At 61.3% G+C, this 57671-nt stretch carries 47 protein-coding genes, 1 tRNA gene and 3 pseudogenes (1 of these 51 only partly in view); 18 read left to right on the top strand and 33 right to left on the bottom strand.

All coding sequences use genetic code 11. From position 1 onward, the window contains the following. Positions 1–138: 138 nt before the first annotated feature. A pseudogene (locus RFM68_RS15450) lies at positions 139–517 on the top strand (IS110 family transposase); the annotation flags it as partial. A gap of 27 nt (positions 518–544) precedes the next feature. On the opposite strand, the pseudogene RFM68_RS33615 reads toward RFM68_RS15450, so the two are convergent. The 3 genes and pseudogenes from RFM68_RS33615 to tnpA (RFM68_RS15435) form a co-directional block, all read right to left on the bottom strand. Beyond that, positions 545–610, bottom strand: a pseudogene (locus tag RFM68_RS33615) (IS66 family insertion sequence element accessory protein TnpB); the annotation flags it as partial. Between the two features lie 50 nt (positions 611–660). Then, positions 661–1215, bottom strand: a complete 555-nt coding sequence (gene tnpA / locus RFM68_RS15440) for an IS66-like element accessory protein TnpA (protein ID WP_320233839.1) — start codon at positions 1213–1215, stop codon at positions 661–663. Continuing rightward, positions 1202–1564 (bottom strand): IS66 family insertion sequence element accessory protein TnpA, encoded by a 363-nt coding sequence (tnpA, locus tag RFM68_RS15435; RefSeq protein ID WP_320233838.1) that lies wholly within the window; start codon positions 1562–1564, stop codon positions 1202–1204. The genes tnpA (RFM68_RS15440) and tnpA (RFM68_RS15435) overlap by 14 nt, the downstream gene beginning before the upstream one ends. Before the next feature lie 377 nt (positions 1565–1941). On the opposite strand from tnpA (RFM68_RS15435), the gene RFM68_RS15430 reads away from it, so the two are divergent. From RFM68_RS15430 to gspG, 6 genes are all read left to right on the top strand, one after another. Then, positions 1942–4056, top strand: a complete 2115-nt coding sequence (locus RFM68_RS15430) for a DUF3363 domain-containing protein (protein ID WP_320233837.1) — start codon at positions 1942–1944, stop codon at positions 4054–4056. 974 nt (positions 4057–5030) lie between these two features. Beyond that, a complete protein-coding gene (locus RFM68_RS15425) occupies positions 5031–9446 on the top strand; it encodes an RHS repeat-associated core domain-containing protein (RefSeq protein ID WP_320233836.1) in 4416 nt (1471 codons plus the stop codon). A 535-nt stretch (positions 9447–9981) separates the two neighbouring features. Further along, positions 9982–10887 carry a hypothetical protein gene (locus RFM68_RS15420; RefSeq protein WP_320233835.1) on the top strand — a complete coding sequence of 302 codons (906 nt, stop codon included), beginning with the start codon at positions 9982–9984 and terminating at the stop codon, positions 10885–10887. A gap of 253 nt (positions 10888–11140) precedes the next feature. Further along, positions 11141–13267 carry a type II secretion system secretin GspD gene (gene gspD / locus RFM68_RS15415; RefSeq protein WP_320233834.1) on the top strand — a complete coding sequence of 709 codons (2127 nt, stop codon included), beginning with the start codon at positions 11141–11143 and terminating at the stop codon, positions 13265–13267. A 2-nt stretch (positions 13268–13269) separates the two neighbouring features. Then, positions 13270–13764 (top strand): prepilin peptidase, encoded by a 495-nt coding sequence (locus RFM68_RS15410; protein ID WP_320233833.1) that lies wholly within the window; start codon positions 13270–13272, stop codon positions 13762–13764. Then, a complete protein-coding gene (gspG, locus tag RFM68_RS15405) occupies positions 13764–14237 on the top strand; it encodes a type II secretion system major pseudopilin GspG (protein ID WP_320233832.1) in 474 nt (157 codons plus the stop codon). The genes RFM68_RS15410 and gspG overlap by 1 nt, the downstream gene beginning before the upstream one ends. A gap of 61 nt (positions 14238–14298) precedes the next feature. Here gspG and RFM68_RS15400 read toward each other — a convergent pair whose 3' ends face one another. The 16 genes from RFM68_RS15400 to RFM68_RS15325 all read right to left on the bottom strand — a co-directional run bounded on the left by RFM68_RS15400 (position 14299) and on the right by RFM68_RS15325 (position 37314). After that, complete coding sequence (locus tag RFM68_RS15400) at positions 14299–14880, bottom strand: hypothetical protein (protein ID WP_320233944.1); 582 nt, start codon at positions 14878–14880, stop codon at positions 14299–14301. 140 nt (positions 14881–15020) lie between these two features. Continuing rightward, on the bottom strand, positions 15021–15392 hold the full coding sequence (locus RFM68_RS15395; RefSeq protein WP_320233831.1) for a PulJ/GspJ family protein: 372 nt from the start codon (positions 15390–15392) through the stop codon (positions 15021–15023). Continuing rightward, positions 15389–15859, bottom strand: coding sequence for a GspH/FimT family pseudopilin (locus tag RFM68_RS15390; protein ID WP_320233830.1), 471 nt, complete (start codon positions 15857–15859; stop codon positions 15389–15391). The genes RFM68_RS15395 and RFM68_RS15390 overlap by 4 nt, the downstream gene beginning before the upstream one ends. Further along, positions 15856–17073 carry a type II secretion system F family protein gene (locus RFM68_RS15385; protein ID WP_320233829.1) on the bottom strand — a complete coding sequence of 406 codons (1218 nt, stop codon included), beginning with the start codon at positions 17071–17073 and terminating at the stop codon, positions 15856–15858. The genes RFM68_RS15390 and RFM68_RS15385 overlap by 4 nt, the downstream gene beginning before the upstream one ends. After that, positions 17073–18728 (bottom strand): GspE/PulE family protein, encoded by a 1656-nt coding sequence (locus tag RFM68_RS15380; RefSeq protein ID WP_320233828.1) that lies wholly within the window; start codon positions 18726–18728, stop codon positions 17073–17075. The genes RFM68_RS15385 and RFM68_RS15380 overlap by 1 nt, the downstream gene beginning before the upstream one ends. 3 nt (positions 18729–18731) lie before the next feature. Next, positions 18732–19634, bottom strand: coding sequence for a hypothetical protein (locus tag RFM68_RS15375; RefSeq protein ID WP_320233827.1), 903 nt, complete (start codon positions 19632–19634; stop codon positions 18732–18734). Continuing rightward, positions 19624–20178, bottom strand: a complete 555-nt coding sequence (locus tag RFM68_RS15370) for a hypothetical protein (protein WP_320233826.1) — start codon at positions 20176–20178, stop codon at positions 19624–19626. Before RFM68_RS15370 ends, RFM68_RS15375 begins: the two co-directional genes overlap by 11 nt. Then, positions 20175–20777 (bottom strand): type II secretion system protein GspM, encoded by a 603-nt coding sequence (gene gspM / locus RFM68_RS15365; RefSeq protein ID WP_320233825.1) that lies wholly within the window; start codon positions 20775–20777, stop codon positions 20175–20177. Before gspM ends, RFM68_RS15370 begins: the two co-directional genes overlap by 4 nt. A 4-nt stretch (positions 20778–20781) precedes the next feature. Further along, on the bottom strand, positions 20782–21825 hold the full coding sequence (locus RFM68_RS15360; protein ID WP_320233824.1) for a PilN domain-containing protein: 1044 nt from the start codon (positions 21823–21825) through the stop codon (positions 20782–20784). Positions 21826–22319: 494 nt separating this feature from the next. After that, positions 22320–22982 carry a hypothetical protein gene (locus tag RFM68_RS15355; protein ID WP_320233823.1) on the bottom strand — a complete coding sequence of 221 codons (663 nt, stop codon included), beginning with the start codon at positions 22980–22982 and terminating at the stop codon, positions 22320–22322. 21 nt (positions 22983–23003) lie between these two features. Next, complete coding sequence (locus tag RFM68_RS15350; protein ID WP_320233821.1) at positions 23004–27095, bottom strand: RHS repeat domain-containing protein; 4092 nt, start codon at positions 27093–27095, stop codon at positions 23004–23006. Between the two features lie 323 nt (positions 27096–27418). After that, positions 27419–29179: a SpvB/TcaC N-terminal domain-containing protein gene (locus tag RFM68_RS15345; protein ID WP_320233820.1), complete on the bottom strand. Its 1761-nt coding sequence runs from the start codon at positions 29177–29179 to the stop codon at positions 27419–27421. Positions 29180–29631: 452 nt separating this feature from the next. Continuing rightward, positions 29632–29898, bottom strand: a complete 267-nt coding sequence (locus tag RFM68_RS15340) for a transposase (RefSeq protein ID WP_320233819.1) — start codon at positions 29896–29898, stop codon at positions 29632–29634. Between the two features lie 183 nt (positions 29899–30081). Then, positions 30082–30567, bottom strand: a complete 486-nt coding sequence (locus tag RFM68_RS15335; RefSeq protein WP_320233818.1) for a hypothetical protein — start codon at positions 30565–30567, stop codon at positions 30082–30084. After that, positions 30564–36362, bottom strand: a complete 5799-nt coding sequence (locus tag RFM68_RS15330; protein ID WP_320233817.1) for an RHS repeat-associated core domain-containing protein — start codon at positions 36360–36362, stop codon at positions 30564–30566. Before RFM68_RS15330 ends, RFM68_RS15335 begins: the two co-directional genes overlap by 4 nt. A 700-nt stretch (positions 36363–37062) precedes the next feature. After that, on the bottom strand, positions 37063–37314 hold the full coding sequence (locus RFM68_RS15325; RefSeq protein ID WP_320233816.1) for a helix-turn-helix transcriptional regulator: 252 nt from the start codon (positions 37312–37314) through the stop codon (positions 37063–37065). A gap of 121 nt (positions 37315–37435) precedes the next feature. Here RFM68_RS15325 and RFM68_RS15320 point away from each other — a divergent pair, with 121 nt between their 5' ends. The 3 genes and pseudogenes from RFM68_RS15320 to RFM68_RS15310 form a co-directional block, all read left to right on the top strand. Further along, positions 37436–38191 carry a hypothetical protein gene (locus tag RFM68_RS15320; RefSeq protein WP_320233815.1) on the top strand — a complete coding sequence of 252 codons (756 nt, stop codon included), beginning with the start codon at positions 37436–37438 and terminating at the stop codon, positions 38189–38191. Between the two features lie 120 nt (positions 38192–38311). Then, on the top strand, positions 38312–38554 hold the full coding sequence (locus RFM68_RS15315; RefSeq protein ID WP_320233814.1) for a hypothetical protein: 243 nt from the start codon (positions 38312–38314) through the stop codon (positions 38552–38554). Beyond that, positions 38551–39606 (top strand): annotated as a pseudogene (locus tag RFM68_RS15310) (recombinase family protein); the annotation flags it as partial. The gene RFM68_RS15315 and the pseudogene RFM68_RS15310, both read left to right, overlap by 4 nt. Positions 39607–39717: 111 nt before the next feature. On the opposite strand, the gene RFM68_RS15305 reads toward RFM68_RS15310, so the two are convergent. Together RFM68_RS15305 and RFM68_RS15300 are read right to left on the bottom strand one after the other, a co-directional pair. After that, positions 39718–39855 (bottom strand): hypothetical protein, encoded by a 138-nt coding sequence (locus RFM68_RS15305; protein ID WP_320233813.1) that lies wholly within the window; start codon positions 39853–39855, stop codon positions 39718–39720. Positions 39856–40189: 334 nt separating this feature from the next. Further along, positions 40190–40266, bottom strand: a tRNA-Met gene (locus RFM68_RS15300). Between the two features lie 254 nt (positions 40267–40520). On the opposite strand from RFM68_RS15300, the gene RFM68_RS15295 reads away from it, so the two are divergent. Beyond that, positions 40521–41486 (top strand): Gfo/Idh/MocA family protein, encoded by a 966-nt coding sequence (locus tag RFM68_RS15295; protein ID WP_320233812.1) that lies wholly within the window; start codon positions 40521–40523, stop codon positions 41484–41486. Between the two features lie 240 nt (positions 41487–41726). On the opposite strand, the gene mnmA is transcribed toward RFM68_RS15295, so the two are convergent. Next, positions 41727–42917, bottom strand: coding sequence for a tRNA 2-thiouridine(34) synthase MnmA (gene mnmA / locus RFM68_RS15290; RefSeq protein WP_320233811.1), 1191 nt, complete (start codon positions 42915–42917; stop codon positions 41727–41729). A 268-nt stretch (positions 42918–43185) separates the two neighbouring features. Here mnmA and sciP point away from each other — a divergent pair, with 268 nt between their 5' ends. Further along, on the top strand, positions 43186–43461 hold the full coding sequence (sciP, locus tag RFM68_RS15285) for a CtrA inhibitor SciP (RefSeq protein WP_006203587.1): 276 nt from the start codon (positions 43186–43188) through the stop codon (positions 43459–43461). A gap of 169 nt (positions 43462–43630) precedes the next feature. Here the strand turns inward: sciP and RFM68_RS15280 are convergent, their stop codons facing one another. Then, positions 43631–44557, bottom strand: coding sequence for an NADP-dependent oxidoreductase (locus RFM68_RS15280; RefSeq protein WP_320233810.1), 927 nt, complete (start codon positions 44555–44557; stop codon positions 43631–43633). A 90-nt stretch (positions 44558–44647) separates the two neighbouring features. On the opposite strand from RFM68_RS15280, the gene RFM68_RS15275 reads away from it, so the two are divergent. Further along, positions 44648–45049 carry a winged helix-turn-helix transcriptional regulator gene (locus RFM68_RS15275; protein ID WP_320233809.1) on the top strand — a complete coding sequence of 134 codons (402 nt, stop codon included), beginning with the start codon at positions 44648–44650 and terminating at the stop codon, positions 45047–45049. 78 nt (positions 45050–45127) lie between these two features. Here RFM68_RS15275 and RFM68_RS15270 read toward each other — a convergent pair whose 3' ends face one another. Continuing rightward, on the bottom strand, positions 45128–45505 hold the full coding sequence (locus RFM68_RS15270) for a flagellar export protein FliJ (RefSeq protein WP_027165054.1): 378 nt from the start codon (positions 45503–45505) through the stop codon (positions 45128–45130). Between the two features lie 448 nt (positions 45506–45953). Here RFM68_RS15270 and ctrA point away from each other — a divergent pair, with 448 nt between their 5' ends. Beyond that, positions 45954–46649, top strand: a complete 696-nt coding sequence (ctrA, locus tag RFM68_RS15265) for a response regulator transcription factor CtrA (RefSeq protein ID WP_006203583.1) — start codon at positions 45954–45956, stop codon at positions 46647–46649. A gap of 172 nt (positions 46650–46821) precedes the next feature. Here ctrA and RFM68_RS15260 read toward each other — a convergent pair whose 3' ends face one another. Then, positions 46822–47190, bottom strand: a complete 369-nt coding sequence (locus RFM68_RS15260; protein WP_320233808.1) for a response regulator — start codon at positions 47188–47190, stop codon at positions 46822–46824. A 227-nt stretch (positions 47191–47417) separates the two neighbouring features. Beyond that, positions 47418–48047 carry a histidine phosphotransferase ChpT gene (gene chpT / locus RFM68_RS15255; protein WP_042640350.1) on the bottom strand — a complete coding sequence of 210 codons (630 nt, stop codon included), beginning with the start codon at positions 48045–48047 and terminating at the stop codon, positions 47418–47420. A gap of 384 nt (positions 48048–48431) precedes the next feature. On the opposite strand from chpT, the gene RFM68_RS15250 reads away from it, so the two are divergent. Continuing rightward, positions 48432–48968 carry a DUF1134 domain-containing protein gene (locus RFM68_RS15250; RefSeq protein WP_226892233.1) on the top strand — a complete coding sequence of 179 codons (537 nt, stop codon included), beginning with the start codon at positions 48432–48434 and terminating at the stop codon, positions 48966–48968. Between the two features lie 132 nt (positions 48969–49100). Continuing rightward, entirely contained in the window at positions 49101–50243 is a 1143-nt protein-coding gene (locus RFM68_RS15245) for a coiled-coil domain-containing protein (protein ID WP_320233807.1), read from the top strand. 129 nt (positions 50244–50372) lie between these two features. On the opposite strand, the gene RFM68_RS15240 is transcribed toward RFM68_RS15245, so the two are convergent. The 6 genes from RFM68_RS15240 to RFM68_RS15215 form a co-directional block, all read right to left on the bottom strand. Continuing rightward, positions 50373–51179, bottom strand: a complete 807-nt coding sequence (locus RFM68_RS15240) for a TrmH family RNA methyltransferase (RefSeq protein WP_320233806.1) — start codon at positions 51177–51179, stop codon at positions 50373–50375. 165 nt (positions 51180–51344) lie between these two features. Continuing rightward, positions 51345–51683, bottom strand: coding sequence for an ArsR/SmtB family transcription factor (locus RFM68_RS15235; RefSeq protein ID WP_027165048.1), 339 nt, complete (start codon positions 51681–51683; stop codon positions 51345–51347). Positions 51684–51841: 158 nt separating this feature from the next. After that, positions 51842–52612, bottom strand: a complete 771-nt coding sequence (locus RFM68_RS15230; protein WP_320233805.1) for a HugZ family pyridoxamine 5'-phosphate oxidase — start codon at positions 52610–52612, stop codon at positions 51842–51844. A gap of 36 nt (positions 52613–52648) precedes the next feature. After that, on the bottom strand, positions 52649–53827 hold the full coding sequence (locus RFM68_RS15225) for a CaiB/BaiF CoA transferase family protein (protein ID WP_320233804.1): 1179 nt from the start codon (positions 53825–53827) through the stop codon (positions 52649–52651). A gap of 5 nt (positions 53828–53832) precedes the next feature. Then, positions 53833–54594: a 3-hydroxyacyl-CoA dehydrogenase gene (locus RFM68_RS15220; protein WP_320233803.1), complete on the bottom strand. Its 762-nt coding sequence runs from the start codon at positions 54592–54594 to the stop codon at positions 53833–53835. A 27-nt stretch (positions 54595–54621) separates the two neighbouring features. Next, positions 54622–55227, bottom strand: coding sequence for a GNAT family N-acetyltransferase (locus RFM68_RS15215; RefSeq protein ID WP_320233802.1), 606 nt, complete (start codon positions 55225–55227; stop codon positions 54622–54624). Positions 55228–55520: 293 nt separating this feature from the next. Between RFM68_RS15215 and RFM68_RS15210 the strand changes: the two genes are divergently transcribed. Then, positions 55521–56507: a glutathione S-transferase family protein gene (locus tag RFM68_RS15210; protein ID WP_320233801.1), complete on the top strand. Its 987-nt coding sequence runs from the start codon at positions 55521–55523 to the stop codon at positions 56505–56507. Here the strand turns inward: RFM68_RS15210 and RFM68_RS15205 are convergent, their stop codons facing one another. After that, complete coding sequence (locus RFM68_RS15205) at positions 56508–57011, bottom strand: NUDIX domain-containing protein (RefSeq protein ID WP_320233800.1); 504 nt, start codon at positions 57009–57011, stop codon at positions 56508–56510. 68 nt (positions 57012–57079) lie between these two features. On the opposite strand from RFM68_RS15205, the gene RFM68_RS15200 reads away from it, so the two are divergent. Beyond that, positions 57080–57671 carry the 5' portion of a metallophosphoesterase family protein gene (locus RFM68_RS15200; RefSeq protein ID WP_320233799.1) on the top strand. 356 nt of this gene lie beyond the right edge of the window, so only the first 592 of its 948 coding nucleotides appear in the window; its start codon is at positions 57080–57082; its stop codon lies off the right edge, out of view.

The following is a 57671-nucleotide window of genomic DNA, read 5'->3' as shown; positions in this document are numbered from 1 at the left end:
CAAGCTTATGGAGGCGTATTAAGAGCTATGCGAGCGCAGTTCAAATACACGCCGCCGCACGCTGACGGACGCTATGCGAGACAGGAAGACCTACTCCGGTGGATAAGGACGGTTGGAGACCAGTGCGACGGAAGGTACGTTACTCAGCCTCCAGCCGTGCCGATCGCGAGGCGGCCGAACCGCGCTCGGTTGAATGTGGCCGGGCCTCGCATCGGCCGCGAGGCGGGATCGGTGTCACCCTGGCGGGCACCCGGCGCTCAAGAAACTCGGCTTTCCAGCGATCTGCGTGGAGACGGCGGACGTGCGCGCCGCGATGTCAGCGCGGCGCAACAACACGGACAAAGGCGATGCGCTCGGCATCGCCCATATCATGCGCACCGGCTGGTTCCGCCAGGCTCACATCAAGTCGGAAAGCTGCTACCGAACGAAGCTTCTGCTGACGCACTGGCGCAATCTGAAGGCCAAGTTCCTCGACCTGGAGAACGTCCCAAAAAAGGATTTTCAAAAGCGAGGCGTTCTTGCCGCGGAAGACAAACAGATGACCCGAGAAGGGATCCTTCTTCAGATGCTCCTGGATCAGCGTGGCGAGTCCATCGAGCCCCTTGCGCATGTCGGTGTGACCCAACGCCAGATGCACTTTTACGCCCGCCGGAACGACGATCACGATGCCTTCTCCTTGCCGGCCAGATGCCGCTTGACCGCAGCCGCGGACGCGCCCGCCGGTGCGAACACGCGCCGCCCATCATCCACTTCGATCGCCACCATGCCGTCGGGCGGCCGCACGAGATTGCGCAAGGCGGCGAGCGCCGGCGGCTCGCTTTCTGCTCCATCGGCGATCTCGACCAGCGCCAGTTCCGGCGCTTTGCGCGCGGTCAGGCCGAACTCCTGCCGCCAGCGGAAGGCCATGCTGGTGGCAATGCCATGGCGGCGACAGACCTGCGCCACGACGACGCCGGGCCTCTCGGTCTCCGCAACGATCGCCCGCTTCTGCTCTTCGGTGAAGCTGCGCCGGTGCGATCGACCGTCCACCGCGTCGGGGGTCAAGCGGTATTGGCGCCGTGCGCAATTAGCAGCGCTGCTTAATTGGGCCCGGGCACTCGGATGAAGCAGCGATCGCCAGTCCATTTCGTCGCCGGATTCTTCCAGGCGATCGCGCCAGATCCGCAAAGCATGTCGCGAAAGACCGAGCGCCGCGGCATACTCAGCGTGGCCCATGCCGCTCCAGTTCAGCGCCTCGACATGGGCATGCTCCAGAACGCCCGCAGAGCAATCGGGCCGCTGTCCGTGCGCTTGCCGTAACGATAGCGCGGGCGCTTTTGGGATGCTTCGGCTGCGTCTTGCGCTGACGCCCGGTCTTCTTACGGCGCAGATTCTGCAGCTTTTCCGCGCGTTTGCGCAGGTCGCCGCTGCTCACCAGATGGTGCATCCACAGCTCGAATGTGGTGATCGAAAGATCGCGCTGCCGGCAGAATTCCTGCGCACTGAGATTGCTGCTGAGCCAGCACGCGACTTGCGACGACCAGTAAGGGCTGTTGGCCTTGGCCCACGAGCGGCGAAGCGGCATCCAGATATCCTCCACAAGACGAAGGAACCCGAGATGACGCGAGATTGCACTACTTCAAATATGTGCAGAGACCGGGCGGTTACGCACAACCGATTAAGATGGCAAGATAAAGCAAGCTTGCGCTTGCGCTTCGCTTTGCTCTGTAAGCTGTTGTCTGCACATTGTTTTCGCCTGCGGAAACGAAGTTCTTTCAGGACTTTGAGATGTGTGAGCGACGGCGGAATTTCTGGTAAGGCGCTGGCGACGCCCACAGAACCGTAAGGCCGGCGCAATGTGCGATCCGCCCTTTCCGCGCCACAACCTGTCTTTGCACGCTGGAGCGCGATGAGCGTTTGAAGCGCCTTGCGGAGCCTCAATCCGCAACCGATCCTGCCGCCATGGTGGATCGCAACGACAGAGATTTCCGCGTCAGGCCTGGGCGCGTCCGAAGCGATGGCACTCGCATCAATCCGCACTCGCTGCCGTTCGCGACGCAGGTGAAGATCGCTGTGCGCAAGGCCGGCGGTAACCCGGGCAAGATCGGTGGTTCGACAGGGAGCAAGGGCAGCGCCCGATTCAACACCAGGGGCCGTGGCGCTGGCATCGCCGCTGGTCTGCTCAGGGAGGGTGGTGGCCTAGGCCGGGAAGGGGGTGGCAGCCGCTTCCGGGCTCGGCGGGTGATGGTCAAGGCTCGCGTGGTCAAGTTCGTGTCGCAACGTGGAGCCCGCGGCCCGAAGCTGCGTGCCGTCTCAACCCGGGCGGTCGATGCGCATCTGCGCTATCTCGAGCGCGACGGGGTGGCGCGCGACGGCGAGAAGGGCCGCGTCTATTCTGCGCCCGAGGACGGTCGCGACGGTGACGAGGGTAGGGCATTCGTCGAGCGCTGCCGTGGCGACCGGCATCAGTTCCGCTTCATCGTCGCGCCAGAGGATGCCGTCGAGATGGAGGACCTGCGATCCTTCACTCGCGACCTCATGCGCCAGATCGAAAGCGATCTTGGAACCCGGCTCGACTGGATCGCCGTCGACCACCACAACACAGGCCATCCCCATACCCATGTCCTGGTGCGCGGTGTCACCGATCAGGGCAAAGTGCTCAACATTGCCGGCGACTATATCGCCAACGGTATCCGCCATCGCGCCGGCGAGCTGGTGACGCTGGAGCTCGGTCCGCAGACCGAGATCGACATTGCGCAAAAGCTCAGAGCCGAGGTGGAAGCAGAACGGCTGACCCGCCTCGACCGGATGCTGCTGGCCGAGCAGGAGGAGCGCGGCATCGTCGACCTGCGTCCCGGTGTGAGCGAGAGCTACACGCTGCGGGCCAATCGCCATTTGCTGATCGACCGGGCCAGGCGCCTTGAACAGTACGGCCTCGCGTCAGAAACCGAGCTCGGACGCTGGATGATTGCCGATGATGCCGAGCACGTCCTGCGCGATCTCGGCACGCGCAACGACATCATCAAGACCATGCATCAGGCACTCGCCGACCATGGCATCGCAGACGAGCGTGGTCCCACCCAGTATGTCACTCATGGCAGGGAGATCACCGAGCCGGTGATAGGACGAGTGCTGGCCAAGGGGCTCGCCGCGGACGAGCTGGATGGAGGGCTCTATATCGTCATCGATGGCGTCGACGGTCGCACCCATCATGTCGAGACCGGCGACGACACAAAGCTCGATGAGGTCAGGCGCGGCCACATCGTCGCCCTCGTGCCTGTTTCGACAAAGGCTGAACCGCGCGCTGCCGATCTCAACATCCGCAACCTGGCAGCCGCGCACGACGGGGTCTACCGACCGAGCGAGCACCTCAAGGCAGCCCGATCGCGGATCGAGCGGATCAACGGTGATCCCGATGCTTTCATCCGCTCCCATGTGCGCCGGCTCGAAGCGCTGCGACGGGCCGGCATTGTCGAGCGGATCGATGCCGACCGCTGGAAGATACCTAGGGATATCGCCGAACAAGGTGCCGCCTATGACGCCCGCAACCGGGGCAGGGATTTCACTGTCCGCACGCTTTCCTTCCTCGACCTCGCTAACCAGGTGACGAGCGATGGCGCGACCTGGCTCGACCGGGAACTGGCCTCGGCAAACCGCACACCGCTGGCACAAATCGGGTTTGGTCGGGACGTCAGTGACGCTGTGGACCGGCGCCGGCAGAGTCTCGTCGACATGGGCCAAGCCACGCGCCTCGACGACGGACGCATCCGGGCGCCGAAGGATTTGCTGCAGCGACTCGAGCAGGCCGAAGTCGCCCGCGTCGGCCGTATGATGGCGGCCGAGCGCGGGCTGAGCTTCGTGAAGGCTCAGACTGGAGAGCATATCAGCGGCCGGCTGGTCGGAGCGGCTAATCTCGCCTCCGGTCGTTTTGCCATGATTGACGACGGTGTCGGCTTCCAACTCGTGCCTTGGCAACCAGCGCTCGACAAACGCATCGGCCAGCACATCGGCGGCATCGCCCGTGACGGCGGCGGTGTCGAGTGGAGCTTCGGCCGGAAGCGCGGGATGGGACTTTAGTGTGGCGAGCTGCCGGGCGAGTACCGTCGGAAGGGGTCGTTAGCACCTAGGCGAGTGCCGTTCACTGATCCCAGGCGAGGTGTGTCTTTCACAGCGCGACCGGCAGCTTTGCGTCTAAACCCAGCCGTTGAGGTCAGCGTTGCAGCTTCCTGAAATCCTGAAAGCAGAAATCGCCCGCGCACGCGACCCCAATCTTGCTTCTGAGACACAGCGGACGTTACCGACGATTAGGTTGATTCTCCCGAGTCGGCCTTATCGTAATTGATCAGCGCTTCAAAAAATTCCTCTCGATCCGGTGGAAGATCGTTACGGCTTTGAAGTAGCAGCGTTGAACAAACTCTATGCTCGTGACCCCGCAGTCAAACTCCGACACCTTCACCGCCCAATTTGGTCTGAAGCGACGTCTGGTGCTCGGCCGCCAAGCGTCGCATTGCCCGCCGCAGCTTCGGCTGCAGCTGCCATGCGTGCCTATCGGTCACGCGCAGGCCGAGATGGCAGTCCCACGCGCAGAGCCGACTAACGGATAGATTCGATTCAAGCAAAAACAGTGCAACAATTCTCTCTAAATAGCCACACGTATATTTTTAAGATATAGCAGTTCGATACTCAGCTCTCCTCTTGACTCACATATGTTGTTTCCGCTGTATTCGCAAAAGCGGCGTCAAAGGGGGAGCGTGATGTCTTGTTGGCGATCACTGTGGAATGTACTTTCGAAATCAATTATATTCGTACTGACTAAAACAGTATTGTTTCATATTTTTGCCGCTTGGAGAGTCCCCGCCCTAATTTTGAGGAAGGCAGTGGCCGCCCGCTTTGTGCGCCTTTGCATCGCGTCGTTTCTGGTCGCTGGAATAAGTCTGACCACCGCACCACCGGCGCGCGCCGCGGGGGATGGCTTTGGGGGCTGGGGGGCGTTGGGTCAGAGTTATCCGTCAGCCGAGGACGCTTGCCATGCCTTGTGGGTATGGGCAGGCATGAACAATGGCTGGAGCCGGTTCATCGGCGCTTTTCCCGATGTCGGCTCGGGTCCAGGCACAAAGGCGTGTTCGTGGACCAGCTTCCAATATCTGTGCACGCAGGAAACCGGACACTACACGCTTTCGTGCGGTACATCCCTCCCTGGTCTCGTCTTCTTCGGCTGTAACAGCGGCTATGATCAAACGCCGGATGGCCGCTGCATCCTGAACAATCCTCCACAACGGCCACGGTGTGAGACGGTCGGCAACCCGATCGACGTCAGTTCCGGCGCGAAGCTGCTTTCCGCCACGGATTTCGCCACTGCGGACGGGCGCTTTCGTATCGGGCGCAACTACAACAGCTTCCAGGGTGGCCGAACGTTCAGCCAGCGCAGCCTGCCCCTGGGATCGGCGGTCGGCTGGCAGTTCAATTTCGAGATGGAGCTGCAGCTCGGCAGTTTCTCCGGGTCGCCGTCATCGCCGACCGGCAACGTCACGCTGATCACGCCGGATGGATCCGGCTATGACTTCGTCCTGCAGGCGAACGGATCCTGGGAGCCGCGCGCTGCGTCCGGCGCGGTCAGCAGGAACTATCGGCTGGAATTCGTCGGATCACTGCCGGGCAATCTCGGCACCATCAAGAATACGTCGTCGCAATGGCGTGTCATCGGGCCGGATGACCGCACCTGGACGCTGCAGACGTTCTCGGATGTGAACGCCAGCCCCGCCTCGTATCGCGCTGGCAGACCCACCAGCATCCAGGATCGCGACGGCTATTCGCAAGCCTTCAGCTATGCGACGGATGGATCGCTTTCGTCCATTACCGATGCATTCGGTCGCGCCGCGACATTCGCCTGGTCCAATTTCTATATCTCGACCTTGCCGAACATCGCCGGATCCCTGCCATTCCCTGAGGCGGTTAGAGAGATTACTTTTCCGGACGGAACCAAGGCCGCCTACACTTACGATCCGCCGGCGAGCCTTTCGGTGCCGTCCACCAGCCGCATCCAGCGTCTCGTCAAGGTGGAATGGAAGGATGTTTCCGGCACGGTGGTGGATTCGTCCTCCTATCACTATGAAGACACCAATTTTACGACCTTTCTGACCGGCATCACCGATCATCGCGGCATACGGACCGCGACCTATACCTATGACAGTGGCGGCCACGCCGTTTCGACCGAGGGCGCGAACGGCGCCAACAAGTTCACCGTCGTCTATGGAACATCCGGCTCGCAGTTCACCCGCAGCGTCACCAACGTGCTCGGTCGAACCGACGTTTACAAGTACGACAAGGTCGGCGGCAGCAGTTGGGATATCCGCTTTGCTGGCGTCGACGGCCAGGCCACCACCAACTGTCCCGCTTCGGCGAACGCGGTCACCTATGACGGCAACGGCTACGTGGCCTCGCGCACCGACGAGGAAGGCCGGGTCACCGCCTATGTCAACGACAGCCGCGGCCGCCCGACACAGATCACCGAGGCCTACGGCCTGCCGGCAGCCCGCCAGACCACGATCACATGGCATCCGACATTCAACGCCCCGCAGCAGGTCATCAAGCCGGGCCTCACGGTCGACTACACCTACAACACGGCCGGCCAGTTGACCGGGCTCACACAGACCGACACCACCTCGCAGACCGTTCCCTATTCGACCAATGGGCAGACCCGCAGCTGGGCCTACACCTACACGACGTCGGGCCTGGTATCGTCGGTCGACGGGCCGTTGGCTGGAACGGGCGACACGGTCTCCTACACCTATGATTCGTCGGGCTATCTCGCCACCATCACCGATGAAGCCGGCAATGTGACGACGGTCAACACCGTCGACGGTCGCGGCCAGCCGACACGGACTACCGATTCCAATGGGCTGGTCACCGACATCGCGTATGACGCACGTGGCCGTCTTCTCACCACCACCGCCGATCCGACTGACGCCGCCGCTCTCACCTCGGTTACCTACGATGCGGCCGGCAATGCCACGAAGATCACCCAGCCCGATGGGTCCTACCTCACCTTCGCCTATGACAACAGCAACCGCGTCACGCTTATCACGAACACCAACGGTGACACGGCCGCCTACACCTACGATGCGATGGGCAATGTGCTGACCCAGCAACTGTCGAACAGCTATCCGGAGCTGTTCTTCAGCTGGCAGAGGACCTTCGACGAGCTCGGCCGCGCCATCACGCTGACGGGCGCAGGCCCGGCAAGCTGGGCCTATGGCTACGACAAGGTCGGCAATCTCAAGACCGTCACCGATCCCAACGCCAATACCATGACCAACAGTTGGGACGCCCTGGACCGTCTGCTGTCCTTCACCGACGAGCGATCGGACGCGACGTCGTGGACCTACGGCGCGACAGAACAGCCGCTCACGGCCAAGGATCCGCGTAACGTCACTACCGGCTATGTGCGCAATGGCTGGGGTGAGACGATCCAGGAGGCGAGCCCCGATATCGGCAGCTCGGTCTATCTGCGCGACCAGAACGGCCGCATCACCAAAAAGACCGACGCGCGCGGCGTCGTCGCGAACTACACCTATGACAATGCCGGACGCATCGCCACGGTCGCTTATCCCGCCGAGCCGACCTCCAACGTCACCTATGCCTACGATTCGGTTGCCGGCGGCAATTTCGGCAAGGGCCGGTTGACCGGCGTCACCGATGCCGCCGGCACGGTGGCCTATGCCTACGACATTCTTGGCCGCGTCACGAGCGAGACCCGTGTCATCGACGGCCAGACCTATGTCGTCGGCTACGAACGCGACGCCGCTGGCAACGTCGTTGCGATGACCTATCCGTCGGGACGTCGCGTCACCTTCGACCGCGACGCGGACGGCAAGATCAACGTCGTCAAGCAGACGCCGTTGGGTGGCGCCCCGGCCTATCTCACCTTCTATGTCGGACGTACGCCCTTCGGACCGCGCCTTGGCATCACCTATGCCAACGACACCCGCGAAGCGCGCCGTTACGACCAGGACGGGCGCCTCACCAATCTCGAGCTGCTGATCGATTCCACCACCGTCAACATCATCGACTGGAACTACCACTACGACGACAAGCGCAACCTGACCGCGATCAACGACTTTCAGAACGCGGCCAACAATGAAACTTATACCTATACGGCGAGCGGTTTCCTGGCGTCGGCGACGGGCTCGTGGGGAGCGCTCACCTACCAGACCGATGGTGTCGGCAACATCACGCAACGCACGGTGACCGTTGGCGGCGTCACCTCCGTCGACACCTACAGCCTGCAGGCGGATTCCAACCGGCTGACCGGCATCGTCACCGGTGTCACGCCGAGCCGGAGCTTCCAGTCCGATTTTGCCGGCAACACCACGCAGGATGTCACGGTTTCGCCGGCGCTGACCAAGGACTACATCTGGAACAATGCCGGGCAACTCAAGGAGGCCAAGGTCGGCGGTGTCTCGAAAGGCACCTATGTCTACGACTATCTCAGCCGTCTGGTGTCGCGGACATTGCCGGCTTTCTCGACCATCCACACGGTGCACGACCTCGACGGCAACGTGATTGCCGAATACAGCTCGACCGGGACGCTGCTGCGCGAATATGTCTGGCTGGAGGAGCGGCCGCTGGCGGTGATCGACAGCACCGTCTCGCCGGCCGCCACCTATTGGGTGCAGACCGACCAGCTGGAACGACCTGTGATGATGACCGACATCAATTCGGCCATCGTCTGGCAAGCCAGTTACCTGCCCTATGGCGAGGTGCGCACCATCACCGGCAGCGCGACACTCGACCAGCGCTTCCCCGGCCAGTGGTTCCAGATGGAGACGGGGCTTTCCTACAACTGGCATCGGCACTATGATCCGTCGCTAGGCCGCTACTTACAGCCTGATCCGCTCGGTATGCCTGATGGGCCGTCAAGGTGGGCTTATGTCTCGAATTCACCGTTGATGGGGGTGGATCCCAGCGGACAATATGAGGAAGACGAACCCTGGAAGCTTGCGAAACCGCCTGGTGATTTCGGCGGGGGCGGCGGCTATTACGGGGGTTGGTGGGCTAATGGCCCCAATGGTCCTGGTCTGGGCCGCATTCTTCTCGGGCTTATGGGTTTTGGTCTTGATGACCCCCAACCGGATCCTGCTCCCCTTCCCCAACCACCCCGGCCTGCACCGGCTCCTCTACCTGGTCCGCAATACTGCACGCCAGACATGCCACCGGTTTACGACCCTCCCTCGGCACCGCGTGGATACTGCAGTTGCAACTGTAGAGTAACTGCTGGAAGAGACGAACCGAATGCAGGTGAGGCCAGATATGCGAAAATGACCTTACCTGATAACCCAGGTTGTCGGGCCACTGCCATTGAAGCATGTAGGGTGGCGAAGAAACGCCTTGGTGGAAAAAGTTTCCATCACCAGGAACCTATATGTAGATACGAGAAGGGAAAGCCTTTTGCACCGTATAGAGGGTAAATATGACGAGATATATCGGTAGTTATGTCAGATTACTTAAGTTATCTGACGAGAGTTATGGTGAGCCTACTAAGAGCTTGAGGAAAACAGCGGTTGGCAGAATCTGTCGAATCGCTGAGCCTTATGAAGGTACGTCAGAGAATGGCCTGACAATCAGATCGGGGGATTATTTGGTAGATTACGCCGCTATAAGTAGAGATGGCGTTTCCTATGTTAGATTCTACGTAAATACAGATGATATTGAAAACGTCGAAGCTACTGAGGAGATGATTATATTGTATAGTGCTGACCTATGGCAACTTATTCGACCATTCGGGCAAGATCAAGACACTGAGACTTTTGCCAAATTGGTTAAAGCTTTTGGCTTGATAGGAGATTAAATTTATTCCGACTCTGCTCGGAGATTTGTTTAATTTGAACACAACCTTCTGAGCATGAGATGAATAGACGCCAGTTTAAGGAAGAACGAGAGGTTCTCGAAGTCTTAACAATTACAATTCCGGTGACAGTGCACTTTTATGTTTGAGTATGGATTATGCGCAAAGCAAAGCCTCATGATCTATCGACCTTTTGCGAGCCGCAATCGTCCGGCTTCGCGCTCGTCGCCGTCCTCGTCTTCCTCCTCATCGTCTCCGCCATCACCTCCACCTTCGCCCTGGCCGCCTGGACTAGCCGCACGGTCGCGGCAAACGAACTGCAGGTCCAAAGGCTCAGCCTGCTGGCCCAAGGCCTCACCAATGTCCTTGCCGTCCGCCTCTTGGATGAAGGTGCCGACACCAAACTGCCTTTGAATTTCCAGCCCATTGCCTGCACGTCCAATAATCTGGCGATCGTGACACGGCTGCAGGGTCATGCCGGGTTGATCGACCTCAACGCCGCCGACCACAATCTGCTGACGCTGGGCTTTGCCTCGCTAGGGCTTGATGCCGAAGCATCCAGAGACCTGTCGATCGCGGTCGAATATTTCCGCAGCGGGGCCAGCATCTTCGCCGCCGCAGCCAAGGCCAAGGTCGAAATTGCCGGCGGCTATAAATTCGCCCAGTTCGAATCGGTGGCCGAGCTGCAGGATTTCGCGCCGTTGCGCATGGTCCCGCTGGCGAACCTCTACCGGACATTCACCGTCAATTCGCGCAGCGGCGCCTTCGTCCCCACCGAAGCGCCGGCGGCATTGGCTGGAGTGGTTCGAGGCAAGGTGCCGGACAGGGCTACGCGGGGTGCGCCGGAACCGGCCTTCACCATTCAGGTCGCGGTCCGCCGGCGCGGCTCGCCGATCGTCGGCTCCGCCGGCTATATTTTCGAAGGCCGTTCGGACGGAAGCTTGCATCGGGCCGCCGCCTATCCGCCGTTCAGTCCCGACGAGCAGGCGTTTGCAGGCGCGACGTCATCCTGCGATCCGGTCTTCGGTCCGCAGGTCACGCGGATGTTCAGTGCATTGCGTTGAGGCATTGTGATGCCATTTGGACTCCCGTCGCCTTAAAGCGCGATGCGCTGAAACGGATTCAGGCGACGCGTTTTAAGTCTTTGTTCTGATGCATGTCGTTGTCCCAGAACCGCTGCGCACTTCTGGGCGACAAGCCCTAGGCCGGCTTTCTACTTCCCGCTACCAACCCTGTGGATAGACTCCCAACATCCCCATCAATCCCCCCACCCACTCGCAAGAAGCCCTAAAGTAAAATTCCAGGGGGATCGGGTGGATGCGAGTCAGGCCAGTCAGTTGCGTCGTATTGTGCATGCTGCTGGCGATCGGCGGCTGCCAGTCGCCGTCGGGCAAGGACTTCTTTACCGAGACCGTCGAGAGCCTGCATGCCAAGAACTCGCCCTTGCGGTCCGGCTATGCCGGCCCCCAGCAGGTGACGTCGGCGTCGGACCGGGCGCAGCGCTTCAATGGCGCGCAGTATCAGGGGTCGGGCGACTTCGTCGGCTCCTCGGCGCCTGTCGCCCAGGTGACGGGCGACGGCAGCGGGCAATATGAGCTCAACCTTGTGAACGCGCCGGTGGCGCAGGCCGCCAAGGCGGTGCTCGGCGACGCTTTGCAGGTCAACTATGTCGTCGATCCGCGCGTGCAGGGCACGGTGACATTGCAGACGTCGAAACCGGTTTCCAAGGAGGCGCTGTCGGATATCCTGGAATCGGCCTTGGCCGTGAACGGCGCCGGCATCGTCAAGCGCGCGGGCACCTACCAGATCGTGCCGCTGTCGGAGACATTGTCGAGCACGCCGGCGGTCAGTGTGCCGTCCGTCTCGCCGTCGGGTCCCGGCGTGAAAGTCCAGGTCATCCAGTTGCAATTCATCGCCGCCGATGAGATGAAGACCATCCTCGAGCCGATCACCCGGCAGGGCTCGGTGCTGCGGGTCGATTCGACGCGCAACCTCATCACCGTCGCCGGCAACAACACCGATCTGGCGGCGATCCGCGAGGCGGTCTCGGTGTTCGACGTCGACTGGATGCGCGGCATGTCGGTGGCGCTGCATCCGCTCAAGGCCTCGAAGCCCGATGCCGTGGCGAGCGAGCTCGATTCCATCTTCGGCACCAAGGATGGTCCCGGCGCCAAGGTTATCAAGTTCATTCCGAACGATCGTTTGAACTCGGTGCTGGTGATCACGTCGCGCCCCGCCTATCTCGCGCGGGCAGCGACCTGGATCGGCAAGCTGGACAGGCTGGCGGAGACTAACGAGCAGCAGCTTTTCGTCTATCAGATCCAGAACCGGCCGGCCAAGGAACTGGCGGCCGTCTTGAGTTCGGTTCTCGGCACTCCGGTCAAGACGGAAGGCGGCTCGGCCGGCTCGAATGTCTCGCCCGACATGACGCCGATCGCCATGCAGTCGGACGGCGTCACGCCGGCGCCGCTGACCGGGCCGTCGCCTTCGCAGCCTCAGCAGGACAATGAGGCGCCCGCCCATGCCACGGTGGTCGCCGATGTCGAGAACAATGCGCTGCTGATCCAGACCACCGCGCGCGACTATGAGCGCATCCAGCAGATACTGACCAAGGTGGATGTGCTGCCGACGCAAGTCATGCTGGAAGCCGTGATCGCCGAAGTTACGCTCAACGACGACCTGAAATACGGCCTGCGCTGGTTCTTCGAAAATGGCGGCACCAAGGTCTCGGTGACCGACCTGGCCAAGGCAGCCGCGGCGGCCACGCTGCCGGGCTTCAACTGGAGCTACGCGACCGACAATATCCAGGTGACGCTGAACGCGCTTTCCAAGATCACCGACGTCAACGTCATCTCGGCGCCGACCATCATGGCTCTGAACAACCAGAAGGCGATATTGCAGGTTGGCGACCAGGTGCCGATCCTGACCCAGCAGTCGCAGGACACCGGGACCGGCACCGCGCCAATCATCAACTCGGTGCAGATGAAGGACACCGGCGTGATCCTGACGGTGACGCCGCGCATCAACAACGCCGGCAGGGTGATGCTCGACATCCAGCAGGAAGTCAGCAACGTGACGACGACAACGAGTTCCGATATCGACTCGCCGACCATCCAGCAGCGCAAGATCCAGACGCGTGTGCTGGTCAATGATGGCGAGAGCCTGGCGCTGGGCGGCCTCATCCAGCAGAACAACAGTGTCGACCGCTCTCAGGTGCCGATCCTTGGCGACATCCCGATTCTCGGCAACGCCTTCAAGCAAAAAGACGACACCATCAAGCGGACCGAATTGATCATCTTCATCCGGCCGCATGTCGTGCGCGATATCAATGAGGCCCGCGAGGTGACGGAAGAGTTCCGCGGCAAGATCAGCCTGCAGACGCCGATCCAGCAGCGGCGCGGCGGCACCAAACTGCAACAGGATGTGAAGAGACTGGCCTACTGACCATGCAAGCGGATGTCGCGACCCTGATCGTTGCCGGCCTGGCCCTGGCGGCCATTCTCGTCGCCATTGCCGTCGTCGACTTCAGGCGGCTGGTCATTCCCGACCTGCTCAATGTGGCTTTGGCCACCGGCGGGTTTGGCTTTCAGTTGATTGTCCAGCGCGACAATGCAGCGCTGCAGGTGCTCATCGCCGCATCGACGCTGGCGGTTTTCTGGGCGCTGCGGCGCGGCCATTTCCTGCTCACAGGCAGGATCGGCCTCGGCCTTGGCGACGTGAAGATGCTGGGTGCGGCGGCGCTATGGATCAACCCGCTGCTGTTGCCGGTGCTGCTGTTCATCGCCAGTGCCGCCGCTCTCCTGTTCATCGGCGGGCAGGTCGTTGCCGCAGGCCCTGCGGCTGCGCGGTCGCGCGTGCCGTTCGGACCATTCATCGCGCTCGGACTGGGCTGCAGCTGGGCGCTCGAACAGTTTGTCGGACTAAATTTGGGGATTTTGTGATGCACATTTTCCGTCATGGCGGCTTGACCAAAAGCAAGTGGCACTGGGCCGAAAACAAGCGAGACAAAGAAGGCGAGGCCGGATTCACCCTGGTCGAGCTTCTGGTCGTGCTGGCCATCATAGCGCTGATCGCCACGCTGGTCGCGCCGCAGGTGCTGCGCTATCTGGGCTCCGCCCGCACCAGCGCCGCCAAGGCGCAGATCAAGAATATCGAGAGCGCGCTGGAACTCTACTATGTCGACAACGCCAAATATCCGTCGAACGATGAAGGGCTCAAGGCACTGGTGACGGCGCCGCCCGGGGACACACACTGGAACGGTCCATACCTCAAGACGACGAGCGGTCTCAGCGACCCTTGGGGCAAGCCCTATGTCTACGAACTGAAGGCCGATGCCGGCGGCATCGTGATCCGCACTCTTGGCCGCGACGGCAAGCCCGACGGGACTGGCGAGGACCAGGACATCACCAATTGATGTGAGCTCTCCAGCCCGGAGCCGGGCAGAGAAGCCGGGTCCGTCAGGGGCGGCGACCGCGTCAGTTATCCCGCTCTCCCTGCAGGCTTGCCAGGCTCAGCCGGGCAAAACCGTCGGACGCATAGGTCGCGCCGTCCCTGGCCACGGATATCCTGAAGCGGATGGCGGTCGGCAGCCGCCGGTTGAACTTCCAGTCGGCCGACCACGATCCCTTCGAACCATCGAGATATTCGAACCGCAGACCGGTCACGCCAGTGATCAGCGGCACTGTCGGGTTCCCTGTCATATCATCGGCGCCAGCGGCGCCGCCCCGGCGCGGTATCTGAATGATGGTCAGGCTGTTGTTGCCCACGGGCTGGACGGCGATTTGCCTGAGCGCGGACGAGCCGAAACCGATGGCCATGATGCCGTTGAATTGCAGCCGGTCGGGTCCGCCGCTGAAATAGATGACATCGTCGGGTGTCGACTGCGTCAAAGGCAGGGCCTCGGCATTGCCGAGCGCGGTTTCGAGAAACCGCGTCGCCGCATCGACTTCCATCTGCATCTGGGTGGCATTCTGGATGCGCATCATCGTTCGCGCCTGCCCCAGAAAGACGACCATCAAGGCCGAGACCACGCCTACGAGGGCAAGCCCCACCAGCACATCGATCAAGGCGAAGCCCTCGATCGGTGACCGCAGCGGAACCGGGCGTGATCCGGCGCTGGGCGCTCTCGTTCCGCGGCGCCAATCCCACCAAGGGAAGGAGACTGGACAGAGCGCGTCCGCGCGAGGAAAAAGACCGCTCATTGCGCGTTCTGCCGCCTGGCAGGCGTGAAGGTGAGAAACGACGCGTCTCCAGCAGCGCTGCCGCTGTTTTCGATGACGATGGCGTTGAGTTTTACCTTCCCGGCGCCCATCGGCTGGACCTTGACCGTCCAGCCGGACTGGGCAACGGCATCGAGCCCGGCCGTTCCTCCGCTTTCGCCATCGGCGTCATATTGCGCCATGATCGAGCGGACCTTGCGCGCCGCCTCAACCTGCTCCCGCGCCTTCACGATGCTGCGGCCCGCGAGCACGATCGTCTGGCTGGCGATGCCGAGGACCAGCGCCAGAATGGTCATGGCGACGATCATTTCGAGGATCGAGAAGCCGTCCTCGCTGTCCGCGGGCGTCATGGCTTCATCTTCCGGCTGGCAAGCCCGGTCAGCCAGTTCACCTCGATATGCGCCGCCTGACCAGCGCGTTGCAGGTCGACTTCCACGCCTGACGAGCTGCCGTCAGGAAGAAATGTCAGAGCCGCCTGGCGGCCATCCGCGACCGTCTCGCGGCCAGTGGTCACCGTCATCCTCACGTCCGTGGGCAAATCGAGGATAGGCCGGTCGCCGAAACGGATAGTGCGGGCGCCGAGATCGATGACGATCTGCTGCGGCCTCGCCGTGGCGATCGCGACCGTGCGCGACATACGAATTCGGGCAACGATCTCGCTCGACAGGCTTTCCAGGCTCTGCGACCGGTATCGCTGGACGATGCCGGGCGCCGCTATTGCCGCAACGACCGCGATGATGGCCAGCACCACGAGCATCTCGATCAAGGTGAAGCCGGCGTCATCCTCGCGTTGCGCCACGGCGGCAGACATCTTCATTGCAGCGCCAGATCGTTGATGCTGAGGATCGTCGTCATCACCGAGACGACCAGGCTGCCGACCAGAAAGCCGAGCGAAATCGTCATCGCCGGCGTCAAAAGCTTCAGCACGGTGTCGATGCGCCGGGTCAGCGCGGATTGCAGCATCTTGCCCGCGCGGTCGAGCACGACAGGAAGCGCGTTGGCGTCGTCGCCAAGCGAAATCAGCGACAAAGTGGCATTGTCGAACAGGCCGGCATTGGCGGCGGCGCCGTGAAGCCGCGCGCCGTTTGCCACTTCTTCCTCGATGGCGGCAAAACTCGCTTTCAACGACGCTTGCTGAGAAACATTGGTTGCCAGCCGAAGCGCCTCGCTCATCGTGACACCATTGCCAAGCAGCAGGGACAGGGTTTCGAGATAGCGGGCAAGCACCGCATTGATAACCAGCGGGCCGATCATCGGCGTTCTCAGAAGCCAGCGCGAGAAGACGCTTCCTGCGGCGGGGGATCTGGACACGACGAGATAGCCAAGCAGCGCCAGCAAGGCCGCCAGCGGGAAAACGAAAGGATAGTCGTTGAAGACGCTGCCGAGGGCCGACAGCATCCGCATCGTGAAAGGTTTGCGGGCGGAAGAACCCTCAAAAATCGGCTCCAGCGCGGGCACCAGGACCGTCGCCAATATGACCATCGCCCCGCACATCACCAGAAGCAGGAATGCCGGATAGGTCAGGGCTTCGATGATCGAGGCACGGCGTTTTGCCCGGGCCTCGAACGCATCGGCCAGACGCTGGCAGATATAGGCCATCTTGCCGCTGCGTTCGCCGCTGGCAAGCAAGGCGGCGACGTCGGGGGTGATACCGGGCAGAGTGAGGAAGGCGTCGGCGATCGAGCGCCCGCCGGTGGTAAGGTCGAGCACCGTCTGCAGCTGCTGGCGCCTGGCAGCATTGCCTTCGCCGGAAATGACCGCGTTCAAGGCGCGGTCGATGGTGAAGCCGGCATTGAGCAGCACGGAAAGCTCGGCAAAAAGCCGGCTCATGTCGACGCGCCGCGTCAGCGTAAAACTGGCTTTGCCCGGCAGCCTGATCCGCGCCTTCTCCTCGCTTGCGGGCACCAGATGGTAGGAGCGGCGACCTTGCTGGGCCAGCTTGCGGGCGGCATCCTGCTTGGTCGGCGCCTCGACGACGCCGTTTTCCCTAGCCCCGTCGGCGAGATAGGCGCGATAGGCGAATGCCGGCATCAGCCGCCTCCATCGAAATCGATGACGCGCCGCACTTCTTCGAGTGTCGTGACCTGGCGCTGCGCCAGGGCGGCGGCATGCGCGGCCATCGGCGTGAGATCGGCTTCCGCCGCCGCCTTGGCGATATCGAGCTCGCTGGCGCCTTCGTCGATGAGCGCCGCAATGCGCGTCGACACCTGCAGCATCTCGTAGGTCACCGTACGCCCGCTATAGCCCGAGCCGTTGCAGCTTTTGCAGGAAGCAACGTGGTCGGCGCCGTGGCAGGCCGAACAGACACGCCGCAGCAGGCGCTGCGCGATGACGCCGCGGATCGTCGCGCCGAGCAGATAGCCGTCGACACCCATGTCGCGCAGGCGCGTCAGCGCGCCGGCCGCGCTGTTGGTGTGCAACGTCGAAAACACCAGATGGCCGGTCAGCGCCGCCTGGATGGCGATCTGCGCCGTCTCGCGGTCGCGGATCTCGCCGAGCAGGATGATGTCGGGATCCTGGCGCAGGATCGAGCGCAGCGCGGTGGCGAAATCGAGATCGATCGCCGGATTGACCTGCAACTGCGTTATGCCGGCCATTCTGTATTCCACCGGATCCTCGACGGTGAACACCTTGACGTCCGGCCGCGAGCGCTCGGCCAGGATCGAATAGAGCGTCGTCGTCTTGCCGCTGCCGGTCGGGCCGGTGACCAGCACGATGCCGTTGGCGGCCTGCGACATCTGCCTGATCTTGGCTTGCGCGGCTTCGTCGAAGCCGAGCTTCTCAAGGCGCAGTTCCACCCCGGCGCGGTCGAGGATACGAAGCACGATGGCCTCGCCATGGATCGACGGGATGACCGAAACGCGTAGATCGACGTCGCGCCCCCGCACGGCAATGCGCATGCGGCCGTCCTGCGGCAGCCGCCTTTCGGCGATGTTGAGCCGCGACAGGATCTTGATGCGCGTCGAAACGCCCGACAGCATCGCCGACGGCGCGGTGTCGACGACGGAGAGCATGCCGTCATTGCGGAAGCGGATGCGCACATGATCCTCGAGCGGCTCGATATGGATGTCGGTTGCCTTGGCATCGACCGCGCGGTGGATGGTGTCGGCGACGAACCGCACGATCGGCGCCTCGCGGGCGAAATCCTTCAGGCGCTCGATATCGTCCGAGCCGAAATCCGCTGGGCCCGCGCTGCCGGCTTCGAGCGATACCGCTTCCGCCGCCGAACGCTCCAGCCGGTCGATGCATTCGCCGATCATGCGTCGCGGCAAGACGCGCAGCGACGGCGTCCTTTCCCAATGAAAGGCCAAAGCATCGATGGTCGCCAACGAAAAAGGATCCGCCACCGCGACGACCAACTGGCGGTCGTCCATCTCCAGCGGCAGCACGGCGTTTTCCTTGAGATAGCTGAGCGGCACGCCGGCAAGCATCTGCGGGCTCAACTGTTGCGGCGCCTCGGCGAGCACCGGCACGTCGAGGAACCGGCACAGGCTGTTGGCCAGGTCCTGCTCGCCGATCAGGCCGAGTTCGGTCATCACGGTATCGAACGGATGCCCCGATGTCCTGGCCGCGCCCATGGCGCGCTGCGCGCTGTGAGCGGTCAGGACCTTCTCGCTCTCCAGAAAGGCGAGGAAGGCTTCGATGCGGGAGGCCTGGTTGCGGGAGGCTTGGAGCGCGGCGTTCATGGTCTAGCTCCAACGAGCCAATATCTGCGCCACGGCCGTGCCGAAAAGTCCATTGCAGCTGATGGTCGGCATCGTCGCAGCGGGGCCGCCGATATCAGCGGCGGGCATACGCGAGATCCGGATGAAGTCGGCGGTGGCCAGCACCGATTTCTCCACCACGAACCCGGCCTGGCCGGCGATGCCCGAGCCGTCGCGCCTGGCGGTGACTTCGACCGTATAGAGGCTACCGCCGTTCTTGTCCGGCTCGTTCGGCTGCTCATCCTGCGATGCTGTGTTGACGAAATTGCGCAGCTTTCTCGGCGCCTTGGCGACGACGATCGAGCCTTGCTTGAGATCGACGGTGAAGACATCATAGAGATCGCGCAACGGGATCGAGGCGAGCGCGGAAAACTCCTGCAGTTCCGACACCGATTCGAAAGCCGCGAACTTGTTTTGCGGCGGACCGAGTGGGGAGCGCGGCTGCGTGCCGGCGGCAAAGGCGTTGGGCGGATTTCTGAACGCGACGATGGCGTTGGCGATCTGGCCGGCCGTTTGCGGATCGAAGCCGAACGAGGCAAGGCCTTGCGCCAGCAACTGGTCGTTCGCGGCGTTGAGATCGATCAGGCCGCGGTGATCCTGGACGCGCAGGTCGAAGCTGAAATGCCCGGAATGGCAGAGCGCCGGCTCGGCATTTTGCGGCAGCCTGGCTGTCGCGGCGCCCTCGAACAGTTCGCCGGCCACGACATTGACCAGGCCATCGGCGACCATCGAGAGCCGCTGGTGCTCGCTCTCATTGCTGGCGATCATGAGCCGGCTCCGTGCAGTCAGCGCGAAGGGAACGACGATCGCCGAAACGATCAGCATGAAGACGAGCACGGCGACCAGCGCGAAGCCCGCATTGTTGTCGGCGGAGCGATCAAAGACCATCGCCGCCTCCGGCAGGAGTTGCGGGTGGCGCCGGCGGATAGAGCAGGATGCGGGCCGCCTTGCCGTCTCGTTGCAGGGTTGCCGCATCCTTGTCGACGGCCGAAACCGTCCAGCCGTCGACGGTTTCGCCGCTGCCATACCAATTGGCCTGCTCCGTGCCCGCGGCCTTGAGCAGCACTCGTGCGCCGGCGCCATTGATGCTGATGCCGAGCAGCGCCGGTGCGGGGGCAGGCGGCGCGCTCGCCACCGGCTGTGCCGGGGGGATGGGATCCGACGCCACTTGGGCCTGAGGCGCCCCTTCGGCGACGGGGATGAATTTGCGCCGCGTCGGCGTGAACAACGGACGCGCGAACGTCTCGGCAAAGCCGGTGCTGTCGGCCGCGGCCGGCAGACCCGTGGTGCCGGCCTGCAATTCGCGCATGTTGCGCTGCGCGGAAGGCGCTGTCGGCGAGATGTCGACCGGTGTTTCGTAGAGCGCGACATTGGTCAGCGCGAGCGCGCCCGCGGCAACACCAAGACCGAGCGCTGCAACGAGCCGGATCATGGCGCCGCCCCTGCCGTGGCTACGGCCATGCCTGGCGGCAGCGCGCCATAGAACAGCACCTCGGCAAAAATCTCAGGCTCGACATTGGGCGCTTCGGAAGGCACGACGTTGGTCACCCTCAAGGTGGCTTCGCGGACGAACAGCACCGGCAGCGTCGTTTCGAGGCTGAGCATGAAGCCATGCACGCCTTCCAGCGTTCCCGAGACGTTGGCGCGCAGGCCGAGATAGGCGACGCCATCCTCGTTGAGCGCGGGCGCGTTGCCGGCCGACAGAACCACCACCTTGTTCGCGGCGGCGATCGCATTCAGCCTTGTCTGCAGCCCGCCGCGAATGACCGCCTCGCTTTCGCCGGACAGGAACTCGCCATTGCTGGTGGCGGCAGCCGGCGGGGCCGAGGCTTCCATGGTTTTGGCCAGCGCCACGACGGCCTCGATCTGGCCCAGCGTTTCGCGCTTCTGGTCGATGTCGGCGCTGGCGGACGCGACGCTGCCCAGCGCAGCAAAAAGCAGCCAGCCGGCCGCCAGCGCACACACGGCGGCGATCGCCAGGGCCAGGGAGCGGCGGACCAGCAGCCGGCTGTTGAGGATCGCCGTCAGCATTGGCTCAGCGTTCCTCTACCTTGGCCGTGATGGTGAAGCGCTCGCCGGTCTGCCCGGGAACCCTGGTGACCGGCGAGGAGAATTCGGGCGCGGAAAACAGCGGCGAGGCGTCGATGGGCTGGATCAGGTCGGCGGCGGACGTGGCAAAGCCGGTGATCGTCAATTGGTCTCCCCTGGATGACAGATCGCTTACCCAGGCGCTGTCGGGCAAGAGCCGCGTCAACTCCGCCAGGATGCGCACCACCGAAACGGCGTTCTTCTTCTCGGTGCGCAGCTTTTCGGTCTGCTCGAGCTCGGCCTGGCGCTTCTGCAGTGAGGCCCGCGCCTTCCTGGCCTCGACCTGCGCGGTGGCGATCTCATCGTCGAGCACGCCGCCGGCCTGCCAGCTGCGCCATTGCGCATGGCCATAGGTGGCGGCAAGGCCAAGAAGGACAATTGCGAAGGCAGCGACCCAGGCGCGCCGCGCAAAGCGGTCCCGCGTCCGGGCGGGCCAGATCGCCGCCAGGCTGAGCGGGTCCGGCCGAAGGGTCTGCCCGGCATCGGCGATGATCAGCGAAGCGAGATTGCCGCCGACCGCCCGGATCGCATCAAGCGCCGCCGCCAGGGCTTTCTTCTTGACGACAAGGTAGAAGGAGCCGTCACCGGCCCCGTCGGTAAAGACGATATGGACCTGCGAAGGGTCGATTGGCGTCGAGGCCATCAGGTCGAGCTCGGCCATGTCTCGGGCCTGCCGCACCGGCAGCCGCCGCCCGCCGAGCTGCCGCTTCAGAATCAGAGCGCTGTCGATCCGGATCGCGACGGAGGGATGCCTGCGGCCGGCGCGTAGGAGTGTCGCGATCTCGTCCAAGGTGGCATCGAGCGGCAGCGGCGGCGATTGGAATTCCGGTCCGCCGACCGCATGCGCGCGGATGCCGTCATCGGCGAGGGTGATGGTGCTATCGGAAGGCTTTGGTTGTCTGGCGTTGGGGGCAAAGCTCGACCAGACGGCGCGAAGTTCATCGCACCACCAGTCGAAGCCATCCAGGACCCGTGCCTTATACGTCGCCATGACGCCCCACCCCGCACCCACGGCTGATTCTTGGGCCAAGTGTGCGTTTCGGACTTTATATCGGGTGTTGGAAGCGCGTGTGAAACAAGATGGGGTGGGTGGGATTAGTCACAGATTTTGTGGCGCGCCTAAAATTGCTGGGCCTATGTCCACAAGCGCAATCGCCTAGCGACGCCTAGCAGCCCGCTGCAAATGTCTGGCCCGCCGCGCGTGCATAGTGCCAGTATGGATACGATGAGCCCCGGCGAGTAAAGCGCAGCTGGGTAGCTTAAAGTGCACTGTCACCGCAATTCGTGAAAAACACTTTGGCCCGCTCATTGCCAACGTTGCGTGACGTGGTGCGGCAGACCGGGAACGACGCTGCGGGCAAGGCCAGCCATATGCTCAATCCCGGGGCGACGGGGCTTCGATCGCGACTATGATGGATAATTAGTGCACTGGCACCGTAATTCGGAGATGTTGACAATTGTCAAATATCGCAATCCTCACACATCTCAATGTTGCGATTTAGATTTCTTCCACGCCGCGTATCTTTCGTCTCTACCCTCTTCAAAAAGGATGGTGTCGATAATAAAGCTATCTTCTTCACATAATTCCTTTCTAAATTGAGCGATTTTTTCCCCTGCACGGAGTCGCGCGACAATTCTCAGGCCCCGATTTGCGCGATCCGCACTTGCATCGGTCCAAAATTTGTTGCTGAGCGGATTAGGGAACCTGGGCTCCACCCTGCCAGCGCCCGACTTAACCACCAATGTGAAGTCCTCAAAGTTATCTACAGAGGTGCTCACCGCCCACTTAATGGCTGTTACTCTTACATAGAGATCTAGATCCTGAAAGCATTTAGCTAGCGCATTGGCAATCGACGAATCATAAAACCTAGAGGTGATCATGTATGCTACGAAAGCGCGCCGGCAAGCGGCCATTGGGTCGCTTGCCAATTGCGTCACTGCGTCCGTCAAATCTTCAACCGCCACCCCTAATTCGCCCAGGTAATACGCTCCTCGAAGGCGTTTGGGGGTGCTTTCGGATTTGAGGAGTCTTATCAACGTACTTAGCTCAATCCCCCTTCTCCACTTTTGCAAGAGAAGGCCTTTTTCATGCAGGGATTTTTCCTGTGAAATTTCGTCAGCTCCTACCTTGTCGCTTTTTTTGTTCATAGGTTCTTCGATTGCCGGCAGCTACTGGTCAATCTTCCCTGCGTGATCTCCGACGCCGCCCTTATTACCATTGTCGGTGCCGGTTTGCGCGTCTGCTCCTTCTCCTGAATCGTCGGTTCCGTGACGGCTATTATGTCCATAATTATGTTCTTTCATATCTCGGCGCCGTTCCCTCTCAGGTTCCAGAACATGATCGATCCAAGTTTGCTCTTTGTCTATTCGCCTCTCATGATCTGCAACGACCACCGGATCTTGATCGCCGAACATGTTTTCCTCCGCTCGCTGCTCGATGCTGCCGTTTACTCTATCAATTGTCTTATCCAGCTGCTCGTCCGTTACATCGATAGGAACATGGTTTATGAAGTCCTCGTCCTTTAATTTCTTTCCGTCGTATTCCTCTCCAAGGTATCCGATATCATATTGATCAGGCCTGCGGCTTTCAACGACAGCGGGAGCGTTCGATGGTAGCGGCGCGGTCAGCATGTTCAAAAACGCTCCGAGACCTTGAGCTCGAGCATTTGGTGTTTTTGTCAGCATCTGCCCGAAACTTCTGACAGATTTTTCCAAAGATGCTTTGCAATCCCCGCAGTCTTGAAAGGCTTTATTTAGCATTACCCCGCCAGCTATGGTCGAATCGTCTGGGCCAGGTATTACAAACTGATGCCCATTCGGATCGCTCTTATTGACGGGATCGTTGAGGGCATACGCATACCGATTGGTACCAACGCCCGCCTTGGTCGGATCCCAGTCATCGGGCGAGATGAACCTTCCGATCACCGGATCCATGTACCTGGCATTGAGATAGAGCAGCCCGGTCTCGGGATCGAAGCGCTCGCCGATATAGCTCTTCTGCGTCTGGAAGCCAGAGTTGAGGCGTTCGCCATAGGTGGCGTAGTTGGTGGCTTCAGTGATGGCGCCTGAGGCGTCGGTGACCATGCGCACCGAGGCGAGGTGATCGCGGTGCAGGAAGTATTTTGCTCCCCCGACCACTTTGATATCGGGATGCGGATAGCGGGTGTAGATCTCCGCGCCCGGCGTTGCCGGATCAATCTCGATGGAAGCGTTGGGGTAGAGCGTGGTGGCGAAGGTTGAAGCCTTTTTTACCCGCGCGCCGTCAGGACCATAGGTGAGGTTGACGGTGTTGGAGGCAAGCGTGACAGTCTTCAGCCGATTGGCCTCGTCCCAGGTCAGCGTGCGGCTGCCGTCCGAGGTCAGATTGCCGTTGGCGTCATAGGCTAGTGTCTTGGCGCCGACGGAAGTCGGCGCATGCGGCCTTGGCGCGCTCGCCGCTGGATATGTGTAGGTGCCGGCAACACGGCTGCGCGAGACCATGTTGTCGTTGGCGGCATAGACAAAGGTTTCGTCGAGCGTGTTGTCGCCGAGATTGTCGGACGAGGTCAGCCGGTCGGCATTGTCGTAGCCATAGGTCCAGCTGTCGGAAGCCGTCAGCCCCGTCGTGCCGGTGATGCGGCCAACGTTGTCACGCGCATACTGATCGTCGAGCAGGACGGTTGCGCCCCTCGAGGTGGTGACCCGCGTCACCCAGCGGCGGGTGGGCGAGTAGGTGAAGGCGGTCTTCACGCCATTGGCGTAGTTGATCTCCCTTGTCTGCCCATCGGCCTCGTAGAGCGTCGCGGTGATGAAGCCAGAGGCCGAGGCAAGCTTGTTGCCGGCGGTGTATTGCAGCGGTGCGGCTGCCGTGCCGAAGTCGAGCTGCACCGGCAGGTATTGCGTCGCGATCGGCTGTCCTGAGGTATCGCGGGTGGTGATGGTGGTGTGGGTCAGCGTGCCGACGGTGGCGTCCTGGCGCGCCACCTTGCCGAAGCCGTCATATTTGTAGCTCTGCGTGGCCGCTGGATTGGCCGAGGTGGTGAGCTGGCCGATGTTGTAGGAGCCGGCTGCCGCCTGATCGTAGGTGTTCTGGGTCAGCGTGACGGCGCTGCCGCCGGACGCCGTTGCCGTCTTCAGCGTCAGCCGGTCCATCTGGTCGTAGCTGAGCGCTGTCACCGTGCCCCTGGCATCGGTCTGGCTGACCAGCCGATTGGCGGCATCATAGACATAGGACCAGGTGCCGAGATCGGGATCCGTCGCCGACAGCCGGTTGCCTTGCATGTCGTATGCGTAAGACCAGTTCGAGCCGCCGGGATCGGTCACCCCGGTCAGCCGGCCAAGCGCGTCATAGCTGCGAGCCTCACCGAGATTGAGACCGCCATTGTCCCGAACGATGCCGGCGATATCGCCATGCGTCGTCCAGGCCGTGCGGGTCTGATGGCCAAGCTCGTCGGTCATCGTCGTGCCGTTGAGCCGCGGGTTGACGAGGTCGACCGTGGCCAAATTGTACACATAGCTGCGCTGGCTCGTATCCGGATTGACAGTCAGCACCAGCCGGTCGGCCCAGTCATAGCTGTTGGTGGTCCACTGCGCGGTATCGCCGACAAAGCGCGGGAAAGCGGTGCGCAAAACATTGGAGCGCAAATCATAATCGGTGTCGGCAATGCGCCTGGCGCCGGCCGCCGTGTCGCCGGGCGTCTCGACCCGATAGACCCGGCCAAGCCCGTCATAATAGGACCGGGTGAAATCCTCGCCGGCACCATTGGGCAGCGGCGTGTATTTGACCAGCGCCTGGGTTGCCGGATTGCCTTCGTTCTCGAAGCGCGTCTTGGCATAGGCGCCAGTGACGCTCTGCGACACCTGATAAGGCCGGCAGAATGCATCGTAGACAAACGTCTTCACCAGGCCGTTGAGATCGGTCTTGGTCGCCGGCAGGCCGCAGACCGCATTGAAGGTCGCGGTCGACACGAAGCGGATGTCGGCGCTCTGGCCGCCGGTGGCAAAATAGCGCGGCGCCCGCTCCGTCACCGGATAAAGGTGATAGGTCGCGTCAAAATCCCACTCGGTTCTGTGGCCGAGGCTGTTCGCGGCCGAGATCCTGTTGCCGAAGCTGTCATAGGCAAAATACTGGTAACTCGCTTTCGCCGGGGTCGAGTAATAGTCGCTGTAGGATCGCACCTGGGTCAGGTTGCCCTTGACTGGCGGCGCTGCGTCGGCTTGGCCATCGTAGCTGCTTTCAATCACGCTGATCCATGGGAAAGAGCCATCGAAGCCGGCCGCCATAGCGACCGAGCGCGGCAGCGAGACGATATAGGCCGAGGTGTTCGGCGCGAACCATCGGGCCGTACGGACCTCGTCGCCGCTGATATCGGTGCGGCCGTAGTCATCCTGGGTGGTGATATTATTGTAGGCATCGAAATAGCGCACGACCCTGAGCGTGCGCGACACATTCTCGATCAGAGTCGTATCGGTCGCCGTGTTCTGCACCGTGTAAGGCTTGCTTGCCGTGTTGACGGCATAGGTCTCGGCGACTTGTTTGTGCACGACACCCGCGCCATCCTTCCACACCGTCAGCGACGGCAGGCCGTAGCTGGCAAGATCCTGGCGATAGGTGGTCGCCACCGTCGAGGGCGCCGTCTCGCCATTGGCCAGCGGCCTGGTCTCGACGATCGAAGAGAAGCCCAAAAACTTGCGCGCCGCCGGATCGTATTTGCCCCCGGCATACTTATAGGTGCTCACCGCCGTCTGGCCGCGCCCGTCGCTCACCGACAGTTTTGTGACCGCATGCACGACCTGCGGCAGATAATCGTTCGTCCAGGTCGAGGACGGCGAATACTCGACCGCGACCGTGCCGCCGAGCTCGGTGACGATCTGCTTCACCAGGTTCGGATTGCCCGTGCCCGCGTTCGAGATGAACATGTGGCTGTAATCGGTGAAATCCGGCAGACCGTCGCCGTTGAAATCGCCGACAACGGTTCCGGCCGTTATGGATGAAGGCAGTGTGAACTGCACCGGCGTCATCGCCGTTGACGAAGGGCGCAGCGAGAATACCTTTACTGGGCCGGTTCGAGGTTGCCCCGGTATAATCGTTCCACCGATGGTGATGACGGAGGCCTTGCCACTGTTGTCGAAGTCGCGGACGACCGCCGAGGTGCCAGCCATCGGAGAAACCGTGTAGCTCTTGAAACCAGACCCGGTCGAAAGCCAAAGGCCAATGATGTCGTAAACACCATCAAAGCGGAAGATGTCCGAGGCACCGTCGCCATTGATGTCGGCGACCACACAAGTACCGTCGCCCGAGTAAGATGTCCAAGGACAGCCGATTGCGAACGATGCTCCGCTTGGCTGCCACGTGCCGTTTGAAAGTGTGGCCTTTCTTATCGTTCCGCCGCTGCCCGAGAAGAACGGCTGCTGATGGCCATTGCCAAGAAAGTCGCCGGTCCCGAGACCGAAAGCGCCCGAACCATTGGCATTTACCGAATCAAGCCCATCGCCGTCACCGTCGGCCAATGAGGAATCAGGTGACGACCCCCCCGAAGGAGCGCCTGGCAGTCCATCACAAACAGCTTGATATCCCGTCGGCGCGGTTGTGCAGAGAGTTTTTGTTAGAGACAACGCGGGATCGGTCTGAATAATCGACTTACGAGCATTATACGTAACACGTCCGGTCGCCCGTTCGTAGTGCTTGTTATTACAGAGTCGGCAAAGTCGACTGTATTTTTTGAGGCAATAAATCGACCTTGGCGAGAAAATTTGTAATCTGGAGAGCTGTTTGAGCCGTCTACAGGATAAGAGAAAGAATCAACAAGCAGTGAAACAGTTCCAGAAAGCGACCCGTTTGAGTTGAACTTATATATATACTTTGTTCTATCAAACCAGTTGGTCGGGCTGCCATCGTGACCACCGCTCGTCTGATACTGGCGCACATTGTCACCGAAAATCTCATCTCGGCCGTCAGCATCCAAATCGCCGACCTGTTTTGGCGCATATTGCGAGGGGGCGCCATTCACTGTCGCGTAGACGCCATCGGTATTCTGATAGGTCATCTGGGCGATGATCTTGGATGTGCCGCCGGTGATGGTGCCGTCGGGTGTGCCGACTGCATCGGTGCCGTAGCGGGTGACTTGGGTCAGCCGCGAGGTATTGGAGAACGGCGCCTGGTCGTAGGTGAGCATGTAGGCGCTCCGGATCGAAGGCCCGACCAGCACGCCGATGCTCTTGATGCGCTGGCTGGTCTCGGAGATGTCGCGGCCATTGCCCATCAGGATCATGTCCGGACGGGTCTCGTAGTAGAACTGGATGCTGGCGCCGTTATAGGTGATGCTTGCCGGATAGCAGGTTGGGCTTGCCGGGCAGGTGTAGCTGTAGGTGACGGTGTTGCCGTTGGTGTCGGTGACAGAGGTCAAGAGCCAGCGATAGCTGAAGGCAAGATCATAGGCCGGCGTGCCGGCCGCCGGATTGAGGTTGGCGACCGCGCCCACCGAGCGGAAGGTCGAGACCGTGCCGTCCCTGTCGGTCACCTTCCATTCGTTGGTTGTGCTGTTCAGCGCAATGCGACGGTAGCTTTCGTTCTCGGTCGCATGCGTGCCGCCGGTCGAGCAGGATGGCGAGACCATGCCGGCGACGCAGGCGACCATGGCCTGGCCGTCGAGCAGAAAAATGTCGTTGGCATCATAGGCCGGCATGCCGTAGCCGGGCGTGGCCCGCTCGATGACATCAAAACCGTCGAGACCCCAGGCATAGCCCAGCCAGCCCTGGTAGAGCCCGCCGAGCTTGGTCTTGCGCGAGGAGTTGTAGTTGAGCGCGATCTGCGGCTCGATGCCGTGGAAGGCAGGAGCGTCGATGGCGATCGAATAGCCGAGATTGCCGTTGCCGGCGGCTTTGGGCAGATCCACCTTCGGCGTGCCGATCGCTTCAGGATCGCCGCTGGTGGTGGTGGTTGTTGCCGCGGCCGTGGCGGTGCTCTCCGTCCCAGGGGCAGCCTGGCCATCGGGGGTCGTTGTTGCCGCCGCGTCGGTGGTTGCTGTCGCATCTTTCGTCTGGGTCGTCGTCGGTTGGGCGCCGACCGTCGCCGCCTGGTCCGGCGCCGGCTGACCGGCCGACGATCCCGCCGTCGCGCTGGTCGCAGAGGTCGATGTCGCGCCGCCCGGCTGACTCGAAGGCGCAGTGCCGCCGCCACCCGATCCCAGCGCCGCGCCGCCATTGCCAAGACCATTTGCCGGCGTAGCTGTATTGCCTGACGAATCTTGCGCCTGCTGGGCAAGCGCTACTATGCCTTCGCTTCCCCTAATATAAGAGACTGCAGAAACATCCGCGCCAACGACGCCAGCGGCAAGCACTGCCGCCCAAACAAGCAACCGCTTCATGAAAACCCCCGAGCAAGCTGCCTATCGATACTCAATCAGCGATTATCGGATATGACACAACTCAGTCACAATTCACTTATCCACAGAGTTATTTGGTTGCGGTTGAACAACGCGTGAGATGTCAAAAAGACCGCAAAGCTCCAGGAGCGACCGATTACGCCGGACAGCGCTGTATTTTTAGCGCAGCGCGGCAAACGTCCGAGTCACTGCCCGATCGAAAATACGATCGCAGGAATCCGTGGCGACAAAATCCGATTCGGCCACCGTGGATGATGGATAAATGGTGGCTCGGTGAAGATCGCCGCCCGAGCGTCTCTCGAACCGACTATGGGCGAGCCGCGATGGGGGCGGGGGTGGTTAGTCACAGGTTTGTGGGGGCTCCCATCAACCGAATATGCATCTCGCCATTGCGCCGCGACGGGGCGATGGCGTTAGGTCAAATAAGTGCAGTGTCACCGTAATTCCGCGTAGATGTGATGTACCTTGGCGAGTGCGCGCCGCACGCCGTCGGCATCGGCCGGCGTCAGGATCAGATGCACGTGGTTCGGCATCAGGCACCATCCCCAGATGCCGACATCGGCAAGCCGGCAATGCTCGACCAGCAGGTCTTTGTAGAGCGTGTAGTCTTCAGGCTCGAAAAAAACCCTGGCGCGTCCATTGCCACGTTGCGTGACGTGATGCGGCAGACCGGGAACGACGATGCGGGCAAGGCGAGCCATATACTCGATCCAGGGCGACGGGCTCGATCGCAACTATGATGGATAATTATTGCACTGTCACCGTAATTCATCGAAAAATAAGTGCACTGTCACCGTAATTCGACGCATTTTGACGCATTTTGGGAAAGCAAGGCGAAACCGGCCGATCAAAAAGGGCGCTGCCACGTAATTTCCTAAGTTAAATTACACCCTTCTTACCAAATAGATTCCATTAGTGAACTCCCATTCGTTCGTCATTGAAAGTCGATCTCTGAACGACCTGAAGATAGCCAACACGCCAGATTTTTCCAATTGACTTAATACCTCGATTGGTCGCCTATATTCCTCAGATTCATTTCCAAATATATCATCTTCAAAAATGACATAAACTGCCGGAGGTTCTTCAGGTTTTCCTAAAAATGAAAGTAATTCTTCATTCCACATCTTCAGGTCAGCCGTCACCGAGAGCGGAATAAAAACCACTATAAACTTTACCCCACTTAGATGGAATGATTCTGATATGTATCCCGATATTTCGGCAATCAGCTCTATGGAATAATTTAGTATCTCGTTTCTGGAGTATTTGTCAGGACTATAATCTATAAATTCATCAAAATGTGTTGACTTAATCTTGCTGCCAGAGCTCAGCTCTTGAGCAAGCCATCTGTGGACGCTACTTTTTCTAATCATGGCAGATTCCAACCGTGCGTGCCAAGCCAGCCTTTGACTGCTTTCGACAACTCGCTAAACCCATGTTTCCAGCTACCATCTATATTCAAGGCCGACCCATCTTTGAAGTGAACATGTGTCTGTTCACCTGTGACTTTTCCGATATCGACACGTTCAACTTCTCTTGGGGCTTTCCCCGTTTTGATTTCTTTATTCATTTGGTTCGGCGACGCATTCAGTACATTCGCCCGAGCCTCTGCAAAATCCTTGGTGCCATCGGCCGCCAGAGCAGCACCCGCCGCTGTTGCAGCAATTGCAGCCGGAGCGACGGCCGGCGTCGCAACCCCTCCGGTTCCTCCTTCAGCAACTCCACCGACAACTGCCGTGCCACCAATAACCACCGACCCGCCGGTAACTTTGGCCACTCCAGACCATGTTTTCGGCTCCCGCGCCATCTTTTTCGCGAAGTCCCAATTGTCACCAATATAGGCTCGAACTTTTTCTCCAGCTTGGTATGCGCTACTCTGATTGTTGGCAGAGTCATTTCCTCCACCTAGCCCAAGTAGACCGCCCAGAAAATCCCTGACCGAGGTGATACTCGGCGTTGAGGACACAGACAAATGCCCATTCGGATCACTCTTGTTGATCGGATCATTCAGCGCATATGCATACCGATTTGTGCCAACACCCTGTTTGGTCGGATCCCAGTCATCGGGCGATATAAACCGCCCCAGCACCGGATCCATGTACCGCGCATTGAGATAGAGCAGTCCGGTCTCTGGATCGAAGCGCTCGCCGATATAGGATTTTTGCGTCTGGAAGCCGGTGTTGAGGCGTTCGCCATAGGTGGCGTAGTTGGTTGCCTCGGTGACGGCGCCGGTGCTGTCGGTGACCATGCGCACCGAGGCCAGATGATCGCGATGCAGGAAGTATTTTGCTCCTCCGACCACCTTGATGTCGGGATGCGGATAGCGGGTGTAGATTTCTGCTCCCGGTGTCGCCGGATCGATCTCGACCGAGGCGTCGGGATAGAGCGTGGTGGCGAAGGTTGAGGCCTTCTTCACTCGCGCGCCGTCGGGGCCATAGGTGAGGTTGACGGTGTTGGAGGCGAGGCTGACGGTCTTGAGCCGGTTGGCCTCGTCCCAGGTCAGCGTGCGGCTGCCGTCCGAGGTCAGATTGCCGTTGGCGTCATAGGCCATCGTGTTGGCGCCGACCGAGGTTGGCGCATGCGGTCTTGCTGCAGTCGCCGCTGGATATGTGTAGGTGCCGGCAACACGGCTGCGCGATGTCATGTTGTCGTTGGCGGCATAGACAAAAGTCTCGTCGAGCGTGTTGTCGCCGAGATTGTCGGACGAGGTCAGCCGGTCGGCATTGTCATAGCCATAGGTCCAGCTGTCGGAAGCCGTCAGCCCCGTCGTGCCGGTGATGCGGCCGAGATTGTCGCGGGCATACTGGTCGTCGAGCAGCACGGTTGCGCCCCTCGAGGTGGTGACACGTGTCACCCAGCGCCGTGTCGGCGAATAGGTGAAGGCGGTCTTGACGCCATTGGCGTAGGTGATCTCCCTAGTCTGGCCATCGGCCTCGTAGAGCGTCGAGGTGATGAAGCCGGGGGCCGAGGCAAGCCTGTTGCCTGCCGTGTATTGCAACGGCGCGGCCGCAGTGCCGAAGTCGAGCTGCACCGGCAGATACTGTGTGGCGATCGGCTGTCCAGAGGCATCGCGGGTGGTGATGGTGGTGTGGGTCAGCGTGCCGATGGTGGCATCCTGCTTCGCGACCTTGCCGAAGCCGTCATATTTGAAGCTCTGCGTGGCCGCTGGATTGGTCGAGGTGGTGAGCTGGCCGATGTTGTAGGAACCGGCAGATGGCTGGTCGTAGGTGTTCTGGGTCAACGTCACCGCACTGCCGCCCGAAGCCGTTGCCGTCTTCAGCGTCAGCCGGTCCATCTGGTCGTAGGCGAGATTGGTGACGGTGCCCCTGGCATCGGCCTGGCTGATGAGCCGGTTGGCGGCATCGTAGACGTAGGACCAGGTGCCGAGATCGGGATCGGAGGCCGACAGCCGGTTGCCGAGCATGTCGTAGCTGTAGGACCAGCTCGAGCCGCCGGGATCTGTCACGCCGATCAGCCGGCCAAGCACGTCGTAGCTGCGCGTCTCCATCAGGCCGAGGCCGCCGATGTCGCGCACGATGACGGCGATATCGCCATGTGTCGTCCAGGCCGTCCGGGTCTGGTGCCCAAGCTCGTCGGTCATCGTCGTGCCGTTGAGCCGCGGGTTGACGAGGTCGACGGTGGCCAAATTGTACGCATAGTTGCGCAGGCTCGTATCTGGATTGACGGTCAGCACCGGCCGATCCGACCAGTCATAGCTATTGGTGGTCCACTGCGCGGCATCACCGACAAACCTTGGGAAGGCGGTGCGAAGCACATTGGAACGCAGATCATAGTCGGTATCGGCAATGCGCCTTGGCCCTGCCGCCGTCTCTCCGGGCGTCTCGACGCGGTAGACCCGGCCAAGCCCGTCATAATAGGAGCGGGTGAAGTCTTCGCCGGCGCCCCCACTCGCCCCGTTGGGGAGCGGCGTGTACTTGACCAGCGCCTGCGTCGCCGGATTGCCTTCGTTCTCGAAGCGCGTCTTGGCATAGGCGCCTGTGACGCTCTGCGAGATTTGGTAGGGCCGGCAGAAGGGATCGTAAGTAAAAGTCTTCACCAGGCCGTTGGGATCGGTCCTGGTCGCCGGCAGGCCGCACACGGCATTGAAGGTCGCGCTCGAGACGAAGCGCGTATCGGCAGTTTGACCGCCGGTGGCAAAATACCGCGGCGCCCGCTCCGTTACCGGATAGAGGTGATAGGTCGCGTCATAATCCCACTCGGTTCTGTGGCTGAGGCTGTTCGCGGCCGAGACCTTGTTGCCGTAGTTGTCATAGGCAAAATACTGGTAAGTCGCTTTCGCCGGGGTCGAGTAATAGTCGCTGTAGGATCGCACCTGGGTCAGGTTGCCCTTGGCTGGCGGCGCTGCGTCGGCTTGGCCATCGTAGCTGCTTTCAACCACGCTGATCCACGGGAAAGAGCCATCAAAGCCGGCCGCCATAGCGACCGAGCGCGGCAGCGAGACGATATAGGCCGAGGTGTTCGGCGCGAACCATCGGGCCGTACGGAGCTCGTCGCCGCTGATATCGGTGCGGCCGTAGTCATCCTGGGTGGTGATATTATTGTAGGCATCGAAATAGCGCACGACCCTGAGCGTGCGCGACACATTCTCGATCAGAGTCGTATCGGTCGCCGTGTTCTGCACCGTGTATGGTTTGCTCGCGGTGTTGACGGCATAGGTCTCGGCGACCTGCTTGTGCACGACGCCCGCGCCATCCTTCCATACCGTCAGCGACGGCAAGCCATAGCTCGCCAGATCCTGGCGATAGGTGGTCGCCACCGTGGGTGCAGCCGTCTCGCCATTGGCTAAAGGCTTGGTCTCGACGATCGAGGCGAAACCCAAAAACTTGCGCGCCGCCGGATCGTATTTGCCGCCGGAATAGGCATATGTGCTCACCGCCGTCTGGCCGCGGCCGTCGCTCACCGACAGTTTTGTGACCGCATGCACAACCTGCGGCAGGTAGTTGTTCGTCCAGGTCGAGGACGGCGAATACTCGACCGCGACCGTGCCGCCGAGTTCGGTGGTGATCTGCTTCACAAGATTCGGATTGCCGGTGCCGGCGTTCGAAACGATCATATGGCTGTAATCGGTAAGGTCTGGCAGACCATCGCCGTTGAAGTCACCGATGACCTTTCCGACCGATCCCAGCCAAGCGGGTCGCGGAAGGCCTACCGCTGTGTAGGCCGTAGAGGACGGCTGCAGGGAGTAGACCTTGATCAGACGGACGTCGTCGCTCGGGATCTGAACGTCGACTTGAACGTCACCGCTCAGGGTGAAGATGTCGGCTTTTCCGTCGTTGTCGAAATCTCGAAGGATGGCAAGGCCACCCAACACGGTTGCGCCCGAATAACTTTTGAAACCTTTGCCGGTCGACAAATAGACTTTGGCTTCGTCAGCACCTGCCCTGTATCTGATGAGATCCGTCGCGCCATCGCCATTGATGTCAGCAAGAACACAGGAGCCGGGATTCGTATTGTTGTCAAATTGGCAGTTGATGTCGAACGACGAGCTGCCCTTCTTGACAACGGTGCTCAGAAATAGCGGTTGTTGCCGGCCATTGCCGAGGAAGTCGCCTACAGCAATGGTCGACGTTCCGAATGTTGAACCGCCGTTCTCAACGGTATCGAGGCCATTGCCGTCTATGTCCGCAACGAACCTCTGCGGGGCAGGCTGACTCACGGCGGTATAATGCGGCAAGGCATCGCAGACAGATTGGTAACCTGCGGGTGGTGTCGGGCTGCAAGGCACCTTTGTCAGCGCCAGTTGGGCATCCGTGAGCACGAGCTCGGAAGTTGCAGAGTAGCTGCACACGTCGCCGTTTTGAGTGCTGTGACAGGACTTGCTGGTCGAGTACTGCGGAAAATCGATTGTATTCTTCGTTGCAAGGAACCGCCCTGAATCGACATATTTTGGATTCAGTTCCTCTGGCGGTGGTGTGGTGCCAAACGTATCAGTCACCGTCGTATTGGTAGCTATGAAGAGACTCTTCGTATCGGACGGCGAGCCATTAGCATCGAATTTTATGATCCTCCGATATCTTTGTTTTGTCGTCTGCGTGTGAGTCGTGTGATCCCCGCCATATACGCTTTCAGTCGCTTCGGAGTATTCGCCGAAGACCTCGTCTCGGCCATCGAAATTAAGGTCACCCACCTCCTTTGGGTTGTTATATTTTGGGCTGTCGCCGCTGGAATGGGCCAAGTGCTCATACATGGGCATATTGACGGTGGTATAGTTCCAGCCCGCATTCTGATAAGTCATCTGGGCGATGACCTTGGACGTCCCGCCGGTGATGGTGCCATCTGCGGCGATGGTGGCGTCGGTGCCATAGCGGGTGACCTGGGTGAGGCGCGAGGCGTTGGAGAACGGCGCCTGGTCGTAGGTGAGCTTGTAGGCGCTGCGCACCGCGCCCGAGACCGTGGCGCTGATCGTCTTGATGCGCTGGCTGGTCTCGGAGATGTCGCGGCCATTGCCCATCAGGATGAGGTCGGGACGGGTCTCGTAGTAGAACTGGATGCTGGCGCCGTTATAGGTGATCGCAGCCGGGTAGCAGGTTGGGCTGGCCGGGCAGGTGTAGCTGTAGGTGACCGTGTTGCCGTTGGTGTCGGTGACCGAGGTCAAGAGCCAGCGGTAGCTGAAGGCCAGGTCATAGGCCGGCGTGCCGGCGGCCGGGTTGAGGTTGGCGACAGCACCGACAGAGCGGAAGGTCGAGACCGTGCCGTCCCTGTCGGTCACCTTCCATTCATTGGTGGTGCTGTTCAGCGCGATGCGGCGATAGCTTTCGTTCTCCGTCGCATGCGTGCCGCCGGTCGAGCAGGACGGCGAGACCATGCCGGCAACGCAGGCAACCATCGCCTGGCCGTCGAGCAGGTAGATGTCGTTGGCATCATAGGCCGGCATGCCATAGCCGGGCGTTGCCCGCTCGATGACGTCGAAACCGTCGAGCCCCCAGGCATAGCCGAGCCAACCCTGGTAGAGGCCGCCGAGCTTGGTCTTGCGCGAGGAATTGTAGTCGAGCGCGATCTGCGGCTCGAAGCCGTGGAAGGCCGGGGCATCTATGGCGATCGAATAGCCCAGATTGCCATTGCCTGCGGCCTTTGGCAGATCGACCTTAGGCGTGCCGATCGCCTCGGGATCGCCGCTTGTGGTGGTGGTCGTGGTCGTAGCCGCCATTGTCTGAGCGGCAGGCTCTTCGGGAGCCGCCTCGCTATCGCCAGTCTTGGCGGCCGTCCCGGTATCCGTCTGATCGCCACTGGCTGCAGTTGCACCAGCAGGGCTGGTCCCAACCTTGGCCGCCTCGTCCGGAGTACCAGTTACTTGACCGGTGCCGGGCGCGACCCCAGTCGACAGAGTATCGTTCGAGGACGGCCCAGATGTCGTACCTCCGCTGAAGCCTTGGCTGCTGCCCGAACCAAATCCAGCACCGCCATTGCCTAAACCATTTGCCGACGAAGATGTATTGCCGGACGGGCTTTGCGTCTCTTGCGCAAACGCTACCGCGTCCGCACTTCCGCTAATATAAGAGACAACAGAAACATCCGCGCCGACAACGCAAGCGGCAAGCACAGCCGCGCCAACAAGCAACCGCTTCATGAGACCCCCGAGCCAAGTTGCTTATCGATACTCGACCCGCACTCATGCGATACGACACCGGATCGTCACAATTCACTTATCCACAGAGTTATTTGAGAGAACGGCGCTCTGTGGATAGCCTATTTGCGTATCAGGGTAGAGCAAAACAAAACTGCAACTACCGGCGCGGGTTCCAATTTGGACATGTCAGCCAATGTTAAGACTGAAAGTCAGAACTGCTTAGTCTCGATAAAATAGCTTTGGAGTGGCAGCGCAAGCACGCGGAGGTGACCCATCAGCGTCAGTTGCCGTCCAATCGGCGGGCAAGGCGGACGCCTGGCCCGCCTCCATTCTGAGCAATGAATTCGATCCCAGCTGTTTCCAGCGCGGCGGCTAAAGCGTCAAGGGTTGCCGGCCTAGGGGTCGTTTGAGAGCTCTCAATTCTGGCAAGCGTACGGACGGTCAGGCCCGATGCATTCGCCAAGTCCTCTCTCGTCCAATCAATCAAGGCCCGAGCCGCACGCAACTGCCGGGGCAATATGTCCTTTTTCATGACATTCTTCTTGTTAAAAGTCACAAAAAGTGACATAAACTGCGGTGACTACGCGGCCGCACAGGTGCTCGCTACACCCAGTGCGGCCTGACCACAACCAAGCTGTTATGGAGCTCGGATCATGGCTGATTCCGACATTACCACGACTTTGCCTGTCGTCACCCGCAGACGGGTGCTTGAGGGAGCGGCAATTGCAATAGTCGGATCAAGCCGACGTGCGGTAGCTCGCTACGATCAGGAAACGCCCCAACTCACCGATCCCGCTGTGGCTGTGTGGCGCAAATGGTGCGCAGCCCACAAGCAAACCGAACGACTGTGCCGCGAACAACAGCGTCTAGAGCGGAAACTCGTCGAAGCTGTAGGATTTCCTAGCGCGACTATCCAGCCATCTGAAGGTAAGAACGTGACGCTGCATTCTCTTCAGGCGCTTCGAATAGTGCTTGATCTTGCTCCAGAAGACGTGGCCATGCGGGCGAAGGCTGAAACCGATTTCGCGCATCATCAAGAACGCTGGGATGCCGTTGATAGTGAGATTGGCTATTCGGCAACCTTGAGGGCCGAACGCGAGGCTGCCGACCGAACGGAGGAATTGCTGGAGCTATTGTCTGAAACTCCCGCTGCTTCCCTTGCCGGGGTCGTAGCGAAGCTCGATGCTGTGCTGATGGAAGGCGAACCTTCTGAAGGCAGCAGTGAATTTCCGTGGCCGCAAATCCGTTCGGCTCTCGACGATCTGATGACCATCGGCAAGATTGTTGCCGAGCAGGCCTTTCCTGAAGAACAGCCGTCGCCTCTCCAAGAGCAGACTGGGGGTGGCTCTCCCGATACGCATAGTGCGAATGGGAGCGGCGTGAAAAGCCGGCCGACGCCCTTCAGATGATTCCCTTGGTCTATGTAGCAGTGCGACAACCTTTGTCGTCCAATCTGGTTAAGTTGGCAACCCACCGATTTTTACGCTGTAGCGTCCCGATTGCACGATCGATGGAGCGCGCCTCTTTCCTTGCCGCGCGTCGTAGCCATGCTCGGCTTCGTGAAGTCGGCACAAGACAAATGCGATGGTCCGTCTCTCCGCGAAATCGTCCCAGCGGTAGCGCTGGAGGAGCTTCGCAAAGCCATGCTTGAGTTTGTCGAATCGCTTGCCATCGCTGATGCTAGGCGCGATCATCTCGTCTCTATCGATTCTTCAATTGACCGAAGTACCGTGATTGATTCAGATCACGTCCAGAAGGCTCCCAAGATATGACGCGAGCCGCTATCTACGCTCGTTTTTCGACCGAGCTCCAAAACGAAAAGTCCACGGAAGATCAAATTGCCCTTTGCCGCGCTTATGCAGTTCGCCACGGTCTAAATGTCGTTGCGGTCTATGAGGATCGGGCGCGGTCCGGAGCGTCGTTATTCGGTCGCGACGGACTCCTGACCTTGATGGAGGCGGCAGGCCAAAAAACGTTTGATACGGTAGTCGTAGAAGCGCTTGACCGGCTGTCACGCGACATGGCGGATCTCGCGGGTCTTCACAAACGTCTGTCTTTTCTCGGTATCGAAATCCAGGCGGTTCATGATGGCATCGCCGATGCGGTCCTTATCGGTATTCGTGGACTGGTCGGTCAAATGCAGAGGGAGGATGGCGCCAAGAAGGTGCGGAGGGGCATGGCTGGAGTCGTCCGTGACGGACGTCATGCCGGAGGCCGGGCCTATGGCTATCGACCAGTCTTGGGCCGCCCTGGCGAACTGGAAGTCGTCAAAGAGGAGGCAGAAGTTGTCCGGCGCATTTTTGACGCCTATTCGGCCGGTCGAACCCCACGAGACCTAGCTGGTGATCTCAACCGCGATGGGATACTGCCACCGCGAGGAACACGATGGAACGGCTCCACCATCAACGGAAATGCACAACGCGGGGTGGGATTGCTCTTGAATGAGCTCTACGTCGGTCGGATCATCTGGAATAAGGTCCGGATGGTGAAGGACCCCGATACTGGAAAGCGCGTCTCCAGGCCAAATCCGAAGGACCAGTGGCAGACGAAAGAAGTTCCGCATCTTCGCATTATCGACGACGACGTTTGGCAAAAGGCACATGCACTCAAAGTCGCGAGGGTGAATGCATCCTCTCATATCAAGCGTCGCCCGGCGCACCTGTTATCCGGTCTACTTCGCTGCGGCGTTTGCGGATCGGGCATGTCGGTTCACGATCGTGATAAGACTGGCAAAACACGTATCAGGTGCTCGGCAGTTCGTGAAAGCGGGAGTTGTTCCAATCGACGCATTATTTACCTCCCCGAGATCGAGAGGGCGGTCCTCGATGGCATGCGCGAGCAGTTGAAAGCGCCAGACCTGATCGAGGCATACATCCGCAAATACAACCAAGAACGCCAAGCGTTGGCGACCCAGGCGAATTCGATGCGCTCAGCGCTAGAAGGCAAGCGCGATCGGGTAGAAGGCGAACTTCAGCGCACGATCGACCTTGTGATCAGGGGCGTAATTGCTGAAGAGGATGCCAAGCGGCGGATCGCAGAATTCAAGACGCAGCTTTCTCTTATCGAGGCACAACGCTGTAGTCTCGATGAGCCACCATCAACCGTGGCTCTCCACCCAGCCACCTTGCAGCGGTATACGAAAACCGTCGAGGGTCTTTCAACCGCGTTGGCCGACCACGCGACTGCTCCGGATGACCGTGGCCCACTCATCCAAAACTTCCGGGCGCTTGTTCACAGTGTTACGGTGCACCCAAAACCTGCACGCGAAGGCTTCGAAATCGAGGTCAGAGGCAAGCTTGCCGCCCTAATTGGCGGAGCCGCATTCCCTACGGGGCGATACACTGGAAAGCCCGCGCCATTAGGCAGCCGCTATGGTGCGGCCGTTGGGCACGATAGTGGGTTTGAAGTGGTAGCGGGAGAGGGACTTGAACCCCCGACCCCAGGATTATGATTCCCGTGCTCTAACCAACTGAGCTACCCCGCCAGGGTGGCAAATGGCTCGAAAAAACCGTCCTCAATGGATGGGTATCTCAAGGCGTTCGCCGAGGTCGCGCGGATATAAGGTTGGGAGGGTGAGCCTGTCAAGCTTGGAAGCGGCCGACATGCCGGCATAATCTGGCCGGCATAATTCTCATCCCAGAAAAGCTTTGCCGGGCAGGCACTCGGCTTGCGTCCCGGGGTTGAGTTCGGCGGGGCACGTCGCTATGTCTCGGCCATGAAATTCTAGAGTTTGAGCGAATGAAGCCGCGCATCGCCGTCCTCGGTTGCGGATACTGGGGCAGCAACCATATCCGCACCCTCAAGGCGCTTGGCGCGCTCCACGCCGTTTCCGACGCCAACCGCGCCCGCGCGGAAGGTTTCGCCAGCGAGCAGGACTGCCTGGCGATCGAGCCGGACAAGCTGTTCGAGCGAACCGATATCGACGCCATCGTCATGGCGCTGCCGCCGCAGTTCCATGCCGACACCGCAGTGCGCGCGGTCGAAAGCGGCAAGGACGTGCTGGTGGAAAAGCCGATCGCGCTGACGGTCGCGGACGCCGAGCGCGCGGTCAAGGCGGCGAAAGACAATGGCCGCGTCTTCATGGTCGGCCATGTGCTGCGCTTCCACCCGGCTTTCGAGACATTGAAGGCGCTGATCGACAATGGCGAGCTCGGCGAGGTGCGCTACATCCATTCGCACCGGCTCGGCCTCGGCAAGTTCCATACCGAAAACGATGCACTCTGGGATCTGGCGCCGCACGACCTATCGATGATTCTGGCCATTACCGGCACCGAGCCGATCGAAGTCAGAGGCGAGGGCGCCGCGCTGCTCGACAATCTCAGCGACTTCGCGCATCTGCATATGCGTTTCCCGAACGGGCTGCGCAGCCATCTCTTCGCGTCGCGCCTCAATCCCTATCGAGAGCGGCGGCTGACGGTCGTCGGCACCAAGGCGATGGCGGTGTTCGACGACGTCGAGCCCTGGGAGCGCAAGCTTGCCGTCTACCGCCACGCGGTCTGGCAGGACAGCGGCCAGTGGGCGTTCACGGCCAACGAGCCGTCCTACGTGCCGGTCGGCGAGGGCATGCCGCTGACGCGCGAGCTTGCCCATTTCATGCAATGCATCGAGACGCGCGCCGAGCCGCGCACCGACGGCGAGGAAGCGATCCGGGTGCTGCGCATCCTGACCGCCGGTACGGTGATCCATGCCGGCTCATCGGCGTAGGGTGTGTCGATATTCAGGTGATGCCGGCCTGCAAATGGTGGCTTCCTGCGCTTCCGGCCTTCGCCGGCCGAAGCCACTCTCGAGTGGCGCAGCAGCTAATTCAGGCTACGGCCGGCGTAGGCCGGTGCTCACGTACCTAAAAGTACGCTCCGCTCCGGTTCTCGGAACCCACCATTTTCGGCTCGGCCTGACCTGAATCTCAACACACCCTCAAGCGCGATCCGCCGTAAGGCCTGACACTTACTCGGCAGGGATTTGCGCCGGCCGCGCGGCGAGCCTGGACAGCATGGCCTCGGCCTCGGCGCCGCGCTCTGAGCGCTCGATGAAGCCGCCGCCGAAGACACGCGCCTCGTTGCCGTCGTCGCAATAGAGCACGCAGGCCTGTCCGGGCGCGATGCCCGACTCGCCGTCGGCCAGTTCGACCGAAGTCACGCCGTTGCAGTGATGCAGCACGGCGGGGCGCGGCGGCCTGGTCGAGCGGACCTTGGCGAACAGCTCGATCCCGCCGGCCGGAACCTCCGACAGCGGTCTGTCGCCGAGCCAGTTCATGTTGCGCAGATAGATCTTGTGCGTCTCCAGCGCCTCGCGCGGGCCGACGATGACGCGCGCCCGGTCGGCGTCGAGATGGACGACATAGAGCGGCTCGCCGGAGGCGATGCCGATGCCGCGGCGCTGGCCGATCGTGTAGCGCAAAATACCTTCATGGCGGCCGAGCACGCGGCCGTCGATATGGACGATGTCACCGGGATTGGCGGCCGCTGGCTTCAGCTTGGCGATGATGTCGGAATATTTGCCCTGCGGCACGAAGCAGATGTCCTGGCTGTCCTGCTTGGCGGCGACGGTCAGCCCCATGTCCTCGGCAATAGCGCGCACCTGCGGCTTCGGCAGGCCGCCGAGCGGGAAGCGCAGGTAATCGATCTGCGCCTGCGTGGTGGCGAACAGGAAATAGCTCTGGTCGCGGTCAGCGTCGACCGGCCGGTAGAGCGCGCGATGCGCGCCATTGGCGCGCGAACGGATGTAGTGGCCGGTGGCCAAAGCGTCGGCGCCGAGATCCTGGGCGGTCGCAAGCAGGTCGGCGAATTTCACTGTCTGGTTGCAGGAAACGCAAGGAATTGGCGTCTCGCCGGCGACATAGCTTTCGGCGAAAGGATCGATCACCGCCTTGCGGAAGCGCTCCTCGTAATCGAGCACGTAATGGGGGATGCCGAGCGTCTCCGAGACGCGGCGGGCATCGTCGATATCCTGTCCGGCGCAGCAGGAGCCGGCGCGGTGGGTGGCCGCGCCGTGGTCGTAAAGCTGCAGCGTCACGCCGACGACGTCATAGCCTTCGCGCTTCAGGATGCCGGCAACCACCGACGAATCGACGCCGCCCGACATCGCGACGACGACGCGGGTTTCTTCAGGGTGGCCGGGAAGATCGAGGCTGTTCATGGTGCTTTCACTGTGCGGCGCTCAATGCCAATGGCCGGAATATAGGTCAAGCGCCACGCGTGCGCCAGCTTGCGGCCCAAGACTTGCGGCCCAAGACGGGTTTATCGGCAAAATCAGGGCCTGGAGGCCGATGTTTCGAATCCTATACGAAATCCTAACCGGGCGTTCACGATCCTTACCTAGTGGTTAGGGTTAGCTTAGGCAATTTTTAAAGCTGTGGCGGTAGTGTGGCGGGGATTGGGTCTTTGAGTTTTTAGTAGAGAGTACGATGACCGATCTGGTTAGACCTAGAGTCAAGTATGTTATCGGGCCCGACGGCAGCCCTCTTACAATCGCCGATCTGCCGCCGACGAACACGCGGCGCTGGGTTATCCGGCGCAAGGCAGAGGTGGTCGCGGCGGTGCGCGGCGGCCTGCTCAGCCTTGAGGAAGCCTGCCAGCGCTACAAGCTCACCACCGAAGAATTTCTCTCCTGGCAGGCATCGATCGACGAGTACGGTCTTGCCGGGCTGCGCACCACGCGGATCCAGCAATACCGGCATTAAAGCGCGTCGCATCGAAACGGATTCATGCGACGCGCTTTAAGGCTTTGTTTGATGCATGTCGTTGTCGCAAAACCGAGGTCACTTTTGCGCGACATGCATTAAGGCTGGACAGCCGTAAAACGAAAAAGGGGCGCGGTGTTCCGCGCCCTTTTCGTGTTCTGCAAAGGCCTCAGACCGTCAGCACGATTTTGCCGATCGGCCGCGTGGCGAGGAAAGCGTGGGCAGCCCCGGCCTGGTCGAGCGGAAACGCTTGCGCCACATGGACCGCGAGCTTCCCGGCATCGACAAGCTTGGCAAGCTCGACAAGGCCTTCCCGGTCGGGCGTGACCGACATCCGCTCGACACGGATGTTTCGTTCCTTGGCCCTTGCCTTGACCGCGTCGGGGACATTGAGCAGCGACACCAGGACGCCGCCGTCGCGCAGCACCTTCAGCGATTCCCCGGCATGGTCGCCGCCGACGGTTTCCAATACGAGGTCGAGATCGGCAGTCTTTCCAGTGAAATCGCCCTTGGTATAGTCGATGACCTCGTCGGCGCCGAGCGAGCGGACATAATCCTTTTTGTCGGGGCTGACGGTCGAGACCACCCAGGCGCCGCGTGCCTTCGCGATTTGCACGGCCAGATGACCGACGCCGCCCGCACCCGCATGGATCAGCGCGCGTTGTCCCGCTTGCAGGCCGCCATGGCGGACGAGGGCCTGCCAGGCCGTCAGGCCGGCCAGCGGCAACGCCGCGGCATGCGCATGGTCGATCGCGGCGGGCTTCGCGGCGATCTCGTCCGCCGGCGCCGCGGCAAGTTCGGCATAGGCTCCAGCCTGTTTGGGGAAGCGCGGCATGCCGAACACGTCGTCACCGACTTTGAAGGCGGTCACGCCGGAACCGAGCGCCGCGACCGTCCCGGAAATGTCCCAGCCGAGAATGAAGGGCGGCTCGCCGAGCAGCGGGTAGAGACCGCCGCGCACCGCGCCGTCGACCGGGTTGATGCCCGCCGCCTTGACGCGGATGAGCACTTCACCGGGTTTGGGCGAGGGGTCGGGCTGCTCGGCCACGAAAAGGACGTCGGGTCCGCCGACGGAGTTCTGGATAACGGCACGCATGGTAGCCTCCTGTTGGATCGGTGTGCCGTTATCATTTGGATAGTAATGTCCCATTGTCTAGTATGTACCTTTCCTATATATAGGCACCTCATGGATAGTGAAGACAGTTCCCCGCTCGGTTACGACGCCTTCCGGCGGACATGCCCGTCGCACACGGTGCTCGAGATGCTGGCCAGCAAGTGGGTTTATCTCACCGTTTGCGCGCTGCGGCGCGGTCGGCTGCGCAATGGCGAACTGGCGCGCAAGCTCGAAGGCATCACACCCAAAATGCTGACGCAGACGCTGCGTGTGCTGGAGCGCGACGGCCTTGTCAGGCGCGAGGTGTTTGCGGTCATCCCGCCGCGCGTGGAGTATGAATTGACGGAGCTTGGCCGGAATCTGGCTGGGCTGCTCAGCCAGATCCGATCATGGGCGGAAGAGCATACGCCGGAAATCAAGGATGCCCGGGCCCGGGCATCGGCTGATCACGGCGAGATGGCAGCTGCGTCCTGACGTCGGCGGCGAGGCCGATTCTCGGCCGCTCCGATGATGCCCGCGTGTCTCCGGTAATGACTGCCAATATGCCGGTGGTCAGCCGATCATGGCGCTGCGGCCGCCTGTTTCGGTCTCGCGGATCTTGGTGTCCCGCGATTCCAGCATCTCCGCCTTGGAAAGCTCCGCTTCAGCTTCGCCGAGTAATGATTCGGCGGTGCTTCGCTGCTGGGCGAGGTCGCTTTGTGAATTCCTGAGGTTGTCGCGGCGCAAACGAGCCGCCTTGGCGAAGGTCGGATAGGCGAAATGGTTGATGTCGGTGATGCCGGCTTTTTTCTCTTCGGCGATGATCTGCGCTTCCAGCTCGACGGCCATGCGCTCGAACTCGGCGATCATCATGTCCAGCTGCAAGAGTTGCCGCCGCTTCTCATTCACCTGAAACTGCTTCAGCCGAACGAGGTTTTCACGTGACTTCATGACTCGATACTCCGCAAACGCACACCTGCATATCGTCCAACCCGCCTGGAACGACCCAAGCGCTGCCCGTTTCCCCCGACTTTCCCCGGGCTATGGAAAACAAAGCCCTAAAGATTTTTGCCGGCGGTAACCATTCGTTTACGGGCATTGTTAATCATACGGGCGAGGACTTAAGGCCGGGTAAAAATTCCGGCTGCGGCGGGAAGCCCGGGCCTGCGAGTCTCTGGAGTCACTTAGGCTGACTTATTAATGTGGTGCATTGGCGATTTTGGTCTGTGATTCATTATTAGATTCAAGTGGGTGTAGAAAGGGGTTAAAAAATCTGATATCGTGGACGACACGAAATTAGGATTTGTTAACCAGTCGGTGGCACCTTCTGTTCAGGCAATCACTGCTCCGGGTCCCGGACGGGTCGTGACACGGCCCGGCAGCAGAAAAGGGGAATGAAATGCGTGTTCTGCTGATTGAAGATGACAGTGCAACCGCACAAAGCATCGAACTGATGCTGAAATCGGAAAGCTTCAACGTCTACACGACCGATCTCGGCGAAGAAGGCGTCGACCTCGGCAAGCTCTACGATTACGACATCATCCTTCTGGACCTCAATCTCCCCGATATGTCGGGCTATGAGGTCCTGCGCACGCTGCGCCTCTCCAAGGTCAAGACGCCGATCCTGATCCTCTCCGGCATGGCCGGCATCGAGGATAAGGTGCGCGGCCTCGGCTTCGGCGCCGACGATTATATGACCAAGCCCTTCCACAAGGACGAACTGGTGGCGCGCATCCATGCCATCGTGCGTCGTTCCAAGGGCCATGCCCAGTCGGTCATCACCACCGGCGACCTGGTGGTCAATCTCGACGCCAAGACGGTCGAGGTCGGTGGCCAGCGCGTGCACCTGACTGGCAAGGAATACCAGATGCTGGAGCTGCTCTCGCTACGCAAGGGCACGACGCTCACCAAGGAAATGTTCCTCAACCACCTCTATGGCGGCATGGACGAGCCGGAACTGAAGATCATCGACGTCTTCATCTGCAAGCTGCGCAAGAAGCTCGACGCGGCGTCCGGCGGACAGAATTACATCGAGACGGTGTGGGGCCGCGGCTATGTGTTGCGCGAACCGGAAGACATCCGCGTCAGCGCGTAAGCGAGCCAACGATTTCAAACAAAAACCCGGCTCAGGCCGGGTTTTTTGCTTAAAGCGCGTCGCGATGAAACGGATTCAGGCGACGCGCTTCAAGTCTTTGTTTTGATGCATGTCGTTATCCCAAAACCGCTGCGCACTTTTGGGCGACATGCATTAAAATGCCTCCAGCGAATCAGGCGGCGATTTTCAGGACGCGGAAGCTTTCGAGCAATTGAGCCCGGTTGAAGGGTTTCAGCAGATAGCCTTGTGCGCCGGCACGCTTGGCGCGCATGATCGCCGCGACGTCGACCTCGACCAGCGACACCAGGATCTGCGGCTTTATGGGACTTTCCATGGCGCGGATGCGGCGGATGAGGTCCACCGCCTGCACATCGGCCAAGCCGCCGTCGATGACGATGACGTCCGGCATGTCGCCGGCGCAGATGTCGGTGGCTTCAAGTCCGCTCGAGGCCTCCATGACAATCAGGTCCGAGCCGCCAAGGATGCGTTTTGCGACCTTCCTGATGACGCTCGAATCGTCGACGAACAGACAGCGCTTCATGTCCGGATCCTCTTTGCCATCTGCCGAACCGGCAGCCTCCGGGTAACCGATGAGCACCATAGTCCAATCTGGTAAAGAAGCTGAAAAGCCGTTAGGTAAAGTTTTTCCAAAGAGGCCAATCGCGCCCTTCAGCCGTGGCGCCGCTACCGAAATGGACGCGAACATTGCTGCGCCTGCATTGCGGGCGAAAATATTAGCGACAAGAGATACTTTGTCGTTTCTTGATATTATGCCGCCGTCAGCACGATCTCTTCGGGGGTCGCGTGGATCGAGATCGTCATGTTGGCCTCACGCGCCAGAAGCAGCGTGTAGTAAGGCTGGACCGAATGGGCATCGATCGGCTCCTCCGGCTTATGGCCGGAATGCAGTTCGAGGAATTTCGGCGGCACGCGCAGCATCGGGCCGCTGGCCGATAGCGAAAAACGCGGCTCGGTTTCGAGATTTTCCAGTGTGATCACCAGCTTGCCGCCACGCGGTATGGCCGCGTGGGCGACGAGAATGAGATTGAGCAGCAGCTTGACCTTGTTCTTGGGCAAGAGCGCGCGGGAGCCGTTCCACACCAGTTCCGGCTTTTCGTTCTTCAAGAAGGCGATGGCCACGGCCTCGGCATCGCCGGTGTCGATCATCATGCCGGCGGAACCCGCGGCGCCGAAGGCGATGCGGGCAAACTGCAATCGCGCCGAGGCGTTTTTGGCGCTCTGGCGAATGAGCTTCATGGCGTCTTCGTCGGCGCCGCCTTCGTCGAGCAGTTCCAGACCGTTGTTGATTGCGCCGACCGGCGAAATGATGTCGTGGCAGACGCGGCTGCAAAGCAGCGCCGCGAGATCAGGCGCGGAAAGGGTGAAGAGCTCGGCCATCGGTGAAATCCCTGCTTAAGTCACTTGTTCATGGCCGAGCGACCGTTTTCGCGCCTGCCCGCCCGAATCACGCTCTTTTCCAAGGCTTTCTGAATACACAGCGCCCGAGCGCGCATCAACAAATCCAAAATTGTCGACAGCGAAAATGGTGTGTTCGCGGGGGGAAAACCTGCCTTTGCCGGAAAAACGCAGCCTTCGAACCGCCATCTTCCTGTGCGACTTTAATGGTTGAAAAAGGATTACGGCATAGTTTGCCAGTGATAGCCACCCTGAACGGCCGGCAAGAGCCGCAGGGGTGCGAGGCGTCGGCGAAAGTGCTCCCTGACGGAGATTGGAAGCATGTTTTCCCGATACTACGACCGGACATTCGTCCGTGTCCTCACCATGACCATCACACTCCTGGGGGCTTTGGTCCTTTCGACCGCGGCATCGCGGGCCCAGCAGTACACCGCTCAGGAGATCGTCGATTCCGGTCATAAATTCTTCGGCGAGACGTCCGGCGGCCTGGCCACTGTGGTCGAGAAGATCTTTGCCTCCTACGGGCTGCCCAACGGCTACCTGCTGGGCGAGGAGGGTTCCGGCGCCTTGATCGGCGGCCTGACCTATGGTGAAGGGACGCTCTACACCAAGAACGCCGGCGATCATAAGGTGTTCTGGCAAGGTCCATCGCTCGGCTGGGATTTCGGCGGCGAAGGATCGCGAGTGATGATGCTGGTCTATAATCTCGACGACATCAGCAGCCTCTACAACCGCTTCGGCGGCGTTGCCGGCTCCGCCTATGTCATTGCGGGCGTCGGCTTCAACGTGCTGCAGAGCAACCGGGTGCTGATCGTGCCGATCCGCACCGGTGTCGGTGCCCGTCTCGGCGTCAATCTCGGCTATCTGAAGCTTACCGAAAGGCCGACCTGGAACCCGTTCTGATCGGGTTCTGCTGGTTGCAATCGCTCGGACGGTGCTGGTCGCGCCGCGGCAAGCTCTTGCCGCGGCGTTGAATTTCCGCCATGCCAGGGCGACAATCCAGCGAATGCCGCTCCGTAAAATGGATAGCACGCCTTGGTCCAGTCGGTCCTGTTCTTCGTACTCGGTTTCCTTTGCGCCGTTTTTCTGGCGTCGCTGGTCGCGCCGGCGGTCTGGCGGCGGGCCGTTGTCCTGACACGCAGTCGTCTCGAGGCCTCGCTGCCGCTGACGCCGGCCGAAATCCAGGCGGATAAGGACGCGGTGCGGGCGGAATATGCCATGACGACGCGCCGGCTCGAGATAACGGTCAAGAACCTGCAGGAGAAGGCGGCCGAGCAAATGGTCGAGATCGGTCGCGGGCGGGAGGCCTTGAAGGGGCTAGCGGTCGAAAAGAAGGACAAGAATCAGGCGCTCTCCGATCTGCAGGCCAAAAATGCGGAGCTCAGGCAGCGCGAGGAGGATTTGCACCGGCTGTCGGATAAGCACTCACAGACGGAGCGGGCGTTGGAGAAGCGCGCGCTGGAACTGCGAAAGCTCGAGCAGATGTATGACGACGCCAGCTTCTCGTCCTCGAACCGCCAGATCGAGCTGGTTGCGCGCGAATCGGAACTGGAAAAACTTGCCAGCGACATCGCGATGCTGCGCAGCCAGCGCAAGGAGGCGGACAGGCGAAACCAGGAAGTCGCCGCGGAAAGCAAGAGCGCGCGCGAAGCTTTGAAGGTCGAGAAGAAGAAAACGGCCGAACTCGACAAGAAGGTCGAGCGGCTGCTCGCGACGCTTGCCGACCGTGAGGAAAAGCTCGACCGGCGCGACAAGGACCTCGCTCGGATACGCGAACGTTCGAAGGAGACCACCGCCGCAAACGGCGTTGCACGGCTGGCTGCCGGCACCGATGCGAAAAGTGACGATGTCGACCAGGCAATCGCCAGGCTCGAGGGCGACCGGGAACGGCTGGAAGCAAGGCTGACGGCGCTGGCGCGCGAGAACAAGCGGCTGAAAACCGATCTTGCCGCCTCGGGGACGGCAATGCCCGAAGCGGCAGGCGACGCGCGCCCAAATGCGGGTCTTCGCGAACAAATGAACGAACTGGCGGCCGAGGTCGTCAACCTGACGATGAAACTCGACGAGCCGGATTCCCCCATCGCCAAGGCCCTGGCGAGTGACGGGCAGCAAGGCGGGCGCGGCGTCAGTCTCGCCGACCGCGTTAGGGCTTTGCAGAAAGCCGGCTCGACCAACTGAACAAGACTGCCGCGGCAATCTAAAGCGCGTCGCGATGAAACGGATTCTGGCGACGCGCTTCAAGTCTTTGTTTTGATGCATGTCGTTGTCCCAAAACCGCTTCGCAGTTTTGGGCGACATGCATTTAGCCTATGGATCGCCAGTCTTCGAAAAGTGATGCAGCGCGATAGCCGAGGCTGCCGCGACGTTCAGGCTGTCAAACCCTTCCGCCATGCCAATCCTCAGCGTCTGCAGCCGGGCGAGCAGATCCCGCGGCAGGCCTTCGCCTTCGGTGCCGAAATAGAGCGCCAGTTTGGCCGGACGTTCGGCAGCGCCGATATCGAGGATTCCGCTCGGCGAGAGAGCGAACTGGCTGAAACCAAGCCGTTCGAGCGTTGCGGTGAAGGTTGCGGTGTCGGCGAAGGACGCGAAGGGAACTTTCAGCGCCGCGCCGACCGAAACGCGGATCGCCTTGCGGTAGAGCGGATCGCAGCAGGTCTGATCGAGCAACACCACGTCCGCGCCGAAGGCTGCGGCATTGCGGAAGATCGCCCCCATATTGTCGTGATTGGATATGCCGACCAGGACTACGGCCAAGGCGCGCGCGGGCAAGCGTTCCACCAGAATTTCGGCGGGCGCCGGATCGCCACGGACGCCGATCGCCAGGATACCGCGATGCATGTGGAAGCCGGCGATCTCGTCCATGACCTCACCACCGGCGACATAGACCGGAAAATCAGAGGGTGCCTTGCGCAAGATCGCCTGCAGGCCAGCCAACCTGTTTTCGAGGATGAAGGCCGACTCGGCGGCGAAGCGACCGGTCGACAGAAGGAGGTCCAGCACCACCTTGCCTTCGGCGACGAACCGGCCATGCCGGCCGACGAGGTCGCGCTCGCGGATGTCGAGATAGGCAGCGACGCGCGGGTCCCGAGGATCGTCGATAGGGATGAGATTCATGCAAGCCTCACGAGACAGAGCATTTCACCGTTTCACCGAAACGGTGAATCGCTCTATCTCGTTTGACGCAATTCCGGACGGACGGCTGCGGCAAGGTCGCCGAGCCTGACCGTCTTATACTTTTCCCGGAATTGCTCCGGGATCATGAGCGACCGGAGTTGCGGGTCAAGCCCCGGCGCGGCGCAACCGATAGGCCATCTGGGAAAGATCGCCGTCGCCGAAAATGCCTTCCAGCATGCGCAGCAATTCGCGAACCGCCTCGGATTTACAGGAATAGTAAATCATCTGGCGGTCGCGCCGGGTCTCGACGAGATCGAGCGCCCTCAGCTTGGCGAGATGCTGAGACAGCGCGGACTGGCTGAGTTGCACCTTCTCGGCGATGGCGCCGACCGACATTTCGCCGTCGATCAGATGGGCTACGATCAGCAGGCGCTTTTCGTTGCCCATGAGAGTCAGAAACGCGGCCGCCGATTCCGCATTGGCGATTAGTTTATTTGAGATCATAGATCCCCCAAGGGTCCTGGCTCATCCGGGCGCCAGGGGGCAATGGCGCCTGATTCCAAAATGTTCAGATGTCGATGGGCGCTGCTGAATCAGCGTCACTACAAAGGTAGATCATTTCGTCTAAATCTCAAGCGTTGCTTTCGCCGGCGCGCGATCAACTATCGCTCTTGCTCAGCGGCGCGTGCCGTCCTGGCCATCTCGACCAGCGCCGAGCGCAATTCGCTCGCGGCTTGCAGAGGCCGGGGAAAGAAGACCCTGCAGGTTGCATCAGGGGTAGCGAGATCCATGCCATCGGCATCGAAGCCGGTGGCGATCCAGCCGTCGCCCTCGACACGGCCGAAATGACGGGCATAAATGCAGAGCGCGTCGCCATGGTCGGCATTCATGTGGTCAAGTGCTGACTGCTCGCTGTCGGCCAACTCCTCGACAACGGCACCGCCGGTGATGAAATCACCGCGGTCGAGACGATAAGCCTTGCCGAAGCCGCCATTCAGGCTGGCGCGCTCCGGCTCGAGCCGGAACAACGAGAAGTCGCCGAGCCCGGCATAGAGCTTTGCCTTCGGATTGCGGTTGAGATAGCGCCGTTCGGCGCGGATATGATCGGCCGATCCCCGCTCCAGCCGCAATGCCCGGCATGCCAGGCTGATGCGCGGATGCGCCAGTGGATCGCCCTTGCCGGGTTCGCCGAGCAGCAGCGAGCAGCGCGGATCGGCAAGCAATGCGCCGGTGTGCGCGGACAGCATCGAGATCAGGATCAGCGGCGCGCCGTCTATGTCGGTGGCGACGCCAACCCTGCTTGCCAGCGGTGCGCCGGCGCCGGGCTCGATCACCGCGAGCGCGCCGAAACGCGCCGCGCGGATCAGCGTTTTCGCCAGCCTGACGGCCTCGGCGTCGGTCTCGCGAATAACATCTTTTTTCGGCCTGGTCACAAGCTCACCCGAGATAAGTTGATTTCTAGTCTCCGCTTATCGACCGAGCACACCCGTCTTTGCAAGGGTCCCGATTTCCTCTTCGCTCAAGCCGAAACGGGTCAACATGTCGCGATCGGCGGTGGCCGGCGTTGCGGCAAGCGTTTGAGGGCTTTGCGAGAAACGCGGCGTGGGTGCCGGGCGCTCGAGCCGGCCGGACTTCACGAAGCTTTGCCTGGCGCGATTGTGCGGGTGGTGCCTGGCTTCGACCAGCGACAGCACAGGTGCCACACAGGCATCGGTCGCGGCGAAAAGCGCGGCCCATTCGTCGCGTGTTTTCTGCTTGATCCGGCCGGCAATGGCCGCGCGCATCGCGGGCCATAGCGACCTGTCATGTTGGCCGCCGACAAAATGCTCGTCGAGCGGCAGCAGTCTGGCGAATTCGGCGAAGAAGCGCGGTTCGAGGCAGCCGACTGCAATGTGCCTTGCGTCCGCCGTCTCATAAGTGTCGTAGAACGGCGCACCGGAATCGAGCAAATTCTCGCCGCGCCCGTCGCTCCAGAGACCTGCCGCCATATAGGCATGGATCGGCGCCGCTAGCATCGATGCCCCTTCGATCATCGAGGCATCGATCACCTGGCCCTTTCCGGTGCGCGCACGCTGGAAAAGAGCGGCGAGCAAACCGGCGATCAGCATCATGGCGCCGCCGCCCTGATCCGCGACGAGGTTGAGCGGCGGCACCGGCGGCGCGTCCCGCCTGCCGATCGCATGCAAGAGACCCGCATAGGCGAGATAGGTGATGTCATGCCCGGCTCGCCCGGAGAGTGGCCCGTCCTGACCGAATCCGGTCAGGCGACCATAGATCAGCGCCGGATTGCGTTGGAGCATGATATCAGGCCCGAGGCCGAGCCGCTCCATCACGCCGGGGCGGAAGCCTTCGACAAGCAGGTCGGCCCCGGCCGCAAGGCGCAGCACCAGTTCAGCGCCTGTCGGACGCTTCAGGTCAAGTTTCAAGACGGAACGGCCGTGGCGGTCGAGATCGTATTCTTCCGGCAGGCTCAGAAGCGGCTGGCCGGCGTCGGCGCGTTCGATGCGCAGCACCCCGGCGCCCATCTCGGACAGCATCAGGGCGGCGAGCGGCACCGGGCCGAGCCCGGCCATCTCGATCACTTTCAAGCCGGCGAGCGGGCCGGTCTTTTCGGTGGAGGCACCGGCGCCTGTCGGCGAGCCAATCATCGCGCTTATTTCGGCGCCATGCGGATGGCGCCGTCGAGGCGGATGGTCTCGCCGTTCAGCATCTGGTTCTCGATGATGTGGAGGGCAAGTGCCGCGTATTCCGACGGCTCTCCAAGCCGGGAAGGAAAGGGCACGGAAGCGCCGAGCGAATCCTGCACCTCCTGCGGCATGCCGGCCATCATCGGCGTCTTGAAGATGCCGGGCGCGATCGTGCAGACGCGAATGCCGGAACGTGCCAGATCGCGCGCCACAGGCAGCGTCATGCCGACGACGCCGCCCTTGGAGGCCGAGTAGGCGGCCTGGCCGATCTGGCCGTCATAGGCGGCGACGGAAGCGGTATTGACGATGACGCCGCGCTCGCCGCCGGCGAGCGGGTCGAGTTTCGCCGCCCGGTCGGCGACGAGGCGGATCATGTTGAAGGTGCCGATCAGATTGATCTCGATCACCTTGCGGTACTGGTCGAGCGGATGCGGTCCGTCCTTGCCGATCGTCTTCACGCCGATGGCGACGCCGGCGCAATTGACCAGGATGCGCGGCGGCCCAAGCTTTTCAGCCGCTTCGGCGATCGCGGCCGTGGCGCTGTCGCCGCTGCTGACATCGCATTGGACGGCGATGCCGCCGATGTCGGCTGCGACTTTCGCGGCGCGCTCGATGCCGACGTCGAGGATGGCGACGCGGGCGCCCTTGGCCGCAAGCGCGCGCGCCGTCGCCTCGCCAAGGCCCGATCCGCCGCCGGTGACAATCGCGATCTGGCCGTTCGGATTCATACAAGTCTCCCAGGATTTCGGATTATGCTACGAAGCGTGCAAGGGAGGCGCAACGGCAATAGCCGGGTCGATCGATGGCGACGCATTTGCGGCCGGCCGCGCCAAAGCCGGGGCAAATTCGGCAACCCTCGCCGTGCTGGCGTGACAGACATCGCCGGCAAAGCGGGCGACGGCGCCGGGCTTGATTTCGTGATGCAGCAGCCGGTCGAGATCGACCGGGCGCGGCATGGTTATCTGCCCGCGCGGGAAGCGCTTGAAGCCGAGCGGTCCATAATATGGCTCGTCGCCAACCAGAATGACGGCAGGCGCGCCGGCTTTCCTGGCTGCTTCCAGCGCGATCGCGACCAGCTTGCGGCCGATGCCGAGATTCTTGAAGACAGGGCGCACCGCTAGCGGGCCGAGCATCATGGCGCGACCGGCGCCGGCTGCGACGCGCGTCATGCGCACGGAAGCGATCACCCTGTCGTCCTTGACCGCGACAAAGGACATCGAACGGTCATGCCCGCCTGACTCGCGGATATTGTAGGCGGCAAGCACGAAACGACCGGGGCCGAAGGCCTCGTCGTTGATGGCTTCGATTTCAGCATCATGCGCCGGGGTCTCCGGCAGGTATTTCGCGTCGGCAAGGCTCATGTCTTTGCGTTCCGGTATGCGAGGAAGGTTTGCTGCAAAGCGGCAGCGTTCGCCAGTCAGCGCTGTCTAAGCGCGGGCGCCCTTTCGTCGTCGGTCAAACCGGATCGAGGCAAAGTCGAACATGGGCGCCTCCGCTAGCACCAATTTTGTGCCGCTGCAATCGGCGCTTTTTGCCTTTCTTTGCGTTCTTTGACGAACCGGTTTTGTTCTTTGACGAACTGTTCAGTGCCTGAGGGGCTTCGCCAGCCCGGTCCTCAGCCTAGATAATACGGAACCGCAGGGAGATTTTTAGCATGGGATTGTTGATCGAAGGCAGATGGCAGGATCGCTCGCCCAACACCGACAGTGGCGGCCGGTTCGTGCGGACGGAGTCGCAATGGCGCGACTGGATCACGCGCGATGGTACGCCGGCGCAAGGTCGCACGCGCGGCTTCAAGGCGGAACCCGGCCGCTATCATCTCTATGTCTCGCTCGCCTGCCCATGGGCACACCGCACATTGATCTTCCGTGCCCTGAAGAAGCTCGGCGGCATCATCTCCGTGTCCGTCGTGCACCACTTCATGGGCGAAAACGGATGGACCTTCAGAGCCGGGGATGGCGCCACCGGCGACACGCTCTACGGTCTCGATTTCCTGCATCAGATCTATACCAAGGCCGGTCCTGCCTACTCGGGCCGCGTGACCGTGCCGGTCCTGTGGGACCAACAGGAAAAGACGATCGTCAACAACGAGTCCTCCGAGATCATCCGGATGCTCAATTCCGCTTTCGACGAATGGGGCGATGCGGGCCTCGACTTCTATCCGCCGGCGCTGCGCGCGCAGATCGACAAGATCAACGCGCTGGTCTATCCGGCGATCAACAACGGCGTCTATCGCGCCGGCTTCGCCACCACGCAGGACGCCTATGAGGAAGCGTTCGGCGAATTGTTCTCGGCGCTCGATACGATCGAGGAGCGGCTTTCGAAGCAGCGCTATCTGGTCGGCGAGCGCATCACCGAAGCCGACTGGCGGCTGTTCACCACGCTGGTTCGTTTCGATCCGGTCTATGTCGGCCACTTCAAATGCAATCTGCGCCGCATCGCCGACTATGCGAACCTGTCGAACTATCTGCGCGATCTCTATCAGGTTCCGGGTGTTTCAGGCACGGTCAACCTGCATCACATCAAGGCGCATTATTACGGCAGCCACCGATCGATCAATCCGACGGGAATCGTTCCGGCAGGGCCGGAGCTCGATTATGCGGCACCGCATGATCGCGGCCGGTTCAGGAAGGCGGCGTGATTACCAGTAAGGCGAAGGTCGTTCGCCGCCGAAAATCTCTGCAATCCGCCGCAGCGTCGCCGGCGTCGTGTCCTCCGGCAAACGGTCGAGCGGGAAGAAGCCGGCCTCGGCGATCTCATGGTCCGGCAGTTTCGGCGCCGTCTGGCTGAAGGTCTCGACCAGATAAAGGCCGACATGGTCGCGGTTACTGGAGCGGCGGTTGAAGTGCATCGACTTCAGCACCGGCAGTGCGGTGAGCGCGATATTGCCTTCCTCGGCCAGCTCGCGCGCCAGCGCCACCTCCAGCGTCTCGCCCACTTCGACGCCGCCGCCCGGCATTTGCCAGCCCGGAACATAGGTATGGCGGATCAGGAAGACGGAATTGGAGGCGCGGTCATAAACCAGGCCGCGCACGCCGAGCGTCATCGGGCGGCGCAGCACGAAATAAAAATGGAACAGCCTAGCCCGCAGACCCGGCCAGCCGGTCTGGCGGAATACCTCCTCAGGATCGGCCCGGTCGTTCATCCAACGATCCCCAGGCGAACAGCAAACGGTGAGTGGAAAGCCTCGTCCGCGTCGCTTAAGAAAGGATCATGTTCAGGCTCGCGCATATTTCCGATGCTCATCTGGGGCCGCTGCCCGATGTAACCTATCGCGACCTCGCGTCCAAGCGCGTGCTGGGCTACGTCAACTGGCAGCGCAACCGCCGCCGCCATATGCATGACGCGGTGATCGACACTCTCGTCGCCGACATCAAGGCCAGCGCGCCCGACCACCTCGCCATCACCGGCGACCTCGTCAATCTGGCGCTCGACGGCGAGATCGAGATGGCGAAGCATTGGCTGGAGACACTCGGATCGCCGCATGACGTTTCCGTGGTTCCCGGCAATCACGACGCCTATGTGCCTGGCGCCTTCGACAAGGTCTGCCGGGCGTGGACTCCGTGGATGACGGGCGACGGCGCCAACAGTCCGGTCGACCGCAATTCCTTTCCGTATCTGCGCGTGCGCGGCAGTGTCGCGCTGATCGGTGTCACCACGGCGCGCGCCACCGCACCCTTCATGGCCAACGGCTTCTTCATGGAGGGGCAGGCCGAGCGGCTCGGCAAGGTTCTCGACGATACCGCAGGACAAGGGCTGTTCCGCGCCATCATGATCCACCACCCGCCGGTGCGCGGCGCTGTCC

Origin of the sequence: Mesorhizobium montanum (assembly GCF_033977145.1) — a bacterium.
Lineage (GTDB): Bacteria > Pseudomonadota > Alphaproteobacteria > Rhizobiales > Rhizobiaceae > Mesorhizobium > Mesorhizobium montanum.
This window is presented reverse-complemented; position numbering and strand designations above follow the sequence as displayed.

What these genes read in the sequence shown, in the direction of transcription:
- gspG (WP_320233832.1), top strand. Translation starts at nt 13,764, where the DNA reads ATGCACATTTTCCGTCATGGCGGCTTGACCAAAAGCAAGTGGCACTGG.
- RFM68_RS15220 (WP_320233803.1), bottom strand. Translation starts at nt 54,594, where the DNA reads ATGAATCCGAACGGCCAGATCGCGATTGTCACCGGCGGCGGATCGGGC.
- RFM68_RS15420 (WP_320233835.1), top strand. Translation starts at nt 9,982, where the DNA reads ATGCGCAAAGCAAAGCCTCATGATCTATCGACCTTTTGCGAGCCGCAA.
- RFM68_RS15275 (WP_320233809.1), top strand. Translation starts at nt 44,648, where the DNA reads ATGGATAGTGAAGACAGTTCCCCGCTCGGTTACGACGCCTTCCGGCGG.
- tnpA (WP_320233839.1), bottom strand. Translation starts at nt 1,215, where the DNA reads ATGGGCCACGCTGAGTATGCCGCGGCGCTCGGTCTTTCGCGACATGCT.
- RFM68_RS15205 (WP_320233800.1), bottom strand. Translation starts at nt 57,011, where the DNA reads ATGAACGACCGGGCCGATCCTGAGGAGGTATTCCGCCAGACCGGCTGG.
- RFM68_RS15235 (WP_027165048.1), bottom strand. Translation starts at nt 51,683, where the DNA reads ATGATCTCAAATAAACTAATCGCCAATGCGGAATCGGCGGCCGCGTTT.
- RFM68_RS15250 (WP_226892233.1), top strand. Translation starts at nt 48,432, where the DNA reads ATGACCATCACACTCCTGGGGGCTTTGGTCCTTTCGACCGCGGCATCG.
- RFM68_RS15380 (WP_320233828.1), bottom strand. Translation starts at nt 18,728, where the DNA reads ATGAACGCCGCGCTCCAAGCCTCCCGCAACCAGGCCTCCCGCATCGAA.
- gspD (WP_320233834.1), top strand. Translation starts at nt 11,141, where the DNA reads ATGCGAGTCAGGCCAGTCAGTTGCGTCGTATTGTGCATGCTGCTGGCG.
- sciP (WP_006203587.1), top strand. Translation starts at nt 43,186, where the DNA reads ATGACCGATCTGGTTAGACCTAGAGTCAAGTATGTTATCGGGCCCGAC.
- mnmA (WP_320233811.1), bottom strand. Translation starts at nt 42,917, where the DNA reads ATGAACAGCCTCGATCTTCCCGGCCACCCTGAAGAAACCCGCGTCGTC.
- RFM68_RS15210 (WP_320233801.1), top strand. Translation starts at nt 55,521, where the DNA reads ATGGGATTGTTGATCGAAGGCAGATGGCAGGATCGCTCGCCCAACACC.
- tnpA (WP_320233838.1), bottom strand. Translation starts at nt 1,564, where the DNA reads ATGCCGCTTCGCCGCTCGTGGGCCAAGGCCAACAGCCCTTACTGGTCG.
- RFM68_RS15370 (WP_320233826.1), bottom strand. Translation starts at nt 20,178, where the DNA reads ATGATCCGGCTCGTTGCAGCGCTCGGTCTTGGTGTTGCCGCGGGCGCG.
- gspM (WP_320233825.1), bottom strand. Translation starts at nt 20,777, where the DNA reads ATGCTGACGGCGATCCTCAACAGCCGGCTGCTGGTCCGCCGCTCCCTG.
- RFM68_RS15240 (WP_320233806.1), bottom strand. Translation starts at nt 51,179, where the DNA reads ATGAATCTCATCCCTATCGACGATCCTCGGGACCCGCGCGTCGCTGCC.
- RFM68_RS15325 (WP_320233816.1), bottom strand. Translation starts at nt 37,314, where the DNA reads ATGAAAAAGGACATATTGCCCCGGCAGTTGCGTGCGGCTCGGGCCTTG.
- RFM68_RS15430 (WP_320233837.1), top strand. Translation starts at nt 1,942, where the DNA reads ATGGTGGATCGCAACGACAGAGATTTCCGCGTCAGGCCTGGGCGCGTC.
- RFM68_RS15215 (WP_320233802.1), bottom strand. Translation starts at nt 55,227, where the DNA reads ATGAGCCTTGCCGACGCGAAATACCTGCCGGAGACCCCGGCGCATGAT.
- RFM68_RS15340 (WP_320233819.1), bottom strand. Translation starts at nt 29,898, where the DNA reads ATGGCTCGCCTTGCCCGCATCGTCGTTCCCGGTCTGCCGCATCACGTC.
- RFM68_RS15395 (WP_320233831.1), bottom strand. Translation starts at nt 15,392, where the DNA reads ATGACGCCCGCGGACAGCGAGGACGGCTTCTCGATCCTCGAAATGATC.
- RFM68_RS15335 (WP_320233818.1), bottom strand. Translation starts at nt 30,567, where the DNA reads ATGATTAGAAAAAGTAGCGTCCACAGATGGCTTGCTCAAGAGCTGAGC.
- RFM68_RS15330 (WP_320233817.1), bottom strand. Translation starts at nt 36,362, where the DNA reads ATGGCGGCTACGACCACGACCACCACCACAAGCGGCGATCCCGAGGCG.
- ctrA (WP_006203583.1), top strand. Translation starts at nt 45,954, where the DNA reads ATGCGTGTTCTGCTGATTGAAGATGACAGTGCAACCGCACAAAGCATC.
- RFM68_RS15375 (WP_320233827.1), bottom strand. Translation starts at nt 19,634, where the DNA reads ATGGTCTTTGATCGCTCCGCCGACAACAATGCGGGCTTCGCGCTGGTC.
- RFM68_RS15295 (WP_320233812.1), top strand. Translation starts at nt 40,521, where the DNA reads ATGAAGCCGCGCATCGCCGTCCTCGGTTGCGGATACTGGGGCAGCAAC.
- RFM68_RS15345 (WP_320233820.1), bottom strand. Translation starts at nt 29,179, where the DNA reads ATGAAGCGGTTGCTTGTTTGGGCGGCAGTGCTTGCCGCTGGCGTCGTT.
- chpT (WP_042640350.1), bottom strand. Translation starts at nt 48,047, where the DNA reads ATGGCCGAGCTCTTCACCCTTTCCGCGCCTGATCTCGCGGCGCTGCTT.
- RFM68_RS15425 (WP_320233836.1), top strand. Translation starts at nt 5,031, where the DNA reads ATGAACAATGGCTGGAGCCGGTTCATCGGCGCTTTTCCCGATGTCGGC.
- RFM68_RS15390 (WP_320233830.1), bottom strand. Translation starts at nt 15,859, where the DNA reads ATGAAGATGTCTGCCGCCGTGGCGCAACGCGAGGATGACGCCGGCTTC.
- RFM68_RS15360 (WP_320233824.1), bottom strand. Translation starts at nt 21,825, where the DNA reads ATGGCGACGTATAAGGCACGGGTCCTGGATGGCTTCGACTGGTGGTGC.
- RFM68_RS15260 (WP_320233808.1), bottom strand. Translation starts at nt 47,190, where the DNA reads ATGAAGCGCTGTCTGTTCGTCGACGATTCGAGCGTCATCAGGAAGGTC.
- RFM68_RS15280 (WP_320233810.1), bottom strand. Translation starts at nt 44,557, where the DNA reads ATGCGTGCCGTTATCCAGAACTCCGTCGGCGGACCCGACGTCCTTTTC.
- RFM68_RS15410 (WP_320233833.1), top strand. Translation starts at nt 13,270, where the DNA reads ATGCAAGCGGATGTCGCGACCCTGATCGTTGCCGGCCTGGCCCTGGCG.
- RFM68_RS15225 (WP_320233804.1), bottom strand. Translation starts at nt 53,827, where the DNA reads ATGATTGGCTCGCCGACAGGCGCCGGTGCCTCCACCGAAAAGACCGGC.
- RFM68_RS15385 (WP_320233829.1), bottom strand. Translation starts at nt 17,073, where the DNA reads ATGCCGGCATTCGCCTATCGCGCCTATCTCGCCGACGGGGCTAGGGAA.
- RFM68_RS15355 (WP_320233823.1), bottom strand. Translation starts at nt 22,982, where the DNA reads ATGAACAAAAAAAGCGACAAGGTAGGAGCTGACGAAATTTCACAGGAA.
- RFM68_RS15270 (WP_027165054.1), bottom strand. Translation starts at nt 45,505, where the DNA reads ATGAAGTCACGTGAAAACCTCGTTCGGCTGAAGCAGTTTCAGGTGAAT.
- RFM68_RS15320 (WP_320233815.1), top strand. Translation starts at nt 37,436, where the DNA reads ATGGCTGATTCCGACATTACCACGACTTTGCCTGTCGTCACCCGCAGA.